48 protein-coding genes and 2 riboswitches (2 of these 50 running past the window's edge) are annotated in these 57671 nt (G+C 71.7%); of the genes, 22 read left to right on the forward strand and 26 right to left on the reverse strand.

Translation table 11 applies throughout. The annotated features are described in order from the left end of the window. A protein-coding gene (locus tag ABD691_RS12905) for an MFS transporter (RefSeq protein ID WP_344679859.1) crosses the window boundary here: on the reverse strand, window positions 1–263 show its start. It extends 859 nt beyond the left edge of the window; 263 of the gene's 1122 nt are visible here — the first part of the coding sequence; the start codon lies at window positions 261–263; the stop codon falls past the left edge of the window. Between the two features lie 118 nt (window positions 264–381). Between ABD691_RS12905 and ABD691_RS12910 the strand changes: the two genes are divergently transcribed. Then, window positions 382–1608 (forward strand): M14 family zinc carboxypeptidase, encoded by a 1227-nt coding sequence (locus tag ABD691_RS12910; protein WP_344679860.1) that lies wholly within the window; start codon window positions 382–384, stop codon window positions 1606–1608. Between the two features lie 240 nt (window positions 1609–1848). On the opposite strand, the gene ABD691_RS12915 is transcribed toward ABD691_RS12910, so the two are convergent. Continuing rightward, window positions 1849–2802: a DUF6319 family protein gene (locus ABD691_RS12915; RefSeq protein ID WP_344679861.1), complete on the reverse strand. Its 954-nt coding sequence runs from the start codon at window positions 2800–2802 to the stop codon at window positions 1849–1851. A gap of 164 nt (window positions 2803–2966) precedes the next feature. Next, a complete protein-coding gene (locus tag ABD691_RS12920) occupies window positions 2967–4475 on the reverse strand; it encodes a flavin-containing monooxygenase (protein ID WP_344679862.1) in 1509 nt (502 codons plus the stop codon). An 82-nt stretch (window positions 4476–4557) separates the two neighbouring features. Between ABD691_RS12920 and ABD691_RS12925 the strand changes: the two genes are divergently transcribed. Both ABD691_RS12925 and ABD691_RS12930 read left to right on the forward strand, forming a co-directional pair. Next, complete coding sequence (locus tag ABD691_RS12925; RefSeq protein WP_344679863.1) at window positions 4558–5178, forward strand: TetR/AcrR family transcriptional regulator; 621 nt, start codon at window positions 4558–4560, stop codon at window positions 5176–5178. Between the two features lie 152 nt (window positions 5179–5330). After that, on the forward strand, window positions 5331–6107 hold the full coding sequence (locus ABD691_RS12930; protein ID WP_344679864.1) for a hypothetical protein: 777 nt from the start codon (window positions 5331–5333) through the stop codon (window positions 6105–6107). Window positions 6108–6158: 51 nt separating this feature from the next. Here the strand turns inward: ABD691_RS12930 and ABD691_RS12935 are convergent, their stop codons facing one another. From ABD691_RS12935 to ABD691_RS12970, 8 genes are all read right to left on the reverse strand, one after another. Further along, complete coding sequence (locus ABD691_RS12935; RefSeq protein WP_344679865.1) at window positions 6159–8360, reverse strand: 3-hydroxyacyl-CoA dehydrogenase NAD-binding domain-containing protein; 2202 nt, start codon at window positions 8358–8360, stop codon at window positions 6159–6161. 250 nt (window positions 8361–8610) lie between these two features. After that, window positions 8611–9822 (reverse strand): acetyl-CoA C-acetyltransferase, encoded by a 1212-nt coding sequence (locus tag ABD691_RS12940; RefSeq protein ID WP_344679866.1) that lies wholly within the window; start codon window positions 9820–9822, stop codon window positions 8611–8613. A gap of 159 nt (window positions 9823–9981) precedes the next feature. After that, on the reverse strand, window positions 9982–11286 hold the full coding sequence (locus ABD691_RS12945) for a (Fe-S)-binding protein (RefSeq protein WP_344679949.1): 1305 nt from the start codon (window positions 11284–11286) through the stop codon (window positions 9982–9984). Between the two features lie 71 nt (window positions 11287–11357). Further along, the gene (locus ABD691_RS12950) at window positions 11358–12551 is read right to left on the reverse strand and encodes an FAD-binding oxidoreductase (RefSeq protein WP_344679867.1); all 1194 of its coding nucleotides are present in this window, start codon (window positions 12549–12551) and stop codon (window positions 11358–11360) included. Then, window positions 12551–14017, reverse strand: coding sequence for an FAD-linked oxidase C-terminal domain-containing protein (locus tag ABD691_RS12955; RefSeq protein WP_344679868.1), 1467 nt, complete (start codon window positions 14015–14017; stop codon window positions 12551–12553). The genes ABD691_RS12950 and ABD691_RS12955 overlap by 1 nt, the downstream gene beginning before the upstream one ends. 236 nt (window positions 14018–14253) lie before the next feature. Further along, window positions 14254–15411 carry an alkaline phosphatase family protein gene (locus ABD691_RS12960; RefSeq protein WP_344679869.1) on the reverse strand — a complete coding sequence of 386 codons (1158 nt, stop codon included), beginning with the start codon at window positions 15409–15411 and terminating at the stop codon, window positions 14254–14256. Window positions 15412–15603: 192 nt separating this feature from the next. Further along, window positions 15604–16746, reverse strand: a complete 1143-nt coding sequence (locus ABD691_RS12965; protein WP_344679870.1) for an acyl-CoA dehydrogenase family protein — start codon at window positions 16744–16746, stop codon at window positions 15604–15606. A 3-nt stretch (window positions 16747–16749) separates the two neighbouring features. Continuing rightward, window positions 16750–17886 (reverse strand): CaiB/BaiF CoA transferase family protein, encoded by a 1137-nt coding sequence (locus ABD691_RS12970; RefSeq protein ID WP_344679871.1) that lies wholly within the window; start codon window positions 17884–17886, stop codon window positions 16750–16752. Window positions 17887–17981: 95 nt separating this feature from the next. Here ABD691_RS12970 and ABD691_RS12975 point away from each other — a divergent pair, with 95 nt between their 5' ends. Both ABD691_RS12975 and ABD691_RS12980 read left to right on the forward strand, forming a co-directional pair. After that, window positions 17982–18698, forward strand: coding sequence for a MerR family transcriptional regulator (locus ABD691_RS12975; protein ID WP_344679872.1), 717 nt, complete (start codon window positions 17982–17984; stop codon window positions 18696–18698). Window positions 18699–18777: 79 nt separating this feature from the next. After that, the gene (locus ABD691_RS12980) at window positions 18778–20040 is read left to right on the forward strand and encodes an AMP-binding protein (RefSeq protein ID WP_344679873.1); all 1263 of its coding nucleotides are present in this window, start codon (window positions 18778–18780) and stop codon (window positions 20038–20040) included. 271 nt (window positions 20041–20311) lie between these two features. On the opposite strand, the gene ABD691_RS12985 is transcribed toward ABD691_RS12980, so the two are convergent. Beyond that, window positions 20312–21640 (reverse strand): MFS transporter, encoded by a 1329-nt coding sequence (locus ABD691_RS12985; protein WP_344679874.1) that lies wholly within the window; start codon window positions 21638–21640, stop codon window positions 20312–20314. 285 nt (window positions 21641–21925) lie between these two features. On the opposite strand from ABD691_RS12985, the gene ABD691_RS12990 reads away from it, so the two are divergent. The 3 genes from ABD691_RS12990 to ABD691_RS13000 all read left to right on the forward strand — a co-directional run bounded on the left by ABD691_RS12990 (window position 21926) and on the right by ABD691_RS13000 (window position 23126). Further along, window positions 21926–22333, forward strand: a complete 408-nt coding sequence (locus ABD691_RS12990) for an SSI family serine proteinase inhibitor (RefSeq protein ID WP_344679875.1) — start codon at window positions 21926–21928, stop codon at window positions 22331–22333. Window positions 22334–22404: 71 nt separating this feature from the next. Beyond that, window positions 22405–22803: a YidH family protein gene (locus ABD691_RS12995; RefSeq protein ID WP_344679876.1), complete on the forward strand. Its 399-nt coding sequence runs from the start codon at window positions 22405–22407 to the stop codon at window positions 22801–22803. 2 nt (window positions 22804–22805) lie between these two features. Then, window positions 22806–23126, forward strand: coding sequence for a DUF202 domain-containing protein (locus ABD691_RS13000; protein WP_344679877.1), 321 nt, complete (start codon window positions 22806–22808; stop codon window positions 23124–23126). Between the two features lie 4 nt (window positions 23127–23130). On the opposite strand, the gene ABD691_RS13005 is transcribed toward ABD691_RS13000, so the two are convergent. The 3 genes from ABD691_RS13005 to gcvH form a co-directional block, all read right to left on the reverse strand. Further along, window positions 23131–23553 carry an organic hydroperoxide resistance protein gene (locus ABD691_RS13005; RefSeq protein ID WP_344679950.1) on the reverse strand — a complete coding sequence of 141 codons (423 nt, stop codon included), beginning with the start codon at window positions 23551–23553 and terminating at the stop codon, window positions 23131–23133. Window positions 23554–23695: 142 nt separating this feature from the next. After that, entirely contained in the window at window positions 23696–25051 is a 1356-nt protein-coding gene (locus ABD691_RS13010) for an L-serine ammonia-lyase (RefSeq protein WP_344679878.1), read from the reverse strand. 25 nt (window positions 25052–25076) lie between these two features. Then, a complete protein-coding gene (gene gcvH, locus ABD691_RS13015; protein ID WP_344679879.1) occupies window positions 25077–25448 on the reverse strand; it encodes a glycine cleavage system protein GcvH in 372 nt (123 codons plus the stop codon). Between the two features lie 48 nt (window positions 25449–25496). Then, a riboswitch (glycine riboswitch) is annotated at window positions 25497–25590 on the reverse strand. After that, a riboswitch (glycine riboswitch) is annotated at window positions 25591–25692 on the reverse strand. Window positions 25693–25845: 153 nt separating this feature from the next. Here gcvH and ABD691_RS13020 point away from each other — a divergent pair. Then, complete coding sequence (locus tag ABD691_RS13020) at window positions 25846–27402, forward strand: PucR family transcriptional regulator (protein WP_344679880.1); 1557 nt, start codon at window positions 25846–25848, stop codon at window positions 27400–27402. A 348-nt stretch (window positions 27403–27750) separates the two neighbouring features. On the opposite strand, the gene ABD691_RS13025 is transcribed toward ABD691_RS13020, so the two are convergent. Both ABD691_RS13025 and ABD691_RS13030 read right to left on the reverse strand, forming a co-directional pair. Continuing rightward, a complete protein-coding gene (locus tag ABD691_RS13025) occupies window positions 27751–28563 on the reverse strand; it encodes a hypothetical protein (RefSeq protein ID WP_344679881.1) in 813 nt (270 codons plus the stop codon). Next, window positions 28560–29426, reverse strand: a complete 867-nt coding sequence (locus ABD691_RS13030) for an RICIN domain-containing protein (RefSeq protein WP_344679882.1) — start codon at window positions 29424–29426, stop codon at window positions 28560–28562. The genes ABD691_RS13025 and ABD691_RS13030 overlap by 4 nt, the downstream gene beginning before the upstream one ends. Window positions 29427–29687: 261 nt before the next feature. On the opposite strand from ABD691_RS13030, the gene ald reads away from it, so the two are divergent. From ald to ABD691_RS13085, 11 genes are all read left to right on the forward strand, one after another. Next, entirely contained in the window at window positions 29688–30803 is a 1116-nt protein-coding gene (gene ald, locus ABD691_RS13035; protein ID WP_344679883.1) for an alanine dehydrogenase, read from the forward strand. Window positions 30804–31184: 381 nt separating this feature from the next. Then, the gene (locus ABD691_RS13040) at window positions 31185–31721 is read left to right on the forward strand and encodes a hypothetical protein (RefSeq protein WP_344679884.1); all 537 of its coding nucleotides are present in this window, start codon (window positions 31185–31187) and stop codon (window positions 31719–31721) included. 110 nt (window positions 31722–31831) lie between these two features. Further along, window positions 31832–32818 carry an ABC transporter ATP-binding protein gene (locus ABD691_RS13045; protein WP_344679885.1) on the forward strand — a complete coding sequence of 329 codons (987 nt, stop codon included), beginning with the start codon at window positions 31832–31834 and terminating at the stop codon, window positions 32816–32818. Beyond that, entirely contained in the window at window positions 32818–33666 is an 849-nt protein-coding gene (locus tag ABD691_RS13050; protein ID WP_344679886.1) for an ABC transporter permease, read from the forward strand. The genes ABD691_RS13045 and ABD691_RS13050 overlap by 1 nt, the downstream gene beginning before the upstream one ends. Before the next feature lie 392 nt (window positions 33667–34058). After that, window positions 34059–37757: an ABC transporter ATP-binding protein gene (locus ABD691_RS13055; protein ID WP_344679887.1), complete on the forward strand. Its 3699-nt coding sequence runs from the start codon at window positions 34059–34061 to the stop codon at window positions 37755–37757. 318 nt (window positions 37758–38075) lie between these two features. Beyond that, a complete protein-coding gene (locus ABD691_RS13060; protein ID WP_344679888.1) occupies window positions 38076–41741 on the forward strand; it encodes a multifunctional oxoglutarate decarboxylase/oxoglutarate dehydrogenase thiamine pyrophosphate-binding subunit/dihydrolipoyllysine-residue succinyltransferase subunit in 3666 nt (1221 codons plus the stop codon). A gap of 168 nt (window positions 41742–41909) precedes the next feature. After that, window positions 41910–42329, forward strand: coding sequence for a hypothetical protein (locus ABD691_RS13065; protein ID WP_344679889.1), 420 nt, complete (start codon window positions 41910–41912; stop codon window positions 42327–42329). Between the two features lie 91 nt (window positions 42330–42420). Further along, entirely contained in the window at window positions 42421–42597 is a 177-nt protein-coding gene (locus tag ABD691_RS13070) for a DUF6104 family protein (RefSeq protein ID WP_344679890.1), read from the forward strand. Between the two features lie 253 nt (window positions 42598–42850). Further along, a complete protein-coding gene (gene tdh, locus ABD691_RS13075) occupies window positions 42851–43882 on the forward strand; it encodes an L-threonine 3-dehydrogenase (protein WP_344679891.1) in 1032 nt (343 codons plus the stop codon). Further along, window positions 43883–45070, forward strand: coding sequence for a glycine C-acetyltransferase (locus ABD691_RS13080; RefSeq protein WP_344679892.1), 1188 nt, complete (start codon window positions 43883–43885; stop codon window positions 45068–45070). Beyond that, complete coding sequence (locus ABD691_RS13085; protein WP_344679893.1) at window positions 45067–45960, forward strand: LysR family transcriptional regulator; 894 nt, start codon at window positions 45067–45069, stop codon at window positions 45958–45960. Before ABD691_RS13080 ends, ABD691_RS13085 begins: the two co-directional genes overlap by 4 nt. A gap of 3 nt (window positions 45961–45963) precedes the next feature. On the opposite strand, the gene ABD691_RS13090 is transcribed toward ABD691_RS13085, so the two are convergent. Genes ABD691_RS13090 through ABD691_RS13105 form a run of 4 tightly spaced genes read right to left on the reverse strand, consistent with a single transcriptional unit; the run spans window position 45964 to window position 49540 of the window. Further along, window positions 45964–46764, reverse strand: coding sequence for an IclR family transcriptional regulator (locus tag ABD691_RS13090; RefSeq protein WP_344679894.1), 801 nt, complete (start codon window positions 46762–46764; stop codon window positions 45964–45966). Between the two features lie 5 nt (window positions 46765–46769). Then, window positions 46770–47429 carry an iron-sulfur cluster assembly protein gene (locus tag ABD691_RS13095; RefSeq protein WP_344679951.1) on the reverse strand — a complete coding sequence of 220 codons (660 nt, stop codon included), beginning with the start codon at window positions 47427–47429 and terminating at the stop codon, window positions 46770–46772. Window positions 47430–47431: 2 nt separating this feature from the next. Then, complete coding sequence (locus ABD691_RS13100; protein ID WP_344679895.1) at window positions 47432–48484, reverse strand: amidohydrolase family protein; 1053 nt, start codon at window positions 48482–48484, stop codon at window positions 47432–47434. 27 nt (window positions 48485–48511) lie between these two features. Further along, complete coding sequence (locus ABD691_RS13105) at window positions 48512–49540, reverse strand: NAD(P)-dependent alcohol dehydrogenase (protein WP_344679896.1); 1029 nt, start codon at window positions 49538–49540, stop codon at window positions 48512–48514. Between the two features lie 379 nt (window positions 49541–49919). On the opposite strand from ABD691_RS13105, the gene ABD691_RS13110 reads away from it, so the two are divergent. Then, on the forward strand, window positions 49920–50123 hold the full coding sequence (locus ABD691_RS13110) for a cold-shock protein (protein ID WP_344679897.1): 204 nt from the start codon (window positions 49920–49922) through the stop codon (window positions 50121–50123). A gap of 74 nt (window positions 50124–50197) precedes the next feature. Here the strand turns inward: ABD691_RS13110 and hutI are convergent, their stop codons facing one another. The 5 genes from hutI to hutH all read right to left on the reverse strand — a co-directional run bounded on the left by hutI (window position 50198) and on the right by hutH (window position 57471). Next, on the reverse strand, window positions 50198–51367 hold the full coding sequence (gene hutI / locus ABD691_RS13115; RefSeq protein WP_344679898.1) for an imidazolonepropionase: 1170 nt from the start codon (window positions 51365–51367) through the stop codon (window positions 50198–50200). 52 nt (window positions 51368–51419) lie between these two features. Continuing rightward, complete coding sequence (locus ABD691_RS13120) at window positions 51420–52748, reverse strand: formimidoylglutamate deiminase (RefSeq protein ID WP_344679899.1); 1329 nt, start codon at window positions 52746–52748, stop codon at window positions 51420–51422. 236 nt (window positions 52749–52984) lie between these two features. Continuing rightward, complete coding sequence (locus ABD691_RS13125) at window positions 52985–54187, reverse strand: allantoate amidohydrolase (protein WP_344679952.1); 1203 nt, start codon at window positions 54185–54187, stop codon at window positions 52985–52987. 105 nt (window positions 54188–54292) lie between these two features. After that, window positions 54293–55945, reverse strand: coding sequence for a urocanate hydratase (gene hutU, locus ABD691_RS13130; RefSeq protein WP_344679900.1), 1653 nt, complete (start codon window positions 55943–55945; stop codon window positions 54293–54295). Continuing rightward, window positions 55942–57471: a histidine ammonia-lyase gene (hutH, locus tag ABD691_RS13135; protein ID WP_344679901.1), complete on the reverse strand. Its 1530-nt coding sequence runs from the start codon at window positions 57469–57471 to the stop codon at window positions 55942–55944. The genes hutU and hutH overlap by 4 nt, the downstream gene beginning before the upstream one ends. Before the next feature lie 83 nt (window positions 57472–57554). Here hutH and ABD691_RS13140 point away from each other — a divergent pair, with 83 nt between their 5' ends. Next, window positions 57555–57671: the start of an IclR family transcriptional regulator gene (locus ABD691_RS13140; protein WP_344679902.1), read on the forward strand. It continues 666 nt past the right edge of the window; 117 of the gene's 783 nt are visible here — the first part of the coding sequence; its start codon is at window positions 57555–57557; its stop codon lies beyond the right edge, outside the window.

The following is a 57671-nucleotide window of genomic DNA, read 5'->3' on the forward strand; positions in this document are numbered from 1 at the left end:
CCGATCACCAGCGTGCCCAGGCCCAGCGCGGCCCGGTGCTCCACCCGGCGCAACAGCCACGGCATCGCGACCTGCGTGAGCACCGTGACCAGCATGAACACGGCGTTGGTCGCCCCGGCGGCGATCTCCCCGGCGCCACCGACCACCGCCCACAACGGCACCACCGGCAGCAGCAGGACGTACCCGGCGAACCCACCGAGGACGGCGGAGAGCATCAGGCGGAACGAACGCCGGTGCAGGGGACTGCGGGATTCTGCTCGCATGGGTCCTTCTTAGGCGCACGGATGAGCAAAGGTCCAACCCTTCCCAGCGGTTGGCCGATTGTCCGGTGGCGCACGGTCGGTTTGGCTGTGATCACCAACCGATGTCGAGGAGTGCGTCATGCGACGTTTTCGAGCACTGGCGTTGGCCGCCGTCGTGACCGGGACCGCGTTCACCGCGCCGGCCGCCGCCACCGCCCCGCCGCCCGCGCCGTGCAGCGAGGAACCGCGGGAGAACCCGATCACCGAGTTCACCAGCTACGACGAGCTGCAGGTCGAGCTGGCCAGGATCGAGCGGGTGAGCCGGAACCGGGTCGCCGTGGAGCAGGCGGGCGAGTCCAACCGGGGGCGCGGGATGCTGACCGCGCGGGTCGGCACCGGTCCGAAGGTCGTGCTGATCACCGCGGAGATCCACGGCAACGAGAAGACCGGCCCGGACGCGGTCCTGGACCTGCTGGACTTCCTCGGCACCTCGGACTCGCCGCGGGCGGAGCAGATCCGCTCCGAGCTGACCGTGGTCGCCATGCCGAAGATCAACCCGGACGCGGGCGCGCTCGACCGCCGAGGCAACGACATGACCTGGGAGGAGGTCCAGGCCCGGCACCCGCAGCTGGCCACCGCTGCACCGCCGTGGAACTACTACACCGGCTCGATGCAGGGTGACGACTACTCGCAGCAGCCCGGCTTCGACGTCAACCGCGACTACAACCCCGACCTCGGCTACCAGCCGCAGCCCGCGGACTTCCCCGGCGCCAGCGACCGGCCGGGCTGGTTCATCAGCCCCGAGACGAGCACCGTCCGCGACGTGTACCGCTCGCTCCAGCGCGAGTTCGGCGGGGTGGACAGCTACATCGACCTGCACCACCAGGGCGCCTGCTACAAGGTCCCGGGGACCGACCGGTTCGTGACGATGTCGTTGTCCGGCAAGTTCGTCGACGACCCGAACGCACCCGGATCGCCCTACGCCCGGTTCGCGGAGGGTTTCCGGCCGGAGTACTCGAAGCAGCTGAACGTGGCCGCCTACAACGCGTTGCAGGCCGCGGCCGGCCAGAACCCGGACTTCGGCAACATCACGCTCTACCCGCAGGACATCAACCTGCCGGGCACCGGGCTCGGCTCCTTCCAGCTCAACGGCAGCGGCGCGGTGCTGTTCGAGGTGCGCGGCCAGACCCAGACCCTCGGCGAGCAGCACCGCGAGATGCTGACCCGCGCGGTGGGGATCGGGCTCGACGGGATCCTGACGTCGGTCGCGAGCGGCCAGGTCCACGACCTCGACCCCGCCGCCTACGACCGCATCCCGCCCACCGACCGCGGCACGGTCAGGACCCTGGAGGACGTCGAGTTGTAGGGCGCTGGGGCGTCGGGCGTCGGGTCGCGGGTAGGCGTCGAGTTGTAGGGCGCCGGGCGCCGGGCGCCGGGCGTCGGGTCGCGGGTAGGCGTCGAGTCGCGGGAGCCGGGCGCCTTCGCGGGCGTCGCAGGAGCCGCACATCGTCGCCGGGCGCCCCAGGAACCGGACACCGTCACGGAGCGCCGCAGAAGCCGCACGTCTTCGCGGGGCGCCGCGCGGGAGCCGGGCGTCGGCGCGGTGCTACTCGGTCAGCTCGTCCAGCATGCGCTGGGCGTCGGCGAGTTCCTGCTGGAGCTGCTCGACGCGGACCCGCTGCTGTTCGCGGGCCGCTTCGAGCAGCGGCTCGACGGCGTCGGCGACGTCGGCGTGCAGGGACTTCGCCGCCTGGGCGACGGCCGAGGCGGGCACCGGGGTCGGCCGCAGCACCCGCTTCTTGCCGGTGCTGACCTCGACGCTCCACTGGCCTGCCTGGTCCGCGGTCAGCGTGACCGTCGCGCCCGCGGGCTGCTTCGGCTTGCGGCGCGCCGCCGCGGGCTTGGCCGCCGAGTCCTGGGACGTCGTCACCGCGGGTGCGGATTTCGCCTGCGCCGGAACGGATTTCCGCTCCGATGGGGCGGACTTCGACGCCGATGGGCCGGACTTCGGCCCCGATGGGCTGGAACTCTGCCCCGATGGGCTGGAACTCTGCCCCGCTGGGCCGGACTTCGACGCCGCAGAGCTGGACTTCTGCCCCGCCGGGCCTGAGCTCTGCCCCGCCGGGCCTGAGCTCTGCGCCGCCGGGCCGGACTTCGGCGCCGGAGACGCGGAGCTCTCGGCCGCAGAGCCGGAATTCCGCTCCGCAAGGCCGGATTTCGACCCCGCCGAGCCAGACCCCGCCGCCGACGCGGACCCCGCCGACGCGCCGGAACCAGCGGGCTTCGCCCGCTGCCCCTCGGACCGGTCCGACCGCTTGCGCGGCGGCTTCACCAGCGTCACCTCTCCAGCGGAGAAGGACAGCACGTCCTTCGACCCCGTCGGGCGGACCTGGATGAAGTCGCCCTCGGCGGGCTCGTCGAGGGCGACGACCCGGCCGGACCGCCCCTCCGTGACGCCGACGGCCGCGGCGGTGAACCACACCATCGGCGCGCTGCCCGCCGCGAGCTCTTCCCGGAGGCCGCGGATCTCGTCGGACGACAGCGGACGGGCCTGAGACATCGGCGCCCCTCGCTCAAGGGATGCCCGGCGCTGCCCGGGTTCTCCGATGCACACCGGAGATGTCCAGCGCACGCCGGAGAGGTTCGGCGCACGCCAGAGAGGTTGGCAAGCCGGGTCGGGTTCGACAGTGACGACCGCACTATATCGAACGCCCGTGCGAAGGCTCAACGGCGCCCCGCCGCCTGGATCTCGTAGTCCGCCGGATTCACCTTCCTGGTGCGCGCCCAGTACTTCCACGTGAGCCCGGGCCAGATGGTGCGGTTCACGCCGTTGGCGTCGAGGTACCAGCTCCGGCACCCGCCTGCGTTCCACACCGCGTCGGTCAGCTTGGACTGGATCTCGGCGTTGAACTCGTCCTGCACGGACTTGCGGACGTCGAGCTGCCTGATCTCGCCGCGGCAGATCTGCTTCAGCGCGCTGAGCGCGTAGTTGAGCTGGGACTCGATCATGAAGACCACGGAGTTGTGGCCGAGCCCGGTGTTGGGCCCCAGCAGGAAGAACAGGTTCGGGAAGCCGGAGACCGTGATGCCCAGGTGCGCCTCCATCCCGTCCTTCCAGGCGTCCTGCAGCTTGCGCCCCTCGCGGCCGACGACGTCGAGGTGGTCGAAGGCGTCGGTGACGTGGAACCCGGTGCCGTAGATGATGGCGTCGACCTCGTGCTCCTCGCCGTCCCCGGTGACCACGGAGTTCTTCCGGACCTCCTTGATCCCGCTGGTCCGCAGGTCCACGTTGGACCGGTTGAGCGCCGGGTAGTAGTCGCTGGAGAGCAGGATCCGCTTGCAGCCCATCGAGTAGTCCGGCGTGACGGCCTCGCGCACCGCCGGGTCCTTGACCACCCTTCGGATGTAGCGGCGGGACAGCCGCTCGGCGATCCAGCCGAACCGGGGGCTGAGCACCACCAGCGACCGCAACTCCAGCACCCAGTACAGGGTGTTGCGCGCGAACCGCTGGACCAGCGGCACCCGGCGGAACAGCTTGCGCACGCCCTCCGGGATCGGCCGGTCCGGCTTGGGCTGGATCCACGGCGGGGTGCGCTGGAACAGGTGCAGCCGGGAGACCTTCTTGGCGATCCGCGGCACGAACTGGATGGCGCTGGCGCCGGTGCCGACCACGGCGACCCGCTTGCCCTCCAGGTCGAAGTCGTGGTTCCACTGCGCGGAGTGGAAGACCTCGCCCTCGAAGCCCTCGATCCCGTCGAGCTCGGGGTAGCTGGGGATGTGCAGGGCGCCGACGCCGGAGACCAGCGCCCGGCCGACGTAGTCGGTCCCGCCCGCGGTGGAGACGCGCCAGGTCTGGGTGGCGTCGTCGTACTCCGCGCCGGTGAACTCGACGCCGTAGTGGATGTGCTCGCGGACGCCGTACTTGTCGGCGCAGCGCTGGAGGTAGTCGGAGATCTCCTGCTGCCGGGCGAACATCCGGGACCAGTCCGGGTTCTGCTCGAAGGAGAAGGAGTACATCAGGGACGGCACGTCGCACGCGCAGCCCGGATAGGTGTTGTCCCGCCAGGTCCCGCCGAGGTCCTCGGCCTTCTCCAGGACGATGAAGTCGTGGATCCCGGCTTCCTTGAGCTTGATCGCCATGCCGAGCCCGGAGAATCCGGTGCCGACGATGACGACGGACGTGGTGTGCGTCTGCTTCTTCGAAGTGCGCCGGGACCGCGGCTGCTTCGCCATTCGGGCCTCCTCGGATCGTGCCACCCACTGCCTACCGGCCAGTAGGCTACTACGAGTAGGTTACTTCCGGTAGGGTGTGTTCGTGGAGATCCAGCAGGCACCCGCCCAACCGTCCGGACGCAAGCGCCTCCCCCGCGCCGAACGCGAACGGCAGATCCTGGAGGTGGCCGAGCAGGTCTTCGCCGCCGGCGGTTACCAGGACACGTCGATGGACGAGATCGCACAGCGCGTCGGCCTGTCCAAACCGATGCTCTACGAGTACTTCGGCTCCAAGGAGGGGCTGCTGCTGGCCTGCCTGGAACGGGCCAAGCGCGAACTGCTGGACGCCACCACCCGCGCGGCGGCCAGGGCCGAGGGCCCCGAGCAGCTGCTGCACGACTGCCTCCAGGCGTTCTTCCGGTTCGGCGAGGAGCACGCGCAGGCGTGGGCGCTGCTGCGCAACGAGGCCGCGATCCCGAACTCGTCGGTGCACACCGAGCTCGAGTCGATCCGCGCGCAGCAGACCGAGGTGACCATGGGGCTGCTCCAGGTCAGCAGGCCCGACCTCGATCCGGTGCAGCTGGAGGCGTTCGCCGAGTCGATCATCGGCGCCGCCGAGCGGCTCGCGCTGTGGCGGGAGGGCCGTCCCGACATCACCGCCGAGGACGCGACCCGGCACCTGTTCGCCCTGCTGCTGCCCAGCTTGCAGCCGCCGGCCGGTTAGTCCCGGAACCGCAAGCCGAGATTGCCACCCGTTCGGGGGTTGTTCTCCGGTTCGCGATCAAGCGGGTTCCCGGGGTGTCCGATGGCGGACGTGTCGGCGGCCGGCATTCCGGACGCCGACGGCCGCCCACCGAACCCGGAGGAGAAACCACCTTGTCCCAATGGACCGCTCGCACCTTGCAGGCAGCCGTCGTGGCCGCGGGGGTGACCGCGGTCGGCGGCGGGTTCGTCCCCTCCGCCGAGGCTGCCCCCGCCGGTCCCGAGCGCGCAGGCATTCCGGACAACGTCGAGGTGAACCTGCCGGTCGACGGCTGTTCCAAGCACCGCGCCCCGGAACCGTGCCTCGACGGCGGTGCGCACGTGGCCGTCCCGACCCTGGTCAAGGAGGTCGGCGGGCACGTCGTGCGCACGAAGGACGGGCTGGCCCGATCAGCGCGCCACGGGCTGTCGCCGCAGACCGCCGTCGAGACGCTGGGCGTCGTCTACGGCGAGAGCATGCTGGTGCAGGAGACCGCCAAGGCCCGGCCCACCGTGGGCGTCGGGGTCCGGCCGGACAACGTCGCCGGGTTCAACAGGCTGCCCGGTCCCGGCGGGGTGCTCAACGCCGAGGTCGGCCCGCGCGGACCGAACCACGAGGGCGTCTCGGCGGTCGACACGGCCTTCACGCTCGACTTCGTCCGCGGTTACGCGCAGGATCGCCCGGTCAACCCGGCCCGCATGGTCGGCAAGGTCGTCCCGGTCGTGCGCGAGGCGCCGGTGGTCGACCGGCTGCTGCCGCAGCCGCGCACGTCCGGTCCCGTCCGCCGGACCCCGGCGCTGCCGTCGCTGGACAGCGCCGTGCACGACACCGTCGGCGGTGCCACGCACAACGTCGCGACCGGCGTGCCGCAGGCACCGGTCGACGTCGTGGGCATGGTCAGCGGAAGCTGATCGCAGGCAGGGAAAAGGGCGCCGGGGTCCCGGCGCCCTTTTTCGCGCGCCTCACGCCGAGGCCGCGGCGACCACCTGCGCGTCCGGCTCACCCAGGTCGAACGGCTCGCCCTTGTCCGCCCGCTCGACCAGCGACGCCGGCGGCTCGAAGCGCTCGCCGTAGCGGGCCGCGAGCTCCTTGGCCCGCTTGACGAATCCGGCCAGCCCGCCCGCGTAGCCGTTCATGTACTGCACGACCCCGCCGGTCCAGGCCGGGAACCCGATGCCGAAGATGGAGCCGATGTTGGCGTCCGGCACCGAGGTCAGGACGCCCTCGTCCAGGCACCGCACGGTTTCCAGCGCCTCGATGAACAGCATCCGCTCCCGCAGGTCGACCAGGTCCACAGCGGACGGATCCGCGCCGGTGCCGAAGTGCTCCAGCAGCCCGGGCCACAGGCCGGCGCGCTTGCCGTCGACGTAGTCGTAGAACCCGGCGCCGCTGGAGCGGCCCTTGCGGTCGAACTCCTCGACCATCCGGTCCAGCACGCCGTCTGCCGGATGCGACGGGTAGGTCCCGCCCTGGGCCTCGATCGCGCGCCTGGTCTCGTCCCGGATCTTGCGCGGCAGCGTCAGGGTCAGCTCGTCGAACAGCTGGAGCACCGGGGCCGGGAACCCGGCCTGCGACGACGCCTGCTCGATCGACGCCGGGTGCACGCCCTCGGCGAGCATGGCCACCCCCTCGTTGAGGAAGGTGCCGATGACCCGGCTGGTGAAGAAGCCGCGGCTGTCGTTGACCACGATCGGGGTCTTGTTGATCTGCCGCACCACGTCGAAGGCCCTGGCCAGCGCGCGGTCGCTGGTCCGCTCGCCGCGGATGATCTCCACCAGCGGCATCTTGTCCACCGGGGAGAAGAAGTGCAGGCCGATGAAGTCCTCCTGCCGCTTGACCCCCTCGGCCAGCGAGGTGATCGGAAGCGTCGAGGTGTTGGAGCAGAACAGGGCGTCCGGGTCGATGACGTCCTCGATCTCGGCGTAGACCTGGTGCTTGAGCTTGGTGTCCTCGAACACCGCCTCGATCACCAGGTCCGCGCCCGCGAGGTCGGCGGCCTGGTCGGTCGGGGTGATCCGGGCCAGCAGCTCGTCCCGCTCCGCCTCGGTCGAGCGGCCCTTGGCGATGGCCTTGTCCTGCACGGTCGCCGAGTACGCCTTGCCCTTCTCGGCCGCGGCCGGCGAGACGTCCTTGATCACGACCTGCATCCCGGCCTTGGCGCAGACGTAGGCGATGCCCGCGCCCATCATGCCGCCGCCGAGCACCGCGACCTTGGTCGCCTTCCACGGCTCGAAGCCGTCCGGGCGGGAGCCGCCGGAGTTGACGTGCTGGAGGTCGAAGAAGAAGGCCTTGCTCATGTTCTTGGAGGTCTGGCCGCAGACCAGCTCCAGGAAGTAGCGGCCCTCGATCTCGAAGGCGGTGTCGACGTCGACCTGCGAGCCCTCGACGGCCGCGCTGAGGATGTTGCGCGGTGCCGGGTACGGCGCGCCCTTGAGCTGCTTGCGCAGGTTGGCCGGGAAGGCGGGCAGGTTCGCCGCGAACTTCGGGTTCGACGGAGTGCCGCCGGGGATCTTGTGGCCCTTGGTGTCCCAGGGCTGGACGGCCTCCGGGTTGGCCCGGATCCACTCCTTGGCCGCGGCCAGCAGCTGGTCGGGCGAGTCGACGAGCTCGTCGATCAGGCCGAGCTCCTTGGCGCGGCCGGGGCGCAGCCGCTGCCCCTGGGTGAGCACGTGGACCAGGGCGTCGGCGATGCCGAGCAGCCGCACGGTGCGCACGACACCGCCGGCGCCGGGCAGCAGGCCGAGGGTGACCTCGGGGAAGCCGAACCGGGAACCGTCGTCGTCCACCGCGATCCGGTGGTGGCAGGCCAGCGCGATCTCCAGGCCGCCGCCGAGGGCGGTGCCGTTGAGCGCGGCGACGACCGGCACGCCCAGCGTCTCCAGCCTGCGCAGCTGGCGCTTGACGGTGGTGCTGGTCTCGGAGACCCGCTCGATGTCGCCCGGGCGGGCGCGGATCAGGTCGCGCAGGTCGCCGCCTGCGAAGAAGGTGCTCTTGGCGGAGGTGATGACGACGCCGGTGATGCTCTCCCGCTCGGCTTCCAGCCGGTCCACGGTCTCGGCCATCGAGCGGATGTAGCGCTCGTTCATGGTGTTGGCCTGCTGCTCGGGGTCGTCCAGGGTCAGCACGACGATGCCGTCGTCGTCGCTCCAGCGGATGCTGCTCATCAAGGGTGTCTCCGTACTCGTCTTGGGTAGCGGTGGTCGGCGGAACCTCAGTGCCTGTCGCGGATCTTCGAAGCGGCGCAGCCGCTTGGCCCACCCGAGCAACCGGCACCGCCGCGGGTTCTCAGGCGTTCGCCGGCGAGGACAGCTTTTTCCGTCGTATTGGCATACGTCGGAAAAAGATCCCGCAGCCGGCGGACGTCTGAGGTTCCGCCACCGGCACCGCAAAGCAGGGCGAGCCGAATCACAAACCTCAGAGCCGTTCCACGATGGTTGCGATTCCCATGCCTCCGCCGATGCAGAGCGTGGCGAGCCCGTAGCGTTCGCCGCGGCGTTCCAGTTCGTCGATGAGGGTGCCGAGGATCATCGCCCCGGTGGCGCCCAGCGGGTGGCCCATGGCGATCGCGCCGCCGTTGACGTTGACCTTGTCGTGCGGCACGCCGAAGTCCTTCATGAACTTCAGCGGGACGGCGGCGAACGCCTCGTTGATCTCGACCAGGTCGATCTGGTCGATGGTCAGCTCCGCCTTGGCCAGCGCCTTGCGGACGGCCGGGCCGGGGCCGGTGAGCATGATCGTCGGGTCCGCGCCGCTGAGCGCGGCGGAGACGATCCGCGCGCGGGGCCGCAGGCCGGTGCGCTCGCCGAGGGCGGCGCTGCCGATCAGCGCGAGCGCGGCGCCGTCGACGATCCCGGAGGAGTTGCCCGCGTGGTGGACGTGGTCGATCTTCTCGACCCAGTGGTACTTCTGCTGCGCGACGGCGTCGAACCCGCCGTGCTCGCCCATCAGCGCGAACGACGGCTGGAGGCCGGACAGCGACTCGACGGTGGTGCCCGCGCGGATGTGCTCGTCGCGGTCCAGGATCGTCTGCCCGTTGCGGTCGGTCACCGGCACGATCGAGCGGTTGAACCGGCCGTCGGCCCACGCCTTGGAGGCGCGGTCCTGGGACTCCGCCGCGAACGCGTCGACGGTGGTGCGGTCGAATCCTTCCAGGGTCGCGATCAGGTCGGCGCCGATGCCCTGCGGCACGAACGAGGTGTCGAGGTTGGTCTCCGGGTCCATCGCCCAGGCCCCGCCGTCAGAACCGATCGGCACCCGGGACATCGACTCCACGCCACCGGCGAGGACGGCGTCCTCCCAGCCGGAGCGGACCTTCTGGGCCGCGATGTTGACGGCCTCCAGCCCGGAGGCGCAGAACCGGTTGAGCTGCACGCCGCTGACGGTCTCGGGGAGCCCGGCGGCCAGCGCGGCGGTCTTGGCGATGTCACCGCCCTGGTCCCCGATCGGCGAGACGACGCCGAGCACGACGTCGTCGATCAGCGCGGGGTCGAGATCGGGATGCCGCTTCCGCAACTCGTCGATCAGCCCTACGACCAGGCTGATCGGTTTGGTTCCGTGCAGCGACCCGGTTTTCTTGCCGCGACCGCGCGGGGTGCGGATCGCGTCGTAGACGAACGCCTCGGACATGGGGGCGTGCCTCCTCGTTGCGGCAGGTACTCCACCCAGAGTGTGACACCACTACTGTCACAGTCAATGGGCAGTGCCCCGGTCGTGCGTCGCGGCAGGTCAGGGGTTGCCCCACCGCCGAGCGGAGCGCACCGCGACGGCGCCACCGGCGAGCGCGGCTCACCGCGCGGTCAGCCGCTCCACCCCGAGGCCGCGGATCGAGGCGTCGAGCACCTCGACGGTGTGGGCCATCGCCAGCTTCTCGCCCCGGCGCTCCAGCGCGGTCCGGATCTGCATGGCGCAGCCCGGGTTCGCGCTGACCAGCAGGTCCGCCCCGGTGTCGAGCACGTTGTCGGCCTTGCGGTCGCCGAGCTCCCTGGCCGCCTCCGGTTGCAGCAGGTTGTAGACGCCCGCCGAACCGCAGCACAGCTCGCCGCGGTTGATCTCGCGCAGCTCCACCCCGGGGATGCCGAGCAGCAGTTCCCTCGGCTGCGACCGGATTCCCTGCCCGTGGGCCAGGTGGCAGGCGTCGTGGTAGGCCGCGCGCACCGGCAGCGGGTGCCGCCGCGCGACCGGGCCGAGCTCGGCGAGCAGTTCGCTGATGTCGCGCACCCGCGCGGAAAACCGCTCCGCGCGCTCGGCCTGGACCGGGTCGTCCCGGAGCAGCCGGGGGTATTCCTTCAACGTGGAACCGCAACCCGCCGAGTTGACGACGACGTAGTCCACATCGGACTTCTCGAAGACATCGAGCAGTTCGCGGGCGAACCGCACCGCCTCCTCCTCCCGCCCGGAGTGCTCGCTGAGCGCACCGCAGCAGCCCTGCGCGGGCGGGATGACCACGTCGCAGCCCTCGGCCGCGAGCACCCGCGCGGTCGCGGCGTTGACCTCGGGGAAGAACGCGCCCTGCACGCAGCCGGTGACCATCCCGACGGTCGCGCGGCGCTTACCGCGCGCGGGGACGCGGTGCCCGAGCCGGGGAGCACGCCGGATCGGTGGCGCGAGGGATTCCATGGCCTGCAACGACTCCGGCAGCTTCGCCAGCAGCCCGCTGCGCCGGGCGAGCGCGCCCAGCCTCAGCCGCTGGTAGAGCGCGAGCGGCCCGCGCATCGCGCGGAGCCTGCGCGGGTACGGGAACAGCGCGAAGATCGCGGCGCGCAGCGCCTTCTCCCACCTGCTGCGCTCATGCCTGCGCTCCACCTGGGCGCGGGTCTCGGTGATCAGCGTGCCGTACTGGACGCCGGACGGGCAGGCGGTCACGCACGCCATGCAACCGAGGCAGGCGTCGAAGTGCCCGACCATGCTGTCGGACATCGGCTCGCCCTCGAGACCTTCCTTCATCAGGTAGATCCGGCCTCGCGGCGAGTCCATCTCCTCGCCCCACAGGTCGTAGGTGGGGCACGACGGAAGGCAGAACCCGCAGTGGACGCAGTCGTCGATCAGCTCGCGCTGCGGCGGGTGCAGGGCGTCGAAGGCTTTGTCGGCCATCATTCACCGTCCTCGTTCCTCGAAGCTGCCGGGATCCTCGAAGCTGCCGGGATCCTCGGAGCCGCCGGCATTCAGATCCCGCCCGCGAACCGGCCGGGCGAGAGCCGGTGACCGGGGTCGAACTGGTCCTTGGTGCGGCGCATCAGGGTCAGGACCCCCGGGTCTATCGGCCCCCACGGGTCGACCACCTCCCGCACCGCCCGCGGCGCGCCCAGCAGCACCGCGTAGTCGCAGCGCGCCCGCAGGTCGCCGACCACCTCGGCGACAGCCGCGGGGTCGGTGCCGTCGGGCACTTCCGCGTGGAACACGCCGATTCCCGCCGCGCCGCGAAGCGGGACGCTCGTGTTGCGCAGCAGCGCGGCCAGCGCGGCGGGCTCGATCCCGATGCGCAGGCCGGTGCCGCCGGCCGGGTACCGGCCCCACCAGTCCGGGGCCTGCTCCGCGACGGTTCCGCCGACCTTCGCGGCCAGCTCCAGCGCCCGCTCGTGGGTAGCGGCCGGACGGCCCTCGATCTGCGCGACGACCGCGATCGGGGAGTCCGGCCCCGGCCGGTCCAGCTCGATCGCGGTCGGCATCGCCTGGGAGTGCCTGATCTCGTCGGCGGCCTGGGCAGCGGCGTCGGGATCGTGCGTGGTGACCGCGATCCAGCGGTGCTCGGCGGCCCGCGGGTGCAGCCGGAACACCGCCTCGGTGATCACGCCGAGGGTGCCGAAGGAACCGGTGTAGAGCTTGCCGAGGTCGTAGCCCGCGACGTTCTTGACCACCTTGCCGCCGGAGATCGCCACCGCGCCGTCCGGCCGGACCACGGTGATGCCGATCAGCAGGTCGCGCACCCCGCCGAACAGGTGGCGGCAGGGCCCGGACGTGCCGGTCGCGATCACGCCGCCGACGGTCGCCGTCGGCAGCGGCTGGTCGATCGCGAGCTGCTGGCCCGCCTCGCCGACGACCCGCCGCACCTCCGCCAGCGGCGTGCCCGCCCTGGCGTGCACGACCAGGTCACCCGCCGCGTGCTCGACCACCCCGGTGGCCGCCGAGACGTCCAGCAGCAGGTCGACCTCGCGGGGCGGTGCGCCCCAGTCGAGCTTGCTGCCCGATCCCTTCGGCACCACGGAAAGCCCGTGCTCGGCGGCGATCTTCAGCACCGCCGCAGCCGTCTCCGTTCCATCCACAGTGGCCACCCACTGTGGACGGACACCGGCGACGGCGTCCTGCTCCCCCGCCTCGCGGAACTCGACCGCGACGGCCTCAAGCGCTCGCTCGACCATCAGAACTGATCCGCCAATCCCGCCTCCGCCAGCGGATGCACGCCGCGGCGACGTCCGGGCACCTCGCCGCAGAGCCTCGGGGTCGGGAAGACCTTGCCCGGATTGCAGATCCCGACCGGGTCGAACGCGCAGCGCAGCCGCTGCATCGTGTCCAGGTCGTCGGCGTTGAACATCCGCCCCATGTACTTGACCTTGTCCGCGCCGACGCCGTGTTCGCCGGTGATCGAGCCGCCGTGCTCGATGCACAGGTCGAGGATCGCGCCGGAAACGGCTTCCGCGCGCTCGGCGGCACCGGGCTCGGCGTCGTCGAACAGCACCAGCGGGTGCAGGTTGCCGTCGCCCGCGTGGAAGACGTTGGCCACCCGGACCCCGGACTCCGCCGACAGCCGGGAGATCCGGCCCAGCACCTCCGGCAGCGCGGTCCGCGGGATGACGCCGTCCTGCACGATGTAGTCGGGGCTGATCCGCCCGACCGCGGCGAACGCGGACTTGCGGCCCTTCCAGATCATCGCCCGCTCGTGGTCGTCGGCGGCGACCCGGATCTCGAAGGCGCCGTGCTCGCCGCAGTGCCGCTCGACCTCGGCGAAGGTGTGCTCCACCTCCGCCGTGGGACCGTCGAGCTCGACCACCAGGACCGCGCCCGCGCCCTCCGGGTAACCGCACTGGACGGCCTGCTCGGCGGCCTCGATCGCCAGCGCGTCCATCATCTCGATGGCCGCGGGCGTCACCCCGGCGGCGATGATCGCCGAGACCGCGGCCCCGGCCTCGTCGGTGGACGGGAACCCGGCCAGCAGCGTCTGCACGGCCTCCGGTTTCCGCAGCAGCCGCACGGTGATGCTGGTGACCACGCCGAGCGTGCCCTCGCTGCCGACGAACGCGCCGAGCAGGTCGTAGCCGGGGGCCTCGCGCGCCCCGCCGAGGTGGACGACCTCGCCGTCCGGGGTCACGACCTCCAGCCCGAGGATGTGGTGGGTGGTGAAGCCGTACTTCAGGCAGTGCGCGCCGCCGGAGTTCTCCGCGACGTTGCCGCCGACCGAGCACACCTGCTGGCTGGACGGGTCGGGGGCGAAGTAGTAGCCGCGCGGCGCGACCGCCTTGCTGACGTCGAGGTTGATCACGCCGGGTTCCACCACGGCCCGTTCGTTGTCGATGTCGATCTCCAGGATGCGGCGCATCTTGGAGGTCACGATCAACACGCCGTCCGAGTGCGGCAGCGCGCCGCCGGAGAGCCCGGTGCCCGAACCCCGGGCGACGAACGGCAGCTCGTGCTCGGCGCAGATCCGCACGACCTCCCGGACCTGCGCGGCGTTCTCGGGCAGGACGACCACGGCGGGCACGACCCGGTAGCTCGCGAGGCCGTCGCACTCGTAGGTCCGCAACCGCTGCGGGTCGGTGATCACCGACTGCGGCGGCAGCACGGCGCGGAACCGGCCCAGCGCCGACTCCGGGACTGCGGTCGACTGCATTTCCGGCCTCCTCGCCGAAAGATTCCGCTTCGCGAAAGCACCGTTCCGCTACGAGCGACCCTAGGACGGCGGGAACATGGATACAAGGGGTCGACAAGGGGTGGTCGCAGCGGAACGACCGCCACCAGCAGGATCCCACGACAAGTGGCCCCGGTCACAGTTCTCCGGGGCACTCCGGCCGCAATTGCCGGGACCGCTCCGGCCCGAGCCGCTCCGGCCACAAAGGACTGACGCGCTCAGCCCCTGGCGACCAGCAGCGGGACGTACTGCTCGTCGGCGGTCAGGGAGCCGTGCTGGCCGCGCAGCGCCGACTCCCCCGGCTCCGCCGCGGAGCGGATGATCGCCGAGGTGCGCATCACGGCGATGACGTCGCCGATGCGCGGGCGGACGGCCGGGCTGACGACCGGGCCGAACCAGCCCGCGGCGATCGCCTGCTCGGCGGTGACGACCGCTCCGCGGTCGCCGACGGCCTCCCGCCACGCCGCCAGCACCGCTGCCTCGGCGCCGGGTTCGGCGTAGACGTGCCGGGCGCGGGCTTCGCCGCCGATCAGGCGGACTCCGTCCTGGAGCGCGGGTTCGGCGTCGATGTCGAGCGCGGTGGCGGGATCCACCCCGACCATCCCGTGGTCCGCGACCACCGCCAGCACGGACGACTTCGGCAACTGCTGCGCCAGGTTCTCCACCAGGGCGTTGATCTGGCGTAGCTGCATGCGCCACGGCAGCGAACCGGGGCCGTGGACGTGGCCGAGCAGGTCCAGGTGGCCGTGGTAGCCGTAGCACAGCCCCGGGCCGGGGCCGGCGAGCGCGGACAGCAGTTCCGCCGCCAGGTCGCCGAGCGCGCGCACGCCGCGGAAGTCGGCGCCGCGCAGGGCGGCGCGGGTCAGGCCGGTACCTCGGAACTCGGCGGGCACCGCGATGCGGACGTCCACGCCCGCCTCCGCCGCGCGCTCCAGCACGGTCGGCCGCGGCTGCGCCTGCTCCGGCGGCCAGGCTTCGAGCAGGCTGCGCCGGTCCGTCTCGCCGCGGGTGCCCCAGGACAGCGGGTGCAGCAGGGCGCCGGACGGCTCGGCGAAGGTGTAGCCGACGACGCCGTGCTCACCTGAGCAGCGGCCGGTGCCCAGGGAGGTGATGCTGGTGGCCGTCGTGGTCGGGAAGCCGACCGGCACCGGACCGGCCGCCAGCGACACCAGGAACGGGGCGTCGTCGGCGTGCTCGTGCAGGAGGTTCCAGCCCAGGCCGTCGACCAGCAGGACCGCCGCGTTGCGGCACGCCGGGAAGCCGGCGGTGCCGGCGAACCCCGGCACGCCCATCGCGGCGAGCAGGGACGGCAGGACGTCGGGCAGCGCCCGGCCGTCGTGATCCGGAGCGACGATCCAGTCCACAGAGCTTGTCATTTAACTCGCTTTGCGTGCCGGTGCCGGTGGCGGAACCTCAGGCGCCCGCTGGCTGCGGTTACTTTTTCCGACGTATGTCCAATACGACGGAAAAAGCTGTCCTCGCCAGCGAACGCCTGAGAACCCGCGGGTGGTCGATCTGCGTGCATGGGCCAAGCGGCTGGCGCCGCTTCAAAGCCCAAAGACAGTCTCTCAGAAGCCCATGGAGCGGCCCACGATCTCCTTCATAATCTCCGTCGTCCCGCCGTAGATCGTCTGGACGCGGGTGTCCAGGAACGCCTTGGCGACCGGGTACTCCACCATGTACCCGTAACCGCCGTGGAGCTGGAGGCAGCGGTCCACGACGCGCTTGCTCATCTCGCTCAGCCACCACTTGGCCATCGCGGCGTGCTGCACGCTCAGCTCACCGCGGACGTGCTCGGTGATGCAGCGGTCGGTGAACACCCGGCCGATCTGGACCTCGGTGGCCATCTCCGCGAGCTCGAAGCGGGTGTTCTGGAACTTGCCGATCGGGCGCCCGAACGCGGTCCGGCTGTGGCAGTACTCCTTGGTGATGTCGAGGATCTTCTCCGCCGTCGCCGCCGAGGCCACCGCGATGGACAGCCGCTCCTGCGGCAGGTTCTGCATCAGGTAGACGAAGCCCTTGCCCTCCTCGCCGAGGAGGTTGTCGGCGGGCACCCGCACGTCGTTGAAGAACAGCTCCGCCGTGTCCTGGGCCTTCTGGCCGATCTTGTCCAGGTTCCGGCCGCGTTCGAAGCCCTCCGCCCCGCGCTCGACGACCAGCAGGCTGATGCCCTCGTGCCCGGCGTCCGGGTCGGTGCGGCAGACCACGATGACCAGATCGGCCAGGATCCCGTTGGAGATGAACGTCTTCTGCCCGTTGATGACCCACTCGTCGCCGTCCCGCACCGCGGTGGTGCGGATGCCCTGCAGGTCGCTGCCCGCGCCGGGCTCGGTCATCGCGATCGCGGTGATCAGCTCTCCGGTGCAGAAGCCCGGCAGCCAGCGCTTCTTCTGCTCCGCGGTGGCCAGCTTGGTCAGGTACGGCGCGATGATGTCGACGTGCAGCGGGGAGCCGAAGCCGGAGATGCCCGCCCGGACCAGCTCCTCGTCGAACACCGCGTTGAAGCGGAAGTCGTCGGTCCCGCCGCCGCCGTACTCCTCCTCGATCGGGAAGCCCAGCAGCCCCTGCGCACCGGCGGCCAGCCAGGCGTCGCGGCTGACGACCCCGGCTTCCTCCCACTCGGCCACGTGCGGGGTCAGCTCCTTGGCGACGAACGCCCGCGCGGTCTCGCGGAACGCCTCGTGGTCGTCGTTGAACAGCTCCCTGCGCATTCCTCACGCTTCCTTTCGGGCGATCGCACCTGATTCGAGGAGTTCGGCTGCCTGCGCCACCCGCCAGTCGGCCAGCACCGCCGCGGCGTCGCCGCCCGGCTCGGCCACTGGCCCCGGCGGCGGGTTCGGGGTCCGGGAGAACCGCGGCGCGGGCGCGGGCTGCAGCACGCCGTCGCGATCGACCAGCGTCCCGCGCGCGGCGACGTGCGGGTGCTCGGCGGCCTCGCCCATCGACAGCACCGGCGCGACGCAGGCGTCCGAACCGGCGAACCGCTCCGTCCACTCCGCCCGCGTGCCCCGGGCGAAGACCTCGGCGAAGCGCTTGCGCAGCTCCGGCCAGTTCGCCGGGTCGTTGCGGTCCGGCAGGCCCTCCAGGCCGAGCCGCTCGACGAGTTCGGCGTAGAACTGCGGTTCCAGCGCGCCGACGGCCACGTGCTCGCCGTCGGAGGTCTCGTAGACGTCGTAGAACGGGGCGCCGGTGTCGAGCAGGTTCGTGCCGCGCCGCTCGCTCCACCCGCCCGCGGCGCGCATGCCGAACAGCATCGCCCCGAGGTGCGCCGCGCCGTCCACGATCGCGGCGTCGACTACCTGCCCCCGGCCGCTGGTGCGGGCCTCCAGCACCGCGGCCAGGATCCCGACCGCCATGTAGAGCGCGCCGCCGCCGAAGTCGCCGAGCAGGTTCGCCGGGACCTGCGGCGGGCCGCCCTCGCGGCCGATGGCGTGCAGCATCCCGCTGAGCGCGATGTAGCCGATGTCGTGCCCCGCGGTCGGCGCCAGCGGACCGTCCTGGCCCCAGCCGGTCATCCGGCCGTAGACCAGCTTCGGGTTGACCTCCCAGCACTGCTCCGGGCCGACGCCGAGGCGTTCGGTCACCCCCGGCCGCAGCCCTTCCAGCAGCACGTCGGCCTGCGCGGCCAGCGCGAGCACCGCGTCGGCTCCGCGCTCGTGCTTGAGGTTCACCGAGACCGAGCGCTTGCCGCGGTTGAGCACGTCATCCTTGCCCGAGACGGCGCCGGGCCGGTCGACCCGGACGACGTCGGCGCCCAGATCCGCCAGCAGCATCGCGCAGAACGGGGCAGGCCCGATCCCCGCGAGCTCCACGACCCTGACCCCGGCCAGCGGCCCGTTGGTTGCTGTCACGCTCGCACCTCTCCATGTGTCACCGGCCACAAGCAATGCGACGCTGTTAGTGTTACATCGCTGGTGTTACAGCGGTCAAGGAGTATCGTGCGGTCATGCTCCGAACAGCGGACGAAGAGCTGACCATCGATGAACTGGCCGCACGCGCCGGCGTCACCGTGCGCACTGTTCGGTTCTACTCCTCGCGCGGCCTGCTGCCCCCACCGCGGCTGCGCGGACGGCTCGGCCTCTACGGCGGCGACCACCTGGCCAGGCTGGACCTGATCCGGGAGCTGCAGACGCTGGGCTTCACGCTGTCGGCGATCGAACGCCACCTGGAGCGCGTCCCGGACGACGCCGCGCCGGAGGACCTCGCCCTGCACCGGGCGCTGCTGGCGCCGTGGACCAGCGACCAGAGCGAGGACCTGGACCGCCACGAGCTCAACCAGCGCGCGGGCCGCCACCTCGACGACGACCTGGTCGGCCAGCTGGTCGAGCTCGGCATCCTGGAGCGGATCCCCGACGACGAGCGGCTCCGGCTGCCCAGCACCGCGATGCTCGGCGTCGGGCTGCAGATCCTCGACCTCGGCCTGCCGCTGGAGATGCTGGTGCAGGCCAAGCAGATCGTCGAGCAGCACACCTCCCAGATCGCGGTCGAGCTGCGCGAGCTGTTCGCCGCCAACGTGCTGCGCCCCTACGTGGAACGCGGCCGTCCCGAGGACGAGCGCGAGCGGGTCCGCGCGGCCACCGACCAGCTTCGGCCGCTGACGATCCAGGTCCTGGTCAACGGTTTCCAGCGGGCCGTCAACGACGTGATCCGCGATCACGTCTGACGCTCTGGTCAAAACCGGTCCGGATGGGGTTTCATCCTGGAGTGACGATCGTCACGCGCGTTTGAGGGGAGACGCCCGGATGACCGTTCTGCGGCCCTGGACCGCGACCGACACGACCGCCCCCGAACTGTTCGCGCGCAACGCCCGGGACTGCCCCGACCACCCCGCGCTGACCGATTCCTCCGGTGCCGCAACGAGAACGTGGACGTGGGCGCAGGCGCACGACGAGGTCACCCGGCTCGCCGCCGGGTTCGCCGACCTCGGGTTGCAGCCCGGTCAGACCGCGCTGGTGATGATGTCCAACCGGGCCGAGCACTGGTTGGCCGACGCCGCCGCGACCCGGCTCGGCGCGGTGCCCGGCAGCGTCGGCCTCCGCCACAGCAGCGCCGAAGCGCTGCTGCTGGCCCGGCACAGCAGGGCGCGGGTGGTCGTCGCCGAAGGAGCCGACCAGGTGTGGCGGTGGTCGTCGGCGATGCGGGATCCGACCGCGCCCGCGCACGTCGTGGTCGTCGACCCGGCGGCGGTTCCCGCCGGGGATCCCCGCTTCCTCAGCTGGGAGGAGCTGCGGCGGCGCGGCGAGCGGCGGCTGCTCGCCGAGCCCGACGCCGTCGACCGGCACCGGGGGGCGATCACCCCGGACCGGCCCGCCGCCCTGCTCTACACCGGGACCGAGCACTGCGTGGTGCTCACGCACCGGAACCTCGTCCACGCCGCGTCGGCGTTGCGCCACATCGCCGGAATTCCCCGCCACGCGGCCATGATCTGCGGCCATTCGCCGTCCGACCTGCTGGCGCGCACGACCGGCTTCCACGCCGCCGTCCACAACGCCGACCACGTCCACCTCCACCCCGACGCCCCGCAGGCCGCGTCCGCGCTTCCGCGCGTCCGCCCGCCCGCGTTCCTCGGCGCGCCGGAGGTCTGGGCGGACCTCGCCGCCCGGATCGGGCCTTCGGCCGATCCCCGGCGGCTCCGCGCCCGCCTCGGGCTCGACCGGCTCGCCTGGGCTGCCGCCGGGCCCGCTCCGCTCGCGCCCGCGGTGGTGGACCGCTTCGCGGCCGTGGACATCGCCCTCCGGCAGTGCTGGGGCACGGCCGAGACCACCGGCTTCGCCACCGCGGGCCACGCAGGCGCCGACCGCCCCGGGACCGCGGGCCGGGCCCTGCCCGGAGTGGAGGTACGGATCTCCGGCGACGGCGAGATCCTGGTCCGGGGACCTGTCGTGTGCGCGGGTCACCTGCAACCGGACGGGCTGATCAGGCCGGTCACCGACGCCGAGGGCTGGCTGCGCACCGGCGACGCGGGCGCGCTCGACGCCGACGGGTACCTCGTCGTCCGGCGCTGAGCCGGCCGGCGCTGAGTCGGCCAGCGCTGAGTCAGCCGGCCCGCAGTCATCCGACGCTGAGCCGTTCGGTGCCGAGTCATCCGGTGCTGAGCCGTCCGGCCCGCAGTCATCCAGCGCTGAGCCGTCCAGCGCGGAGTCATCCGGCCCGCAGTCATCCGACCTGCAGTCGTCCAGCGCGGAGTCACCCAGCGCTGAGTCATCCAGCCCGCAGTCACCCGACCCGCAGTCGTCCAGCGCGGAGTCATCCGGCGCGGAGTCATCCAGCCCGCAGTCACCCTGCGCTGGCAGGCTCCGCGTCGCGCACGAACCGGCGCGGATCTCCCGTCACCGCAAGGCATCCGACGGTCACCAGCGCGCCGCCGACGAGGTACAGCGCGATCGGCCATGACCCGCCGCCCACGCCGAGCAGCGCGGTGGCGATGAACGGCGACAGCCCGCCGCCGAGGACCGAACCGCTCTGGTACCCCAGCGACACACCGGTGTAGCGGACCTTCGTGCTGAACAGGTCCGCGCAGAACGCCGCCATGGGGCCGAAAACCGCCGCCGAGCCCGCGTACCCGAGCACCATCGCCAGCACGATCAGCGCGGGCGACCTGGTGTCGAGCAGCCAGAACATCGGGAACGCGTACACCGCGAGGAAGATCGCACCGCCGAGCATCACCCTGGTCCGCCCGAGCCGGTCGGACAGGTGCGCGAACAGCAGGATCCCCGCGATCTGCGCGGCCGATCCGGCGAGGCTGCCCGCCAGCATCAGGTCGCGGGTCATGCCCAGCTGCCGGGTGCCGTAGGTGAGCAGGAACGTGGCGAGCACGAAGATGAACATGTTGAAGCCGAGGTTGACCCCGGCCGAGAGCAGGATCTGCCGCCAGGAGCTGGCGAACGCCTCCGCGACCGGCAGCCTGGAGCGCTCGCCGTGCTCGCGGATCCGGGCGAATTCGGGGGATTCGGCCAGCCGCAGCCGCACGTAGAGCCCGACGCCGACCAGGACGAGGCTCAGCAGGAACGGGATCCGCCAGCCCCAGACCAGGAACTGGTCGCCGGAGACCGCGGTCGCCGCCGCGAACACGCCGGTCGCCAGGAACAGCCCGGTCGGCGAGCCGATGAAGGTCCAGCCGCCGTACCAGCCCTGCCGGTTCGGCGGGGCGTGCTCGACGGCCATCAGCACCGCGCCGCCCTGCTCGCCGCCGAGGAAGAACCCCTGCACCACCCGCAGCAGCACCAGCGCCGCGGGCGCCCACAGGCCGATCTGGTCGTAGGTGGGCAGCAGGCCGATCGCCGCGGTGCAGGCGCCGGTGACGCTGAGCGTGATCACCAGCATCAGCCTGCGGCCCACCCGGTCGCCGAAGTGGCCGATCACCGCCGCGCCGAGCGGGCGGGCGAGGAAACCGGCGCCGAAGGTGGCGAAGGCCAGCAGCGCGCCGACCCACGGGTCGCCCGCCGGGAAGAACAGCCGGTTGAACACCACGGCCGCGGCGGTGCCGTAGATGAGGAAGTCGTAGAGCTCGATCGTGTTGCCGACGGCGCTGGCGAACGCCGCCTTGCGGACGCTTTCGCGCGGGGGCGCCACGCCCGGTTTCGCCGCGCTCGGTTCGGCTGCCATCCCGGTCCTCCTCCGGTGTTTCCCTCTCCTGGGCTTTCCCTCGTCAGGGTTTCGCCGCGCCCGGGGTGCAGGATCCGAGCGCAGGGTTCCGCGTCGAATTTCCCACAGTCATCCCGCGAACGAGGCTCGATGGCGATCTTCGCCGCCGAGATGATCAACACAGAGTGAGAAAACTCGATCGAGGGAAACTCAATCAGGTGGATCAAGGTAGCGGATGCGGTGTGACGGCCGGTTCTGCCGATAAAGAAGGTGAAGTCCTCTCCATAACCGCAGGAGGAAATCGAGATGACCGCACTCCCGCTGATCGGCCGCGCGCTCGTGGCCACCGCGCTGACCGCGGGCGCCGTGCTCACCCCGGCGGCTGCCTCCGCCGTCCCGGTCGCCAGCACGTTGCAGCTCTCGGTCACCGGCCAGCCCGGCACCAGCGGATTCCGCACCGCGCTGCTGACCTGCGAGCCGCACGGCGGCACGCACCCGAACGCCCAGAAGGCGTGCGCGGACCTCATCGAGAACAACGGCGACCTGCACGCGATGGCCAAGCAGGAACCCCGGCCGATGATGTGCACGCTGGACCTCAAGGAAGTCACGGTCCGCGCCACCGGCACCTGGCGCGGCAAGCAGGTCGACTTCGAGCAGAAGTTCCCGAACATCTGCGTCGCCAAGTCGCACACCGGCGAGGTCTTCGCGTTCTGAGCCCGCCCCGCGAGCCCCTGATCACACCGTGACCAGGGGCTTGCGGCATTTGGGCGGGTTACCGTTGGCGCATGGCACCACAGGACACTGGTTCGCCGGATCGGCGCTGGCCACGGCGGTTGTTCGCGGTGGGCAGCGACCCCGATCCGAGGTTCACGCTCGCCAACGAGCGCACGTTCCTCGCCTGGATCCGGACATCGCTGGCGCTGATGGCCGCCGGAGTCGGGGTGGAGGCGCTCAACGCCGTCACCCCCGACCAGTCGAGTCCACTGCGGACGGTGCTGGCGATCCTCCTGCTGCTGGCCGGAGTCCTGTGCAGCGCGACCGCGTTCGGCCGGTGGATGACCACCGAACGCGCGATGCGGACGAACGCCTCGCTGCCCGCACCGCGGCTCGGCCCGCTGCTCGGCTACGGCCTGGCGGCGATCGGCGTGGTCGCCTGCGCCCTGCTGCTGATCACCGGGATCTGACCGTGCCAGGCCCGTGGGACCCCGGACTCCAGGTCGAGCGCACGACGCTCGCGTGGCTGCGCACCACGCTCGCCTTCGTCGTCGGCCTCATCGTGCTCATCAGGCTGATCCTGCACCACAGCGTGCTCGCCGGGATCGCCTGCGCCGTGCTGACGCTGCCGCTGGCGGTCGTGATCGCCTGGTTCACCTGGCGCAGGCACCAGCGGACCGAGCGCTGCCTCCGCGCCGAGCACCCGCTGCCCGCCGCAGTGCTGCCCGCCGCGGTCGCGCTGCTCGCGATCCTCGGCGGCTGCACCGGGATCGTGTACGTGCTTACCGTCTGAGCGGTCAGGCCAGCGACAGCTGGGTCTCCACGTTGCCGCGGATCGCGTTGGAGTACGGGCAGACCTGGTCGGCCTCCTCGGTCAGCTTCCTGGCCTGGGCCTCGTCGAGGCCCGGCAGGCTGACCGAGAGCTCGACCTCCAGGCCGAAGCCGCCCTCGTCGTTGCGGCCGATGCCCACGCGGGCGGTCACCTCGGAGCCGGTGATGTCGGCCTTCGCGCGGCGGGCGACGACCTGGAGCGCGCCGTGGAAGCAGGCGGCGTAGCCGGCGGCGAACAGCTGTTCCGGGTTGGTGGCGTCGCCGCCCGCGCCGCCCATCTCCTTCGGCACGGCGAGATCCAGGTCGAGGATCCCGTCCGAGGAGCGGGCCTTGCCATCCCGGCCCGCTCCGGTCGCGGTGGCTTCCGCGGTGTACAGCGCAGTCATGATCCGTTCCTCTCCTCGGGTCGAACGAGCCCAACAGTAGCGTGCAACTAAATTGCACACAACCAATCTGGCGGAAGTATGCCCGAACGCACAACCGGGCGCCCGGTCCATCCACACTGGACGGATCAGGCGCCCGGAAGCGCGCTCAGCACTCGATGACGTTGACGGCCAGCCCGCCGCGCGCGGTCTCCTTGTACTTGACCTTCATGTCGCGGCCGGTCTCGCGCATCGTCTTGATCACCTTGTCCAGCGACACGAAGTGCGATCCGTTGCCGCGCAACGCCATCCGCGCCGCCGTGATCGCCTTGACCGACGCCACCGCGTTGCGTTCGATGCACGGGATCTGCACCAGCCCGCCGATCGGGTCGCAGGTCAGGCCCAGGTTGTGCTCCATCGCGATCTCCGCGGCGTTCTCCACCTGCGCCGGGGTCCCGCCCAGCACCTCGGCCAGCCCCGCAGCCGCCATCGAGCACGCCGACCCGACCTCGCCCTGGCAGCCGACCTCGGCGCCCGAGATCGACGCGTTCTCCTTGAACAGCACCCCGATCGCCGCCGCGGCGAGCAGGAACCGCACCACGCCGTCCTGGTCGGCGCCCGGCACGAACCGCGTGTAGTAGTGCAGCACCGCGGGCACGATCCCGGCCGCGCCGTTGGTCGGGGCCGTCACCACCCGGCCGCCCGCCGCGTTCTCCTCGTTGACCGCCAGCGCGAACAGCGTGACCCACTCCATCGGGTCGTCCTGCTCGGTCAGCGACTCCGCCAACGCCGCCGCGCGCCGCCGCACCTTCAGGCCACCGGGCAGCTCACCGGTGTTGGCGCACCCGTTCGCCACGCACTCGGCCATGACGTGCCAGATGTGCAGCAGCTCCTTGCGCACCGCGTCCTCGGTGCGCCACGACAGCTCGTTCGCCAGCATCACCCCGGAGATCGGCAGCCCCGACTCCGCCGTGTGCGCCAGCAGCTGCTCACCCGTGCGGAACGGCCACGCCACCTCGGTGGTGTCCGGTTTGATCCGGTCGGTCCCGGTCGCTTCCTCGTCGACCACGAATCCGCCGCCGACGGAGTAGAACACCGCCGACTCCACCTCGTCGCCCGCCGCGTCCCACGCGGTGAACCGCATCCCGTTGGGGTGCAGCGGAAGCGACTTGCGCCGGTGCATCACCAGGTCGCGATCGAGCGAGAACGCGATCTCGCTGACGCCGTCCAGCCGCAACCGGCCGGTCTCCCGGATCTCGGTCACCCGCGGCTCCACCGCCGCCGGGTCCACCGACTCCGGCGCGTGCCCTTCCAGCCCCAGCAGCACCGCTTTCGGACTGCCGTGACCGTGCCCGGTCGCTCCCAGCGACCCGAACAGCTCAGCTTTGACCCGCGACACCCGGGGCAGCAGCCCCGCCCCGCGCAGCCGGGCGACGAAGGTCGCCGCCGCGCGCATGGGGCCGACGGTGTGCGAACTCGAGGGGCCGATGCCCACCGAGAAGAGGTCGAAGACGCTGATCGCCATTGATCCGCCCTCCGCTTGTGCCCGGCTACGCCCCGGTCAGTTCGGCGTACTGCTCGGCGCTGAGCACCTCGCCGGTCTCGGTCGCCCTGACCTCGATCAGCCAGCCGTCGCCGAACGGATCGGCGTTGACCTGAGCGGGATCGCTCACCACGGACTCGTTGATCGCCACGACCTCGCCGGTGACCGGCGCGTAGAGGTCGCTGACCGACTTCGTCGACTCCAGCTCACCGCAGGCGCCGCCCGCCTCGATCCGCGCGCCGACCTCGGGCAGCTCCACGAAGACGATGTCGCCGAGCGACTCGGCCGCGTACGGGGTGATGCCGATGCGGACCACGCCGTCGCGGTCCTCGATCCACTCGTGCTCTTCGGTGTAGCGCAGGTTGGTGGGCAGGGACATGGGAGGCTCCGTCGCTTTCGGGGGCATGGGAATGCCCGGGATGGTTGGGCCTCCCCCTCTGTTGCGGAACCTGAGAGCTTCACCGCTTCGTCGCGGTTTGCACCGTGGGTGCGGCGCCGTGGCGCGCGCTTTCCAGAGTTGCCTCGCCCGAGCGGTCATGGGTGCCTGAGAGTTTGCGGGGAGTCTTGCTCCTTCGGCGCCCTGGTGCACCTGCGGTGCTCAGGGTCTCTCCCGCCCGGGTTCTGCGGCCGGTATGCGGTTGTCATGCTCCGCGCCAAACGATAAACGGGCCGGCCGAGGTGTCAATGGCCCGCCCCTGGTCCGCCACCGGATGTTCGCCCGGCGATTTCCCGGGCGCCCGGTCCCATACGCTGGGAACCGCGGGGAGGAGGCGACGATGCTGGACATCCGGGCGCTGATCGAGCGGGTCGGGCCGACGCTGCTGCGCACCGTGATCCTCCCGGAGTCCACCGACTGCGTCGGCGACGTCGTCATCGCCGAGCCGGAGCAGCCGCCGCGGGCCGCCCAGGGCGACCTGGTGCTGGGCGTCGCGGTCCGCGGGTCCGGGCAGGCAGCCGCGCTCGCCAGGGACTGCGGGGCGGAAGGCGCGGCGGCCCTGCTGCTCAAGCCGCCGCTGTCCGGCGACCCGGCGGTGGTGGCCGCGGCCCAGGAGGCCGGGATCGCGCTGGTCGAGGTGCGGGCGGGCACGGCGTGGGCGCAGCTGGTGTGGCTGATCCGGGCGGCGCTGGCCGGGACGGCGACGCAGGAGACCGACACCCGCGGCCCACCGCTGGGCGACCTGTTCCGGCTGGCCGACGCGGTCGCCGACGTCGTGGACGCGCCGGTCACCATCGAGGACGCGCACTCCCAGGTGCTGGCCTACTCCGCCCGGCAGGACCTGACCGACCCCGCCCGGATCTCCACGATCATGGGCCGCAAGCAGCCGGACGACGTGCTGGCCAAGTTCCGCGCCCGGGGCACGTTCCGGCAGCTCAGCAAGGGCCGGTCGGCGATCTTCGTGCCCGCCCAGGGCGACGGCACGCTGCCCAGGCTGGTGGTCCCGATCCGGATGGGCGGCGAGCTGCTGGGGTCGATGTGGGCGGTGGTGCCTGGCGAGGTGTCCGAGGAGCGGTCGACGGCCTTCGCCGACACCGCGCCGCTGGTCGCGCTGCAACTGCTGCGCTGGCGCGCGGTCGCCGACGCCGAGCGGCAGCGGTCGGCCGAGCAGGTGCGGCAGCTGCTGGAAGGCGGCGAGCGGTGGCGGACCGCGGCGACCGAGCTGGCGGTCTCGCAGGACCCGCACCGGGTGGTCGCGCTCGGCGTGAGCGCCTCTGCCGAGCAGGCGGAAGGGCACCGGCTGGCGATCTGGGAGTGGATCACGCGCGGGGTCGGGCGGCGCCCGCTGGTGACCGAGATCGGCAACGTGCTCTACGCGCTGGTGCCGGACCGGCCCGGCCAGGGCGGCTGGCCGGTGCTGCGCGCGGCGCTGACCGCGAGCGAGGACGAGCCGAAACCGCTGGTCGCCGTGGGCACGGCAGTCGGCGTCGCCGATCTCGCGCGCTCGCGCGCGGAGGCCGACGAACTGCTTGCGCTACTGCGCGCCGGGCAGGTGCGCAAGCGGGTCGCGGTGTACGAGGACCTGTGGCACCTGCTGGTGCTGAGCCGGATGGCGGGGGCGTCGACCGACGCCGGGGTCGCCTCGCTCGGACCGCTGCCGCTGTTGCGCGAGCACGACCGCGATCAGGGCACCGAGTACCTCAGCACGCTGCACGCGTGGCTGCGCCACCCCGGCGATCCGCGGACCGCCAGCCGCGACCTGCGGGTGCATCCGAACACTTTCCGGTACCGGATGAAGCGGATCACGCAGCTGGTCGATGTCGATCTCGACGATGCCGACGTGCGGGCCGCGCTGCTCGTGCAGTTGCTCGCCGAGCGGTGGGCTCAGCACGGGTGAGGGGGGGTTGGGGTTGTGGCGGTTTGGGTTCTGTTGCGTGGGTGGTTTCCGGGGCTCTCGCCGACCCCGGACCCCCGGCAGACCCCCGGCAGACCTCCGGGATGAGTGGGGGTTGTGCGCTGCGGTTCGGTTGGGGTGGTTCTCATCCCGTCGGCCTCCACAAGGGCTATCAGACCGCGTCAAGGGGGCGGTTTGTGTTGGCCCGCTGCGGTTTCCGGGCTTGTGCCCCCTTGACACGGTCTGATCGGGCTGGCGCCAGGCCGACGGGATGAGAACCAAACCCCGCCCTTGTGGGTGGGGACTTCGTTGTTGCTGGGCACGGTTGGCTCAGTGGCGGCGATGCGTTCCTCAGGCCCCGAGCGCCTGCTTCGCCCGGTCGGTCGCGAGTTCTGGGCGGGACGCGGGGTTGTCCTGGTAGTGGCGCAGCAGGGCCAGCAGCACCGCCGGGTCGCCCGCGAGGTCGCGGCCGGGGATGCGCAGGGCCGGGACTTCGGGCAGCTTGTCCTCGTGCCAGATCCGGGCGATCTGGCGCCTGCGCCAGGACGCTCCCGGTCGGCCCGAGATCCAGATCTCCGGGCCGTCGCGGTGCAGCGGGCGGATCTCGGCGACGTCGCCCCACGGCAGGAACGACTCGTGGGTCCAGCCGCGGTGGTGGATCCCCGCCGGGGAGAGCCGGACCTTCCCCGGCGCGAACGAGCCCTTGAGCATCACCACCGGCAGGGACAGCGGGACCAGCGCCGCGATCCCGAGGAGCACCGCCCTGCCGACCTGGGGGTGGCCGATCTCCAGCGCTCCAACGACGCCCAGCACGAACGGTGCCGCGGTGGTCAGGCTCAGCAGGACGAACAGGGTGAACTGCACCCTGGAGTACGGCATCTCCAACGCCATCGTCGCGTCGTCGGCCGCCTTCGTCCGCAGCGGACGGGCTCCGGCCTTGCGCGGCCGGAGTTTGGCGTCGAAGACCAGCACCGCCAGCTCCGCGAAGATCAGGGCGAAGACCAGCATGTAGCGGAAGCCGGACGACCAGTTGGTCAGCTGGTTGCGGATCGCGATCGCCAGTGCCGCCGCGCACAGGACCAGGAACGCCGCCGTGACCAGCCGCGCCGCGCGCGGAGGCCGGGCGCTCCACTGCTCCGGCCAGGGTGCTCTGGTGCTGTTCACGCTGGCTCCATCGTGAAGACTTGGTCAGGTGAAGCGGTGCACTCCTGCCGCCGGACCTCGCGCGGCTGCTGCGGCGGGCCCGCGGCCAGCCCGAAGCACTCGCGCTCGACCAGCGGCAGGATCCGCCAGTGGCCGTCGGCGGGCTCCAGCCGGAACCGCTGGGTCTGGCTGGTCTCCAGGCACCCCTGGAGCCGCAGGTGGTCGCGGTTGCCGACGTCGAGGCACCAGGTGCTGCCGCCGGTCTCCGGGTTGTAGACCTTGATCCGGTAGACGTCGTCGGTCTTCTCCCAGGCGAACCGCTGGGCAGGCTTGGGATCGTCGCGGCACGGCGCCTCGACGACCATCGGGTTCCCGTCGCCGTCCTTGCCCGTGATGTCGAGGCAGTTGCCCGCCTGCGTCCGCAGCACGTACCAGTGCACGTTCGGCGGGCGGACCATGTCCGGGCCGAACAGCAGGAACACCACGAAACCCGCGCACGCCACGAACCCCGAGACCGCCGTGACCGGGCGCGGCCCGCGCCTGCGGCCGGGCTCGGGGAACGGCGCTTCGGGCTCCCGGCTCGGGACCGGGGCACCGGCACCGGCCGACAGCCGGTCGTGGCACGCGAGCCAGCGGGCGGTCTCCTCCGGATTCGCACCGCACGCGCGCACGAAGGCGCTGGTCAGCTCCCGCCGCGGCAGCGAGTCGCGGCGCAGCGCGGTGGCCAGGGTGCTGTAGGGCAGCACGTCGCCGTTCGCCGTCGCGCGGGCCTCCACCTGGCGGTAGGTCAACCCGGACCACGACCGCAACCGGCGCATCGACTCCACGAACTCCGCGGCGTTGCCGGCGTCGTCGGGGGCCGGGAACTCGCGATTCTCGGTCACCTGCTGCCTTCCTGGCCGCTCGGACTTGCCCGTCGGCGCACCACGTTCTGCCTGGTCATACCGCCTTCGGGAGGTGTCCGGCACAGATTCGAACAGATCTTGAGTCTACGAAGGCCCTTCACCTCCGGTGTGATCACCCCGGGCCGGCTCCGTTTGTGCTGGGAGCACAAACGGGCACCGGCAATCTCAGTGCGTGGAATGATGCGGCGCGGACGCGGGCAGCGGATCGTAAGGCGCAACCACCGAGAAAGGATTTGCGCCGTGAAGATCGCAGTTCCGCGCGAGATCAAGAACAACGAGTACCGGGTCGCCATCACTCCCGCGGGCGTGCACGAGCTGACCAGCCGCGGCCACGAGGTCTTCGTCGAGGCGCAGGCAGGCGCCGGTTCGTCCATCCCGGACGAGGACTACCTGGCCGCGGGCGCCAAGGTGCTGCGCACCGCCGACGAGGTCTGGGGCGAGGGCCAGCTGGTGCTCAAGGTCAAGGAACCGATCGCCGAGGAGTACCCGCGGCTGCGGCGCGACCAGGTGCTGTTCACCTACCTGCACCTCGCGGCCTCGGCGGAGCTGACCGACGCGATGGTCGACTCGGGCGTCACCGGCATCGCCTACGAGACGGTGCAGACCGGCAACGGGAGCCTGCCGCTGCTGGCCCCGATGAGCGAGGTCGCGGGCCGGCTCGCCCCGCAGGTGGGCGCGTACTCGCTGATGCGGCCCAGCGGTGGCCGCGGCGTGCTGCCGGGTGGCGTTCCCGGCGTGCACCCGGCGCGGGTCGTGGTGATCGGCGGCGGTGTCGCCGGCCTGAACGCCGCCCGCGTCGCGCTGGGCATGGGCGCCGACGTCGAGCTGCTCGACACCAACGTCGACAAGCTGCGCGAGATCGACCGCGACTTCCACGGCCGGATCCGGACCGTGGCCTCCAACCGCTACTCGGTCGAGCAGGCCGTCCGGGCCGCCGACCTGGTGATCGGCGCGGTGCTGATCCCGGGCGCGAAGGCCCCGAAGCTGGTGTCCAACCACCTCGTGTCGGAGATGAAGCCGGGCAGCGTGCTGGTCGACATCGCCATCGACCAGGGCGGCTGCTTCGCCGACTCCCGCCCGACCACGCACGACGACCCGACCTACAAGGTCCACGACTCGGTCTTCTACTGCGTGGCCAACATGCCGGGCGCGGTGCCCAACACCTCGACGCACGCGCTGACCAACGTCACGCTGCCCTACGCGGTGCGCATCGCCGACAACGGCTGGCAGCAGGCGTGCCGGGCGGACGAGGCGCTGGCGCTGGGCGTCAACACCCACGACGGCAAGCTGGTCAACCAGCCGGTCGCCGAGGCCCACGGCCGCACCGCGACCCCGCTGGCCGACGTCCTGTCCTGACGCCACGACCCGAAGGGCCCGAAGAGCGCACCCGGCTCTTCGGGCCCTTCGGGTTCGAATCCTCAACCGGCGCAGCCAGGCGAAGCCGCGGGAAACGAGATCATTAAGGGGCGGCCCGCTCAACCAGCCTGGGGGTCACCGGGAGCAGGCCGCCGACTTCAGTGTAAGACACGATCGGCTGTTTGCCGACGAGAGAAGCAACGTCATCACGTCGATTTCATGCGAAATCGATAACCACTCGATCGCGTGAACCGAGCACTTCACCCGTGCAGGCGGCATTTCCGCCTGCCGATGTCCCCCATCGGAGTAGTTGTGGCGCGCCAGTCCCAAAACCGTGGGTGCGCCGTTCCAGTGACAGCGTCACCGAGGAGGACTACGACGATGGCGAACGACGCTTCCCCGACCGACGGTACGGCGATCCGGCACGCGGTCCTGGACCACCTCGACCTGCTCGACCGGACCGCCGCCGAGGGCTGCCCGGAGGAGCTGCTGCCGGTGGCCCGGACCGGGCTGCACCTGCTGGCCGAGGGCCTGCGAGCGCTGCTCGACGCGCACCGCCCGGACCAGAACGGCCGCTGCCCCACCTGCCCCGGCCTGCTGCGCGGCAGGCAGTGGCCCTGCGCCGCGTGGCTCGCCGCCCACCGGCGCCTGCTCGGCGACCGCCCGCGGGCGCTGCTGCGCGCCCCGCACCCCGAGCCGCCCGCCGAGTCCGCGATCGAGGTGCGGCCCCCGGTCGTCGCGACGACCGGCGACAACGGCCCCGGTGACTGGAACACCGACGAGTTCCCGGTCACCGATCCGGATCCGGCCCCGCCACCGATCGGCGGCCACCTGGAGACCGACCACACCAAGATCTACCGCGCCGCCGTCTCGGATCGGCCGATCCGGTGGCCGCGGCTGCGGCTCCCGCTGCGCTGATTCCACAGCGCCGATTCCCGGGCACCGATTCCACGACTCCCCCCGGATCACCGGACCGCGTGCGGCAGGATGGGTGACGGCCAATCGCGAACCGTGACGATGGAGGGTGTGTGCACGACGGCAGCGGCCGGATCACCGTGCAGGGTCTCGGCAAGAGCTTCGGGCCGGTCCACGCGGTCCGGGACCTCAGCTTCACCGTGCAGCCCGGCACGGTGACCGGCTTCCTCGGCCCCAACGGGTCCGGCAAGACGACCACCCTGCGGATGATCCTCGGGCTGATCGAGCCCAGCACCGGCTCGGCGACGGTCAACGGGGTGCCGTTCCGCGGGCTGCCCAACCCCGGCACCGTGGTCGGTGCGGTGCTGGAGGCGCAGAGCTTCCACCCCGGGCGCACCGCCAGGGACCACCTGCGCTGCTACGCGGCGGCGATGCGGCTGCCCGACCGGCAGGCCGACCAGGTCCTCGAACTCGTCGGGCTGGGCACCGCGGCCAAGCGCCGGGCAGGCGGGTTCTCGCTGGGCATGCGCCAGCGGCTGGCGCTGGCGACCGCGCTGCTGGGCGATCCGCAGATCCTGGTCCTCGACGAACCGTCCAACGGGCTCGACCCGGAGGGCATCGCCTGGCTGCGCAGCTTCCTGAAGTCCTTCGCCGCCACCGGGCGGACCGTGCTGGTCTCCAGCCACCTGCTCCGCGAGATGGAGCACACCGTCGACCACGTGGTGATCGTCAGCCGCGGCGAGTGCGTCTACAACGGACACCTCGACGAGCTGCGGGCCGCGCAGCGCTCGCGGGTGCTGGTGCAGGCCGCCGATCCCGCCGCGCTGGTCGCGGCCCTGGAGCGGGAGGGCCTGGCGGCCGAGGCGACCCCGGACGGCAGGCTGGCGATCCCCGGCGCCGACTCCCGGGTGGTCGCAGACCTCGCGCTGGAGGCGGGCGTCGCGCTGTACGGGATGCAGGACGAGCGCGTCGACCTGGAGCAGCTGTTCTTCCAGCTCACCAACGGCCAGTTCGCGGGGGCCCAGAACGCGCCGTCCCGGTGGGGCCCGCCGCCCGCGCCCGGGTACGGCCCGCACGGCGGTTTCGGAGGTAACGCCTGATGGGCGCGCTGATCAAGGCGGAGTTCCGCAAGATCTTCACCGTCAACCTGTGGTGGGCGCTGCTCGTCCCGGTCGCCGTGATGAGCTTCGGCGCGGGCTGGCTGGGCAGCGGGTTCGGCACGATCAGCCAGCTGGAGAAGGAGCTCGGCCAGCCGCTGCCGCTCGGGCTGCTGACGGTGTCGCTGTCGACGAACTACAGCACCGCGTTCGCGGCGGTGTTCGGCGGCCTGGCCGTCGCGGGCGAGCACCGCACCCGGAGCATCACCACGACCTACCTGACCGCGAACCCCCGCGGCTCGGTGCTGGCGGCGAAGTTCGTGGCCTACACCGGCATGGGCGTGCTCTACGGGCTGGTGAACCTGCTGTTCTCCAGCCTCGGCGGACTCGTCGGAGCGGGCTTCGACGGCTTCGGCGACCCGGGCGACTGGTTCGCGGTAGGCGCGGCCGGACTGCTGGCGATGGTGCTGTGGACGCTGCTGGGCGTCGGGTTCGGCGCGCTGGTGTCGAGCCCGATCGCGGTGATCGTCTCGCTGCTGGTCTACAAGTTCGTGTTCGAGTTCATCGTCACGACGTTCATGACCGGCTCGGACGCGCCCTGGATCACCGCCTACCTGCCCGGCTCGGCGGGCAACGGGATCGTCGGCAACCTGGCGGTCCCGGTGTTCATCAGCGCCGTCGCGGGCACGAACGAGCCGGACATCCCGCGCGAGGCGTTCGAGGTGCTGCACTACGTCTTCGGCGGCACCTATGCGCACCCGTGGTGGGCGAGCGCGCTCACGTTCCTCGGCTACGCCGCCGTCTTCTGCGCGGCGGGCTGGTACGTCAGCGGCAAGCGCGACATCACCTGAGGACCTGACCCGACACACCCCGCAGCCGAGGAAGTCTCCACGTACAAGGGCGGGGTTTGGTTCTCATCCCGTCGGCCTGGCGCCAGCCCGATCAGACCGTGTCAAGGGGGCACAAGCCCGGAAACCGCAGCGGGCCAACACAAACCGCCCCCTTGACGCGGTCTGATAGCCCTTGTGGAGGCCGACGGGATGAGAACCACCCCAACCGAACCGCAGCGGACAACGGAGACTCATCCCGGAGGTCTGCCAGGGGTCTGGGGCCGGCGAGGACCCCAGAACCACGAGCCCTACCGGACTCCGAACCGGCAAAGCCCCTTCGGCCCCTGTGCGAGGGCTCACAGCGACCGGTTGAGCGGTCCTGCAACGTCGGTGTCGCGACCTAGTCTGGCAACGTGCGCGACTCCGGCAGCAAACGTCCTGCAACCGTCGGCTGGATCCGTCGTCTCTCCGCCGCCTGCTGGCGGCACCCAGCGTCGGTGCTGCTGGCGATCGGGGCCTCGGTGACCGCGGTCGGGCTGGAGGCGGCGGTCCCGCTGCTGACCAAGGTCGCGGTGGACGACGCCGTCGGCGGCAGCACGGCGCAGCTGGGGTGGATCGTCGCCGCGCTGCTCGGCCTCGGCCTGTTCCGGTTCGCCGCCGCGTTCGTGCGCCGCTACAGCGCGGGCCGCCTCGCGCTCGACGTGCAGCACGACCTGCGGCGCGCGGTGTTCGGGTCGGTGCAGCGCCTCGACGGCGGCAAGCAGGACGCGCTGCGCACCGGCCAGGTCGTCTCGCGGTCGATCAGCGACCTGCAGATGGTCCACGCGCTGCTGTCGATGCTGCCGCTGGCCGCGGGCACCGTGGTGCTCGCGCTGTTCGCGATCCTGGCGATGCTGTGGCTCTCCCCGCTGCTCACCGTGGTCGCGCTGGTCGTCGCGCCGCTGATCGCCGTGGTGTCGGCGCACAGCAAGAAGACGCTCTACCCCGCGACCTGGTCGGCCCAGCAGCGCGCCGCCGACATCGCCCAGCACGTCGAGGAGACCGTCACCGGCGTGCGGGTGGTCAAGGGCTTCGGCCAGGAGCGGCGCGAGGTCGCCCGGCTGGAGTCCGGGGCGCGCAGGCTGTTCGCCGAGCGGCTGCGGGCGGCGCGGATGACCTCGTTCCCGCAGGCCACGCTCACCGCGCTACCGGTCGCGGGCCAGGTCGGCGTGCTCGGCCTCGGCGGCTGGATGGCGTTGCAGGGCCAGGTGAGCCTGGGCACGTTCGTCGCCTTCGCCGGTTACGTGACGATGCTGGCCGGCCCCGCCCGGATGATCGCGGGCACGGTCATCCAGGCGCAGCTGGCGCGCGCGGGCGTGGAGCGGATCAACGACCTGATCGACTCCCAGCCGGAGGTCCAGGACCGGCCGGACGCGGTCGTGCTGCCGGACGGGCCGCTGGAGGTGGAGCTCGACGAGGTCGGGTTCGGCTACACCCGGGACCAGCCGGTGCTTCGGTCGGCATCGCTGCGGGTGCGGCCCGGCGAGACAGTCGCGCTGGTCGGCCCGGCCGGGTCGGGCAAGTCGACGGTGTCGATGCTGCTCCCCCGCTTCTACGACGTGCACCGCGGCGCGGTCCGGGTCGGCCCGGTCGGCGGCACCCCGCAGGACGTCCGCGACCTGCGGCTGGACTCGCTGCGATCGGCGATCGGGGTGGTGTTCGAGGAGGCTTTCCTGTTCTCCGACACCATCCGGGGCAACATCGCCTACGGCGTGCCGGACGCCTCCGAGGAGGCCGTGATCGCCGCCGCGAAGGCCGCCGAGGCGCACGAGTTCATCAGCGCGCTCCCCGACGGCTACGACACGCTGGTCGGCGAGCGCGGCCTGACGCTGTCCGGCGGTCAGCGCCAGCGCGTCGCCCTGGCCCGCGCCCTGCTGTCGGATCCGCGGATCCTGGTGCTCGACGACGCGACCTCCGCGGTCGACCCGACAACCGAGGCCGCCATCCACGAGACCCTGCGGTCGGTGACCGCGCAGCGCACGACGCTGCTGGTCGCGCACCGGCGCTCGACGCTTTCGCTGGCCGACCGGGTCGCCGTGCTCGACGAGGGCCGGGTCGTCGACGTCGGAACCCAGGAGGAGCTCCAGGAGCGCTGCGAGCTGTTCCGGTCGCTGCTGGCCGGGCCGGGCGAGTCGATCGACGCCTGCCGGGAGGAGCTGGCCTGCCGGGAAGAGCTAACAGAGTCCGAGGGCGTCACGCCGGAGCTGTGGCCGCAGCCGCAGGAAGAGCCCGGCGCCACCCGGCCCGCGCCCGAGCTGGCCGCCGGGATCGAGCGGCTGCCCGCGGCCACCGCCGAGCCGCGGCTGCCGGGCGTCGACGCGACCGCGCCGGACCCGGAGTTCCGGCTGGCCCGGCTGTTCCGCCCGATCCGCTGGGGACTGCTGCTCACGGTGCTGCTGGTCGCCGCCGACGCGCTGGCGCTGATCTCGCTGCCGAGCCTGATCCGGTTCGGCGTCGACGCCGGCGTGGGCACCGGCAGCCTGCCGACGCTGTGGACCGCGACCGCGCTGGCCGCCTGCGTCGTCTTGCTCGGCTGGGGCGTGGTCCGGCTGCAGACCGTGGTGACCGCCCGAACCGGCGAGACCCTGCTCTACCTGCTGCGCCTGCGCAGCTTCGCGCACCTGCAACGCCTCGGGCTGGACTTCTACGAGCGCGAGCTCGGCGGCCGGATCATGACCCGGATGACCACCGACGTCGACGCGCTGTCGTCGTTCCTGCAGACCGGACTGGCGACCGCGGTGGTCAGCGTGCTGGTCCTCACCGGCATCTCCGGCACCCTGATCGCCACCGATCCGTCGCTGGCGCTGGTCGCGCTGTCGGTGCTGCCGGTCCTGGTGGTGGCGACGATGATCTTCCGCAAGCTCTCGTCCACCGCGTACGCCGAGGCGCGCGAACGGGTCAGCACGGTCAACGCCGACATGCAGGAGAACGTCTCCGGCCTGCGGGTGGCGCAGGCGCACCGCCGCGAGCGGCACTCGGCGAAGGTGTTCGCCCAGCGCAGCGACGCCTACCGGCGCTCGCGCCTGCGCGCGCAGCGCTACATCGCCACGTACTTCCCGTTCGTGGCGCTGCTGTCGGAGATCGCCCAGGCGCTGGTGCTCGGCGTCGGGGCCGCGCGGGTCGCCGAAGGCGGTCTGACCGCGGGCGTGCTGGTCGCGTTCCTGCTGTACCTGGGCCTGTTCTTCGCGCCGGTGCAGCAGCTGTCCAGCGTCTTCGACGGCTACCAGCAGGCGAAGGTCGGCCTGCGGCGCATCGGCGACCTGCTGCGCACGCCGACCTCGGTGCCCGCGGCGGCCGAGCCCGCGCCGGTGCCGGAGCGGCTGACCGGCGAGGTGGAGCTGCGGTCGGTGAGCTTCCGGTACCCGGGCACCGAGCGGCCCGCGCTGCGCGACGTGTCGCTGCGGGTGGCGCCGGGCGACACGGTCGCGCTGGTCGGGGCGACCGGGGCCGGGAAGTCGACGCTGGTCAAGCTGCTGGCCCGGTTCTACGACGCCACCGAGGGCGAGGTCCTGGTCGACGGGGTCGACGTCCGCCGCTACGACCTGGCGGCCTTCCACCACCGGCTGGCGGTGGTGCCGCAGGAGGGGCACCTGTTCGCCGGGGACGTCGCGGCCAACATCGCCTACGGCAGGCCGGACGCCACGCCGGAGGAGATCGAGCTGGCCGCGCGCTCGGTCGGCGCGCTCGCGGGCATCGCGATGCTGCCCGGCGGCTTCCGCCAGCACGTCGGCGAGCGGGGCCGCGGGCTGTCGGCCGGGCAGCGGCAGCTGGTCGCGCTGGCCCGCGCCGAGCTGGTCGACCCGGACCTGCTGCTGCTCGACGAGGCGACCGCCGCGCTGGACCCGGCGACCGAGTCGATGGTGGTGGCCGCCAGCGACCAGCTCGCCGCCAAGCGCACCACGTTCGTCGTCGCCCACCGGCTGGCCACCGCCGCCCGCGCGGACCGGATCGTGGTGGTCGACGACGGGCGGATCGTCGAGCAGGGCACGCACGCCGAGCTCATCGCGCTCGACGGGCACTACGCGCGGCTGTGGGCCGACACGGACACGGAGCGCGCCGCGGCAGCTTCGTAGCGTGACGAAACGCGGGTGGATTTGTCCGCTTTTTGGGAACACCAGCCGAACGCGAAACGTCATACTTAGTACGGACGACAACCCGTATGGAGTAGCACCAGGCGACGGCAGCGCCGTCGGCGGCGACGGAACGTTGACGAGGGCAGTGATCGTGCACAGGAATCGCCCGGGACGTGTCCAGGGGTTTCCTTATCGATTCTGTGACCATGTTCGCCAGACGAACAAACGTCCTGTTTACCAACCGCCCGAAACGGACCGCTAGCCTGGTACCCGAGTGTGTGTACATCACGAGCAGATGGATCGAGGCGAACGCCAGCCGTGTCCAGCAGCAGCCCTGCGTCACAGTTCGGCCCCAACGAGTGGTTGATCGAGGAAATGTACGAGCAGTTCCTCAGCGATCCCACCTCCGTAGACTCGGCGTGGCACGAATTCTTCGCCGACTACAAGCCGGGCCAGGCAGCCAGTGAAACCTCCGCAGCCGCGGCCGGTGCGGCAGCGGCTCCGACCACGGCCACCGCGACCCGAGCGGCCGAGACCAACGGACAGGGCCCGATCACCCCGGCGCGGCCCAAGCCGGCAGAGCCCAAGCCCTCCCCGCAGGAGGCCGCCAAGGCTGCTCCGGTCAAGGAGGCCCCCGCGGGCGAGCAGAGCAAGCCGCTGCGCGGCGCGGCCGCGGCGATCGCGAAGAACATGGAGCAGTCGCTGACCGTGCCGACCGCGACCAGCGTGCGCGCGGTGCCGGCCAAGCTGCTGTTCGACAACCGGATCGTCATCAACAACCACCTCAAGCGGAACAAGGGCGGGAAGGTCTCCTTCACGCACCTCATCGGCTACGCGCTGATCCGGGCGCTCAAGAGCCACCCGGACATGAACCGGCACTACGGCGAGGACGCCAAGGGCAAGCCCGCCGTCGTCACCCCCGAGCACGTCAACCTCGGCCTGGCCATCGACATGCCGGCCAAGGACGGCTCGCGCAGCCTCGTCGTCGCCTCCATCAAGGGCTGCGAGGAGATGACCTTCCAGCAGTTCTGGCAGGCCTACGAGGACATCATCCGCAAGGCCCGCAACAGCGCGCTGACCGCGGACGACTTCTCCGGCACCACGATCTCGCTGACCAACCCGGGCCCGTCGGGCACCAACCACTCGGTGCCGCGGCTGACCAAGGGCCAGAGCGCGATCATCGGCGTCGGCGCGATGGACTACCCCGCCGAGTTCCAGGGCGCCAGCGAGAAGACGCTGGTCGACATGGGGATCAGCAAGATCGTCACGCTGACCTCCACCTACGACCACCGGGTCATCCAGGGCGCGGAGTCCGGCGACTTCCTGCGCACCGTGCACAAGCTGCTGCTGGGCGAGGACCGCTTCTACGACGACATCTTCACGTCGCTGCGGATCCCCTACGAGCCGGTGCGCTGGACGCAGGACATCCCCGAGGGCGCGGTCGACAAGACCGCCCGGGTGCTTGAGCTGATCGACGCCTACCGCACCCGCGGCCACCTGATGGCCGACATCGACCCGCTGAACTACCGCCAGCGGCGGCACGAGGACCTCGACGTCCTCTCGCACAGCCTGACCCTGTGGGACCTGGACCGGGAGTTCGCCGTCGGCGGCTTCGCCGGCCAGGAGCACATGCGGCTGCGCGACGTGCTGGGCGTGCTGCGCGACTCGTACTGCCGGACCGTCGGCGTCGAGTACATGCACATCCTCGAACCCGACGAGCGGGAGTGGCTGCAGAACCGGGTCGAGAAGCCGCACACCAAGCCGGACCCGACCGAGCAGAAGTACATCCTGTCCAAGCTCAACGCGGCCGAGGCGTTCGAGACCTTCCTGCAGACCAAGTACGTCGGCCAGAAGCGCTTCTCGCTGGAGGGCGCCGAGACCGTGGTGCCGCTGCTGGACGCGGTGCTCGACACCGCCGCCGCCTCCGAGCTGGACGAGGTCGTCATCGGCATGCCGCACCGCGGCAGGCTCAACGTGCTGGCCAACATCGTCGGCAAGCCGATCTCGCAGATCTTCCGCGAGTTCGAGGGCAACCTGGATCCGGGCCAGGCGCACGGTTCCGGTGACGTGAAGTACCACCTCGGCGCCGAGGGCAAGTACTTCCGGATGTTCGGCGACGGCGAGACCAAGGTGTCGCTGACCTCGAACCCCTCGCACCTGGAGGCCGTGGACCCGGTGCTGGAGGGCATCGTCCGCGCCAAGCAGGACATCCTGGACAAGGGCCAGGAGGGCTTCACGGTGCTGCCGGTGCTGCTGCACGGCGACGCCGCGTTCGCCGGTCAGGGCGTGGTCGCCGAGACGCTGAACCTGTCGCTGCTGCGCGGTTACCGCACCGGCGGCACGGTGCACGTGATCGTCAACAACCAGGTCGGCTACACCACCGCCCCGGAGCACTCCCGGTCGAGCAAGTACTCCACCGACGTGGCGAAGATGATCGGCGCGCCGGTCTTCCACGTCAACGGCGACGACCCCGAGGCCTGCGTCTGGGTCGCCCGGCTGGCCGTGGAGTACCGCCAGGCGTTCGGCAAGGACGTCGTGATCGACATGATCTGCTACCGCCGCCGCGGTCACAACGAGGGCGACGACCCGTCGATGACGCAGCCTGCGATGTACGACGCGATCGACAAGATGCGCAGCGTCCGCAAGACCTACACCGAGGCCCTGATCGGCCGCGGTGACATCACGGTCGAGGAAGCGGAGAAGGCGCTCAAGGACTACGCCAGCCAGCTGGAGCACGTGTTCAACGAGGTCCGCGAGCTGGAGAAGCACCCGCCGGAGCCGAGCCCGTCGGTGGAGTCCGAGCAGACGGTCCCGCAGGGTCTCAACACCGCGATCTCCGACGAGCTGCTGCTGCGGATCGCCGACTCGCACGTCAACCTGCCGGAGGGCTTCAGCCCGCACTCGCGGGTCAAGCCGGTGCTGGAGCGGCGCGCGAAGATGGCCCGCGAGGGCGGCATCGACTGGGCGTTCGGCGAGCTGCTGGCGTTCGGCTCGCTGGCCGCCGACGGCCGCATGGTGCGGCTGACCGGTCAGGACAGCCGTCGCGGCACGTTCACCCAGCGGCACTCGGTGCTCATCGACCGCAAGACCGGCGCCGAGTACACCCCGCTGCAGAACCTGAGCGACGACCAGGCGAAGTTCCTGGTCTACGACTCGGCGCTGTCGGAGTTCGCGGCGATGGGCTTCGAGTACGGCTACTCGGTGGCCAACCCCGACGCCCTGGTGCTGTGGGAGGCGCAGTTCGGCGACTTCTTCAACGGCGCGCAGTCGATCATCGACGAGTTCATCTCCTCCGGTGAGGCCAAGTGGGGCCAGCGCTCCGACGTGGTCCTGCTGCTGCCGCACGGCCACGAGGGCCAGGGGCCGGACCACACCTCCGGCCGCATCGAGCGCTGGTTGCAGCTGTGCGCCGAGGGCTCGATGACGGTGTCGATGCCGTCGACCCCGGCGAACTACTTCCACCTGCTGCGGCGGCACGCGCTGGACGGCATCCACCGCCCCCTGGTGGTGTTCACGCCGAAGTCGATGCTGCGCCTGAAGGCCGCGAGCAGCCCGGTCGAGGACTTCACCCAGGGCAAGTTCACCTCGGTGATCGACGACCCGGCCCAGCCGGACCCGGCGTCGGTGCGCCGCCTGGTGCTGTGCACCGGCAAGCTCTACTACGAGCTGGCGGCGGAGAAGGCCAAGCAGGGCCACGACGACACCGCCATCGCCCGACTGGAGCAGCTGTACCCGCTGCCGCACCGCAAGCTGGGCAGGCTGCTGGAGCGCTACCCGAACGCCACCGACATCCGCTGGGTCCAGGAGGAACCGGCGAACCAGGGTGCGTGGCCGTTCCTGGGCCTGGCGCTGCCGGAGCTGTTCCCGGAGCGGATGACCGGGCTCAAGCGGGTGTCGCGGCGCGCGATGGCCGCCCCGGCGACCGGTCTGGCCAAGGTGCACGAGGTCGAGCAGGCCGAGGTCGTGGCGGGCGCCTTCGCCTGATCCACGCGCGGCTCGGGGCCGCCGGTTCCTCCGGGGACCGGCGGCCCCTTCGCGTCCGGATCCGGACGACAACCTGTCCGTTATCGGATGGGGCCTGTCGTCGTGATCAGGAACCGGCACGGTGGTTCCCGGAACGGCCCTCCCGCGGCGGACCATGGAGGAGGGGGCGTGCAGGACCCCGACGAGTGGCAGGCGAAGGGCGTGCACTGGCACGTCTTCGCCGAGCCGCGCGACGGCTGCGCGGGCCCCGGCAGCAGGCGGCGGGACCGGCTGCGCCAGACCCCGCTCGCGGTGCTGCGCACGCCGGAGGAGGTCACCGACTGGATCGCCGGGATGGTGCGCGAGCACGCCGACCGCCGCCACGTGCGGCTGATCGGCCCGCGCGGCGGCGTCGGCCAGGTCGGCGACGACGGCCACATCGAGCACGACGTGCACCAGAACCTCGACGTCGTCTGCCGCGGCGACTCGCTCTACGTCGACATCGCGCGGGAGAACGACCGGTTGCAGCTGTGGGCCGAGGCGGTCACCGCCGACGAGTGCCCCGACGGCACGCACGACCAGGACGCGGCGTCGGCCCAGCTCGGCTGACCGGCGCCACCCCTGCCTGATCGCGTTCGGAAACGGGTCTTACTCTGCTGGTCTGCCGCTGAGAGCAGGCCTGGAGAACAGAGGAGGACCGGTGTACTTCACCGACCGTGGCATCGAAGAGCTCGAAGAGCGTCGCGGTGATGATGAGGTGACCCTGGCTTGGGTCGCCGACCGGATGCGCGCCTTCGTCGACCTCAACCCGGACTTCGAGGACGCCACCGAACGGCTGGCGACGTTCCTCGCCCGTGACGACTCCGACGAGGACTGATTCACCGCCGGAACCCGCCCCGGCTGCGGGGCGTGGTCGATTTCGACGCGAATTGACGCCTGTCGATTTGCGTCGAAACTCGACGGTCACCTGATCCCGGGAAGCCCGTTCAGGTGGACTCCCGTCACCAGCTGTTCCTGTGCAGCTGCGCTAACCAGCCAGTGCAGAAAGTCGCGATGGACCTGCCGGTCCCGACCCGCGAGACTCCCATTCGGCCGCCGGAGCCGTCGGCCTGCTTGAACTGGGAGGCACCTTGCGCGCACTGGTGAAGACCTCGCCCGCGCCCGGCCTGGAACTGACCGAGCTGCCCGACCCCGCGCCCGGTCCGAACGACGTCGTGGTCCGGGTGCTGCGGACCGGGATCTGCGGAACCGACCTGCACATCGCGTCCTGGGACGAGTGGGCGGCCCGGACGGTGCCGACGCCGCTGGTCGTCGGCCACGAGTTCGCGGGCGAGGTGGTCGCCGTCGGCTCCGCCGTGACCCAGGCCGAGGTCGGCGACTTCGTCAGCGGCGAGGGCCACCTGGTCTGCGGCCAGTGCCGGAACTGCCGCGCGGGCAGGCGGCACCTGTGCGCACACACCAGGGGTCTCGGCGTGCACCACAACGGCGCGTTCGCCGAGTACGCGGTGCTGCCGGAGCAGAACGTGTGGGTGCACCGCGATCCGGTCGACCCGGACGTCGCGGCGATCTTCGACCCGTTCGGCAACGCCGTGCACACCGCGCTGAGCTTCCCGGTCGTCGGCGAGGACGTGCTGATCACCGGTGCGGGCCCGATCGGGCTGATGGCCGCGGCGGTCGCCAAGCACGCCGGGGCCCGCAACGTGGTGATCACCGACATCAGCGAGCACCGGCTGGAGCTGGCCCGCCGGGTCGGCGTGGACCTCGCGGTCAACGTCGCCGAGACCGGGATCGCCGACGCGCAGCGCGAACTCGGCATGACCGAGGGCTTCGACGTCGCGATGGAGGTCTCCGGTCAGCCGTCGGCCATGCGGGAGACGATCGAGAACATGGCGCACGGCGGCCGGATCGCCCTGCTCGGGCTGCCCGCCGAGGACTTCGGCGTGGACTGGGGCTCGGTGGTGCTCAAGATGATCACGGTCAAGGGCATCTACGGCAGGGAGATGTTCGAGACCTGGTACTCGATGTCGGTGCTGCTGCAGGCCGGGCTCGACCTCTCGCCGGTGATCACCCACCGGTTCCCCTACACCCGCCACGAAGAGGCGTTCGAGACCGCGCGTGCCGGGCGCTGCGGCAAGGTCATTCTGGATTGGACGGTGCGCTAGATGTACACCATTGGCCAGGACGTGCGGGCCGAGCTGGACGAGATCCGCTCCGCCGGGCTGTACAAGCACGAGCGGGTGCTGGACTCGGCGCAGCGCGCGCGGGTCGGGGTCGGCGACGCCGAGGTGCTGAACTTCTGCGCCAACAACTACCTGGGGCTGGCCGACCACCCGGCGCTGGTCGAGGCCGCGTCGAAGGCGCTGGAGCGCTGGGGGTTCGGGATGGCTTCGGTGCGGTTCATCTGCGGCACGCAGGCCCCGCACAAGGAGCTGGAGCAGCGGCTGTCGGAGTTCCTGGGCACCGACGACACGATCCTGTACAGCTCGTGCTTCGACGCCAACGGCGGGCTGTTCGAGACCCTGCTCGGCCCGGAGGACGCGGTCATCTCCGACGAGCTGAACCACGCGAGCATCATCGACGGCGTCCGGCTGTGCAAGGCGCGCCGCGCCCGCTACCGCAACCGCGACCTGGCCGACCTGGACAAGCAGCTGCGGGAGACCGCGGACGCGCGGCACCGGCTGATCGTCACCGACGGCGTGTTCTCGATGGACGGCTACCTCGCCCCGCTGGACGAGATCTGCGACCTGGCCGACCGCCACCGCGCGATGGTGATGGTCGACGACTCGCACGCGGTCGGTTTCACCGGTCCGACCGGTGCCGGGACGCCGGAGGCGTTCGGCGTGACCGACCGGGTGGACGTGGTCACCGGCACGCTCGGCAAGGCGCTCGGCGGAGCCAGCGGCGGGTACGTCTCGGCGCGCGCGGAGATCGTCGAGCTGCTGCGCCAGCGGTCCCGGCCGTACCTGTTCTCGAACTCGCTGGCCCCGTCGATCGTGGCGGCGTCGCTGGCGGCGCTGGACCTGGTCGGGTCGCAGCCGGAGCTGCGGCAGCGGCTGCGGGACAACAGCGCGCTGTTCCGGTCGCGGATGGCCGCGGAGGGCTTCGACCTGCTGCCCGGCGAGCACCCGATCATCCCGGTGATGATCGGTGACGCGGCGGAGGCGGCCCGGATGGCCGACCTGCTGCTGGAGGACGGCATCTACGTGATCGGGTTCTCCTACCCGGTGGTGCCCAAGGGCAGGGCCCGCATCCGCACCCAGATGTCGGCCGCGCACAGCGCCGAGGACGTGGAGCGGGCCGTCTCGGCGTTCGTCCGCGCACGTCAGCGCATGGGTACCATCGCCGGGTGATTGACCCCCGGCGGCTCCAGGTGCTGCGCGCGCTGGCCGACCACGGCACGGTGCGGGCCGCCGCCGAGGCCATGTACCTGACGCCGTCCGCGGTGTCCCAGCAGCTGACCGCGCTGGAGAACGAGGTCGGCCAGCCCCTGCTGAGCAGGCAGGGGCGCCGGGTGCGGCTGACCGCGTCCGGCGAGCTGCTCGTCGAGCACGCCAAGGCGGTGCTGGCCGAGCTGGAGCGGGCGGAGGCGAGCCTGGCGGCCTGCGCGTCCGGCGCGGTCGGCAAGGTCGAGGTCGCCTCGTTCGCCTCGGCCATCACGCAGGTGGTGGCCCCGTCGATCGTGGCGCTGCGGGACCGGGCGCCGGGCGTGACGGTGCTGGTGCGCGACGCCGAGGCGCACAACAGCCTGATGATGCTGCTGGCCGGGGAGATCGACGTGGCGATCTCCATGGAGTACAGCTCGACGCTGTCGGCCGACAGCCGCAGGCTGACCCGCTATCCGCTCTACGCCGAGCCGTTCGACGTCGTGCTGCCGCCCCGGCATCCGCTGAGCGGGAGGGCGGAGATCGCGATCGAGGACCTGCGCGACGAGGAGTGGATCTCCCCGCTGCCCGGCAACCCGTGCCGCGCGGTGGTGCAGGTGTGCTGCGAGAACGCGGGTTTCATCCCGCGCATCACGCACACCTCCGACGACTTCCACGCCGTCGTCGCGCTGGTCTCGGCGGGCACCGGCGTCGCCCTGGTGCCCCGGACCGCGATCGGCCACCACGCCGGGGTGGTGCGCCCGCTGGCGGGCAGGCCACCGACCCGGCGGGTGTTCGCCGCCGTCCAGTGCGGACGCGAGGAGCACCCGCTGGTGCGCACCGTGCTCGACGCCTTGCTGGAGCAGGCCGTCTCGTGATCGTCAGCGGCGCTGGAACACGGCCAGGGCACGGGTGACGCGGGTGGCGCCCTGGCGGACGGCGTGCTCGACCTCCCACCTGCGGGTGAGGAATTCGTTGGTGGGCAACGAGATCGCGACCGACGCGACGATGCTGCCCGCCGGGTCGTGCACCGGGACGGCCATGCAGGACATGCCCGGCTGGAACTCGCCGATCTCCAGGGCGAGGTTCGACTGGCGGACGTGGGCGAGCTGGTCGTCGAGCGCGCCGCGGTCGCGGATGGTGGCCGGGGTCAGCGCGTCGAGGCCCGCCGTGTCGAGGTAGCGGGCCAGCCGGTCCGGGTCCATCGCCGAGAGCATGATCTTGCCGAAGGCCGTTGCGTGCGCGGCCTGGTGGAAGCCGACGTCGAGCGGCTGGGCGCGCGGGCGGCGCTCGGAGTCCTCGACGTGGGCGATCACCACCTCGGTGTCGCGGTAGACCGCGTAGTACGCGGCTGCGTCGGCGAGCTGGTGGACCGCGCGGATCGCGGTGGCGACTCCGGGCGGGACGGCGAGCTGCTTGGTCAGCGCCTGGCCGAGGTAGCGGGCCATGTACCCGAGGCCGTAGACGTGCTGGTCGCTGAGGTGCACGACGTGGCCGGCGTCGATCAGCGCGTGCAGCAGGTGGTACGTGGTGGGCAGCGCGAGGTCCAGCTCGGCCGCGATCTGCTTGGCGGTCAGCCCGCCCGGCGAGTTCGCGATCGCCTCCAGCACCCGCAGCGCCCGTCCCACCGACTGCAACGGGCCTGCGCCGTTGCGGCGGACGCCGTCCGGCGGGGCTTGCACGCCTGTCAATGTAGGCCCCCGTAGCGGGTTTCGAGCAGTCCGCGGCACCAGCCCGCGTTGCCCTCGATGCTGACCTGCGTCGTCCGCGCGAGGCGCAGGCGCAGCGGCAGCGACTCGGCGTCCACGGGCAGGCCGTGGTCGTCGACCAGCAGCGGCGCGCCGTCGTCCGACGGCAGTCCCAGCTGCTCGCGGCGGCGGCGCAGCCGCGAGGTGTCCTCGGCTACGTCGCCGAGCCGCATGCGGACCAGGTCGACGTGAGTCCGCCCGGCCCTGAGCAGCCGGGCGGCGATCTGCTGCTGGTAAGCGGCGTGCGCCTTGCGCAGGAACGTCCGCCGCAGCTCGTCGAGCTCACCGGCGGCCATCCCCGGGAACGCCGCGTCGAAGCCCTCGCCCGCGGCCACGCCCGCGTTGATCTCCTCGGCGGCGAAGTGGTCCAGCAGCCGCACGCGCACCCGGCCCGGAGCCACCGCGGCCAGCGCGTCGCGGGCGTCGGCGACCATGAGGTAGGCGAAGTTGGGCGCGCAGAAGTAGGTCGGCAACCGCAGGTCCACGCGCACCTCGTCACCGACGACCTCGCACGCCGCGACGAACCCGAGGTCGGTGATCGGCTCGTCCAGCTCCGGGTCGACGACCGAGTCCAGGGCACGCCGCAGAGCGGACTCCAGGCTCACGACGTCATCGCCTCCCGGTTCGTCTCCGACGCGACCGGCGTCCGCGACGCCGGGACGTCCGGGCCGGGCAGGCCCATGCCCGCGGGCACCTCGATGTCGTAGAGCCGGGCGGCGTTGAGGCCGAGGATCCTGCGCTTGATGTCCGGGGTCAGCTGCCCGAGCTCGTCCTGCATGTCCTCCGGGATCTGGAAGTCGACGAACTTCTCGACCAGCCACCTGGGAGTCCAGATCGCGTAGTCGCTGGCGAAGGTGATGCGGGTGTCGTCCAGCCAGTACAGGAGTTCCCCGATGATCCGGGCGAAGTAGCGCGGCCGGGAGTGGATGAACGGCATCGCCACCGCGAGCCCGCCGTAGACGTTGGGCTCCTGGGTGGCGATCCAGCAGAAGTCCTCCAGCCGGGGCAGCCCGACGTGCTCGACGATGAAGCGCAGGTCCGGGAACGCGGTGGCGACGTCATCGACGTCGGCGACGTCGAAGGCGTCCCGGTTCAGCGGGTAGATCGTCGGTCCCTTGTGGACGTGGATGTTGCGGATGCCGAGTTCCTGGCACTTCTCCAGGTACCGGTAGGACCACGGGTCGGTGAGCTTCCAGCCCTTCGACTGGCCCTTCCACTCGGCGGTGTAGAGCTTGACCCCCCTGAGCTGCCAGCGTTCGGCCAGCCGCTCCAGCGCGACCAGCCCGGCCTCGCCGTCGCGCGGGTCCCAGCTGCCGTTGACGATGAACCGGTCCGGGTACCGCTCGGCGATCGCCCCGTCCTGCTCGGTGGTGTTGAAGCCGTTGACGAAGAAGTCGGTGAGGTAGGTCGGCTGGAAGATGGCCTTGTCGACGTAGCCGACCTCGAACAGGTCGTGCAGCAGGTCCTGCTCGCTCTGCTTCTGGAAGTGCTCCAGCGACCACACCTCGGACTCGGGGCTGAGGTTGCGGTGGTAGTCGTAGAAGCAGTTGAGGAACCCCTCGCCGTAGCGGTTGGCCTGGTTCGCCGGGGTGCCGTCCCAGAAGTGAATGTGCCCGTCGACGATGAAGTAGTTCTCGCCGTCCTTGCTGTACATGGGAGTTCCGCCTTCCTTGCTGGACGGTCAGGGCACGAGGATGGCCCGGCCACCGGGGATGCGACCGGCGTCGAGGTCGTCCAGTGCGATCAGCGCCTCGTCGAGCGCGTAGGTGCGGGTGCGCAGCGCGACCTTGCCCTGCGCGGTGAGCGTCATCAGCTCGTCGAGGTCGTTGTAGGAGCCGACGAGGTTGCCGATCACGTTGATCTCGCGGGAGATGATGTCGATCGTCGGCACGTCAACCCGGCCGCCGTAGCCGATCACGAAGTAGGAACCCGCGTCCCTGGTCATGGCGACGCCTTCGGCCTCGGTGCCGCCCTCGCCGACGAAGTCGAGCACCACGTGCGCGCCCCTGCCGCCGGTCAGGTCGCGCACCGCCTCGACCTGCTCGCCGGACGCCTCCGCGGTGTGGTGCGCGCCGAGCTCTGAAGCCAGGTCCAGCGCCTGCGCCGAGCGGTCCACGACGGTGATCTCGGCAGGCGTGAGCGCGAGCAGCGCCTGCAACCCGATGTGCCCGAGCCCGCCCGCACCGATCAGCACGACGTGCGTGCCCGGGTACAGCAGCGGGACGGCCTTGCGGACGGCGTGGTAGGCCGTCAGCCCGGCATCGGCCAGGGCGGCGACGTCGGCGGGCTGCAACCCGGCTTCCAGCCGCACCACCGACCGGGCGTTGGTCAGCAGCAGCTCCGCCATCCCGCCGTCGGTGTTGATCCCAGGGAACCGCGAGTTCTCGCAGTGCACGTCATCACCGGACCGGCACGCGCGGCACAGCCCGCAGGTCACCAGCGGGTGCAGGATGACCTTGTCGCCGGGCCGCACGTTGCTCACCGCCGGACCGACCTCGCGCACCGTGCCCGCGTTCTCGTGCCCGATGACGTAGGGCAGCACTACGCCGCTCTTGTCCGCCCACTGGCCTTCGATGATGTGCAGGTCGGTCCGGCACACCCCGGCCGCGCCGACTTCGACCAGGACGTCCAGCGGACCTTTCAGGACCGGATCCGGCACTGACTCGATCTCGGGCTGCTCTCCGTACGCGTGCACTCGTACTGCCTTCACCTCGGGCTCCTTCGTCCGAGCGGCTGGGCCTGCCCACAGGCTGCCCAGCCGGGACGCCGAGCTGAAGACGCGTTGTCAGATGCTGATAAGCGCCCGCGTGAAACCTCGGTTTCTCACCCGATGGGGTGATGACGGATGGCTGCACGCCCAGGGACGACCTCGCGTGACGTATTCGACAGCCGCTGACCTCCGGAGGTGTGTAGTGTTCGTGGTGGTCGTTGTATTTCTGGGTTCGTGTTTCGCGCACGCTCGCAGATGTTGATGCGGGCGAGCTGCTGTCTTTGGTGTAGCTGGAGTTGGCCGCCGTCTGAGATCCCCGGCCCGGACGTCCACGCGGTGTGGGCGCCCGTCATTCCCCAGCTCCCAGAAGGAGACAGTGATGGCACAGGGAACCGTGAAGTGGTTCAACTCGGAGAAGGGCTTCGGCTTCATCGCCCCGGACGAGGGCGGCCCCGACGTGTTCGTGCACTACTCGGCGATCGACGGCGCGGGCTTCCGCAGCCTCGAGGAGAACCAGCGGGTGACCTTCGAGGTCTCCCAGGGCCCCAAGGGCCCGCAGGCCGAGGTCGTGCGCGCGGTCTGAGACCCGCACAGCTCAGTTCTCAGGTGGCTCCTCGCCCTCTTCGGGCGGGGAGCCACCCGTGTTTTGAGCACTGATCACGCCGAACCCGCGATGCGCACCCCCTTCCGCCAGACGGTGTGGGTCAGCGGGACGCCCGGGCGGTAGGCGAGCCACGCGGTGCTCGGCGCGTCGAGGACGTGGATGTCGGCCCGAGCGCCCACCCGGAGCACGCCGACCGCGCCGTCGCCCGCCTCGCGCCGCAGCGCCCGGGCACCGCCCCAGGTCGCCGCGCGGATCGCTTCGTCCACGGTCATCCGCATCTGGAGCACCGCAGTGGTCACGCAGTACGCCATCGACGAGGTGTACGACGACCCCGGGTTGCAGTTCGATGCGAGCGCGACCGTCGCACCGGCGTCGAGCAGTGCCCGTGCGTCCGGAAGTGGTTGCCGGGTGGACAGATCGCACGCGGGAAGCAGGGTCGCGACCGTGTCCGATCCGGCCAGCGCGTCCACATCGGACTGATCGAGGTAGGTGCAGTGGTCGACGCTGGCGGCGCCGAGTTCGACTGCCAGGCCCACACCCGGCCCGGTGCCGAGCTGATTCCCGTGCACCCGCAGTCCGAGGCCGCGTTCGGCGGCGGCTTTCAGGACGCGGCGGGACTGCTCGGTGTCGAACGCACCCCGCTCGCAGAAGACGTCGCACCACCCGACGTGCGGCACGACCGCATCGAGCATCTCGCCGCAGACGAGATCCACGTAGCTGTCGGCGTCCGCGCCCGGTGAGACGAGGTGGGCGCCGAGGAACGTGACCTCGTCGGCCTCGGCGGCGGCGATCCGCGCGGAGCGGAGTTCGTCGGCGACCGTGAGCCCGTAGCCGGTCTTGGTCTCCACGCACGTCGTCCCCTGCGCGGCGGCCTCGGCGACGTGCCGCCGCAGGTTGGCCGCGAGCTCGGCGTCGGTGGCCGCCCGGGTGGCTTCCACCGTCACGGCGATGCCGCCCGCCTCGTAGGGCTTGCCGTCCATCCGGGCGGCGAACTCGGCCGTCCGGTCGCCTGCGAAGACCAGGTGGGTGTGGCTGTCCACCCAGCCGGGCAGGACCGCGCGGCCCTCGACGTCGACGCGCTCGTCCGCCGCGGGTGCTTCCGCCGCCGGTCCGGCCCAGGCGATGCGCTCGTCCTCGACGACCAGCGCGGCGCCGGCGAGTTTGCCCAGCTCGTCGTCGTTGGTGGTGAGCTCGCCGATTCCGGTAATAACAGTGCTTGTCATCGTTGCCTCGTCCCCATCGGTCGTTGCAGCTGCCGCCTTCAGCCGGCGGCGATCACGGCTCGTCCCGGAACAGCGCGGTGATCTCCTCGCCCAGTCGCCCGGCGACGTCCGGAACCGCCTGGTGGACGCCGTCCCGGACCACGCGGCGACCGTCGACGATCACCTCCCGGACGTCGTCGGCCCGGGCCGACGCCACCGCCGCCTCCGGTGGGAGCCCGGCCAGCCGCACGCCGTCCAGGCCGAGCGTGACCAGATCCGCCCGGGCCCCGGCGCCGATCCAGCCCGCATCCGGCCAACCCAGCGACCGGTGCCCGGCTTCGGTCGCCATCGCCACCAGGCTCGCCGGTGCGAAGTTGCCGCGGGTCTCCTGGCTCAGCCGCGCGTAGGACTCGACCGCCTGCACCTCGGCGAACGGGTCGATCACCGAATGTCCGTCGCTGCCGACCGAGATCGGGCTCCCGGCCACCGAGAGCTCCGGCGCGGGACCGATGCCGTCGGCGAGGTCCGCCTCCGTCGTCGGGCAGAGGCACACGCCCGTCCGGCTGCCGCCGAGCAGCGCGACATCACCTGCCGCGAGGTGGGTCGCGTGCACCGCGGTCGTCGACTCGCCCAGCGCCCCGTGCAGGTCGAGCAACTGGGTCGGGGTGCAGCCGTGCGCGGCCAGGCACGCCTCGTTCTCGGCGCGCTGTTCCGACAGGTGCACGTGCAGCGGCGCCGAGGATTCCCGCGTCCAGCCAACGACTTCCGAGATCGCCTCGGCGGGAACCGCGCGGACCGAATGCACCGCCGCACCGATCCGCGCCCGGTGCGGATCGACGGTGAAATCGGCGACCCGCTTCGACCACGCCTGCGGCTCGCCGTCGCTGAAGCGCAGCTGCACTCCCTCCACGGCCTTGCCGAACCCGCCCGCGAGGTAGCAGGTGTCGAGCAGGGTCAGCCGGATCCCCGCGTCCGCGGCGGCCTGCACCAGCGCAGCGCTCATCGCGTTCGGGTCGCCGTACCGGGCTCCGCCGGGTGCGTGGTGCAGGTAGTGGAACTCGCCGACGCAGGTGATGCCGGCGAGCGCCATCTCGGCGTAGACCGCGGTCGCCAGCCGGTGGTAGCTGTCCGGGTCGAGCCGGGCCGCGACCCGGTACATCTGGTCGCGCCAGGTCCAGAACGTGCCCTTGCCGCCGCTGGTGCGCCCGCGCAGCGCCCGGTGGAAGGCGTGCGAGTGCGCGTTGGCGATGCCCGGCAGCGTCAGCCCCGGCAGCCGTTCGGCCGTTCCCGGATCGTCCGCTGCGGAGGTCGACGTGATGGTTCCGCCGTCGACCTCGACCAGGACCCCGGGGACCGGGCCGCTCGGGAGCCAGGCCCACTCGCACCAGTACGCCGTTGCCATCCCTGTCACCTCAGCTCGTCAGAACCTGTCTTCGGTCTTGAAGCGGCGCAGCCGCTTGGCCCACCTACGCAAAACGACCACCCGCGGGTTCTCAGGCGTTCTCTGGCGAGGACAGCTTTTTCGCTCGTATTGGACATACGCAGAATCCTTCCGAAGCGGCAGGACCGCTTCGGTCCCGGAGTCAGAGGGCGCCTGAGGTTCCGCCAAGCGACCCAGTGCGCAAGGTGAGTTCAACATCAGGCACTCAGATGTTCGAGGACGCGGGCCAGGGCCTGCGCGCCCGACGTGCAGTCGTCGGCCTCGGCGAACTCCTCCGGCGCGTGGCTCACGCCGGTGGGGTTGCGCACGAACAGCATCGCGGTGGGCACCTCCGCGGCCAGGATTCCCGCGTCGTGCCCCGCGCCGGTCGGCAGAGCGGGCGCGTGGTCCAGCAGCTCGCTCAGCTCGTCCCGCAACCGCGGCTGGAAGTGCACTGTGTCGCCGTAGGACTCCTCGGTCACCTCGACCGCGCAGCCCTCTTCTCCGGCGAACCGCTCCGCCAGCCCGGACAGTTCCTCGACCACCGACCGCGTCACGGCGTCGGTGGGCGAACGGGCGTCCAGCCATAAGTCCACTGTGGACGCGATGACGTTGGTGCCGCCTGGGTTCGGCACCAGTCTGCCGACGGTGGCGCGGGCGTCCTCGGCCGCTGCCGCCGCGCGGCGCGCCGCGAGCACGAACTGCGCGGCGGGCAGCATCGGATCGCGCCGGTCGGAGATCAGCGTCGCCCCGGCGTGGTTTCCCTGGCCGGAGAAGCGGAACCGCCAGCGGCCGTGCGCGAGGATCGACGACGCCACCGCCACCGGCCGGTCCAGGTCGACCAGCCCGCGGCCCTGCTCGACGTGCAGTTCGACGAACTTCCCGATGCGGCGCAACGCTTCCTCGTCGCGGCCGACGTGCTCCGGGCGCATCCCGGCGGCGGCCATCGCCTCGGCGAAGCTGACGCCGCCGGGGTCGCGCAGGGAGCGCGCCCGGTCCGGGTCGATCGTGCCCGCGAGCAGCCGGGAACCCAGGCATGGCACCCCGAACCGGCCGCCTTCCTCCTCGGCGAACACGACGACCGCCAGTGGCCGCCGAGGAACGAAACCCTTGGCGCGTAACAGATCCACCGCCGTCAAGGCGCTGACCACGCCCAACGGCCCGTCGAAGGCACCGCCGCCCGGAACCGAGTCCAGGTGGCTGCCGGTGACGATCGCGTCGTCACCGGGTTCGCCCCACCACGCCCACAGGTTCGCGTTGCGGTCCGCGGTGACCCGCAGCCCGCGCGACTCGGCCTGCTCCACGAACCACTCGCGCAGCTCCAGCTCGGCCGGATCGAAGGCGTGGCGGGAGAACCCGCCGCGCCTGCGGTCGGCGCCGACGTCCTCGATCGCCGCCAGCAGTCCGCTCGGTGTCACCATCCCGGTCATGGCCCGCTCCTCTCGCTCGAAAAACCCTCGAATAAAAGAGGAGCGAACCCCCGGTTCTGATTCACCCCGTTCGAGTGATCCTGGATCCGCACGCGGTCAGCCCAGGCCCGGAACCCGCACTCCGCGCTCCACCGCGACCTCGCGGGCCCGGTCGTAACCGGCGTCGACGTGGCGGATCACGCCCATGCCCGGGTCGTTGGTGAGCACCCGCTCCAGCTTCTGCGCCGCGAGCGCGGTGCCGTCGGCGACGGTGACCTGACCGGCGTGCAGCGACCGGCCCATGCCGACCCCGCCGCCGTGGTGCAGCGACACCCACGTCGCACCGGAAGCCGTGTTGACCAGGGCGTTCAGCAGCGGCCAGTCCGCGATGGCGTCCGAGCCGTCGGCCATCCCCTCGGTCTCCCGGTACGGCGAGGCGACCGAACCGCAGTCCAGGTGGTCGCGGCCCAGCACCAGCGGCGCCTTCAGCTCGCCGGAAGCCACCATCTCGTTGAACCGCAGGCCCGCCTGGTGCCGTTCGCCGTAGCCGAGCCAGCAGATCCGCGCCGGAAGCCCCTGGAACGAGACCTTCTCGCGGGCCATCCGAATCCACCGGGACAGGTGATCGTTGTCGCCGAACAGGTCGAGGATCGCGTCGTCGGTGGCGGCGATGTCGGCCGGGTCGCCGGACAGCGCGGCCCACCGGAACGGTCCCTTGCCCTCGCAGAACAGCGGGCGGATGTAGGCGGGCACGAAGCCCGGGTAGTCGAAGGCGCGGTCGTAGCCCGCGAGCTTCGCCTCGCCGCGCAACGAGTTGCCGTAGTCGAAGACCTCGGCACCGGCGTCGAGGAAACCGACCATCGCCTCCACGTGCTTGGCCATCGAGTCCCGCGCGCGGTCGGTGAACTCGTCGGGCTTCTTGGCCGCGTAGTCGTCCCAGTCCTCCAGGTCGACGCCCAGCGGCAGGTACGACAGCGGGTCGTGCGCGGAGGTCTGGTCGGTGACGATGTCGGCCCGCACGCCGCGGCGCAGCAGCTCCGGCAGCACCTCCGCGGCGTTGCCGATCACGGCGACCGAGTACGCGCGCCGCTCGGCCTTCGCCGCCGTGGCCTTGTCGATCGCCTCGTCCAGGTTCTCGGCGACCTCGTCGAGGTAGCCGTGCCGCACCCGGCGGAGCGCCCGCTCCGGATCGCACTCGACGACCAGCGCGACGCCCTCGTTCATGGTCACCGCCAGCGGCTGGGCACCGCCCATCCCGCCGAGACCGGCGGTGATGGTGAGGGTTCCGGCGAGGCTGCCGCCGAAGCGCTTGGCCGCGACCGCGGCGAAGGTCTCGTAGGTGCCCTGCAGGATGCCCTGGGTGCCGATGTAGATCCAGGAACCGGCGGTCATCTGGCCGTACATCATCAGGCCGAGCGCGTCGAGGCGGCGGAACTCCGGCCAGTTCGCCCAGTCGCCGACCAGGTTGGAGTTCGCGATCAGCACCCGGGGCGCCCATTCGTGGGTGCGCAGCACCCCGACGGGTTTGCCGGACTGCACCAGCAGCGTCTCGTCCTCGCCGAGCGTGGTCAGCTCTCGCACGATGGAGTCGAAGCTGGCCCAGTTCCGCGCGGCCTTCCCGGTCCCGCCGTAGACGACCAGGTCGTCCGGCCGCTCGGCGACCTCGGGATCGAGGTTGTTCTGCAACATCCGCAGCGGAGCTTCGGTGCTCCAGCTGCGCGCGGTGAGCGCGGGCCCGCGCGGGGAACGCACAGGTCGGGCGGAACTCATGACAGCCTCCCGGCAAGTTCGTCGGCGATCTCTCCGGAGCGGATCAGGTCCTCGGCGGCGGCGATCTCGGGTGCGATGTGGCGGTCCGGCCCGGGGCCGGGGACGCGGCGGCGCAGCAGGTCGCGGACCGCGCCGGTGGCCGGGGACGGCGTCAGCGGGGCCCGCAGGTCCAGCGCCCGCGCGGCGGTCAGCAGCTCGACGGCGAGCACCGTGGTCAGACCGTCGATCCCGCGGCGCAGCTTGCGCGCCGCGTGCCAGCCCATGGAGACGTGGTCCTCCTGCATCGCGCTGGTGGGGATGGAGTCCACCGACGCGGGCGCGGCCAGCCGCTTGAGCTCGCTGACCATCCCGGCCTGGGTGTAGTGGGCGATCATGTGCCCGGAGTCGACGCCGGGATCGTCGGCGAGGAACGCGGGCAGCCCGTGCGAGCGGGCCACGTCGAGCATCCGGTCGGTGCGGCGCTCGGCCATGCTGGCGACGTCGGCGAGCGGGATCGCGAGGAAGTCCAGGGCGTAGGCCAGCGGCGCGCCGTGGAAGTTGCCGTTGGACTCGACGCGGCCGTCGTCGAGCACCACCGGGTTGTCGATCGCCGCGGCGAGTTCCCGCTCCGCCACGGCCTCGGTGTGCGCGACGGTGTCGCGGGCGGCGCCGTGCACCTGCGGCGCGCAGCGCAGCGAGTACGCGTCCTGGACGCGGGGGCAGTCCGGACCGCGGTGGCTGGCCACGATCGGCGAGTCCGCCAGCAGCGCGGCGATCCGCGCAGCGGAGACCGCCTGGCCGGGGTGCGGGCGCAGGGCGTGCAGGTCGGCGGCGAACACGCGGTCGGTGCCGAGCAGGGCTTCGATGCTCATCGCGGCGGTGACGTCGGCGATGTCGAGCAGCGCGTTGAGGTCGTGCTGGGCCAGCACGAGCATGCCGAGCATGCCGTCGGTGCCGTTGGTCAGCGCCAGGCCCTCCTTCTCGGCCAGCACGATCGGCTCGATCCCGGCCTCGGCCAGCGCCTCGGCTGCCGGGCGCCGCCTGCCCTCGGCGTCGGTGACCTCGCCCTCGCCGGTCAGCGCGAGCGCGGCCGACGCCAGCGGCGCGAGGTCGCCGGAACAGCCCAGCGAGCCGTACTCGTGCACGATCGGCACGATCCCGGCGTTGAGCATCGCCGCCAGCGACCGCGCGGTCTCCAGCCGCACGCCGGTCCGCCCGGTGGCGACCGTGTGCAGGCGCAGCAGCATCAGCGCCCGCACGACCTCGGGCTCGACCTCCGCTCCCGCGCCCGCCGCGTGCGACCGCACGAACGACTTCTGGAGCGCGGTGCGGCGGTCCTGCGGGATGTGCCGCACGGCGAGCGCGCCGAACCCGGTCGACACGCCGTAGGTGGGGTTCGGGTCGGCGGCGAGCGCCTCGATGTGCTTGCGGGTGGTCGCGATGCCGTGCTCGGCGGCGGCGGTGAGGTGCACCCCGGCGCGCCCCCGCGCGATGTCGACCACCTGGCCGCGGGTCAGTGGCTCCGGGCCGATCGGAATGTGCTGCATGCGTCCATACCAACCTGGCAGACGCCGTGGCAGAAGCCCGGTTAGAGTGACTTCGTCTGGGATTCCAGACCGAGGAGGAGCGAGTGGGCGAGAGCAGCGACGTGCCCGCGCTGCGCCGCGGGCTGGCCATCCTGAGCGTGCTCGCGGGCCGGGCGGGCCCGGTGTCGGCCGGGGTGATCGCCCGCGAGCTGGCGCTGCCC

The sequence above is a fragment of the Saccharopolyspora taberi genome, assembly GCF_039534165.1.
Lineage (GTDB): Bacteria > Actinomycetota > Actinomycetes > Mycobacteriales > Pseudonocardiaceae > Saccharopolyspora_D > Saccharopolyspora_D taberi.

Bases quoted from the DNA above. Each gene is read 5' to 3' on its own strand.
- ABD691_RS12910 (WP_344679860.1), top strand. From the start codon at position 382: ATGCGACGTTTTCGAGCACTGGCGTTGGCCGCCGTCGTGACCGGGACC.
- ABD691_RS12915 (WP_344679861.1), bottom strand. From the start codon at position 2,802: ATGTCTCAGGCCCGTCCGCTGTCGTCCGACGAGATCCGCGGCCTCCGG.
- ABD691_RS12920 (WP_344679862.1), bottom strand. From the start codon at position 4,475: ATGGCGAAGCAGCCGCGGTCCCGGCGCACTTCGAAGAAGCAGACGCAC.
- ABD691_RS12935 (WP_344679865.1), bottom strand. From the start codon at position 8,360: ATGAGCAGCATCCGCTGGAGCGACGACGACGGCATCGTCGTGCTGACC.
- ABD691_RS12940 (WP_344679866.1), bottom strand. From the start codon at position 9,822: ATGTCCGAGGCGTTCGTCTACGACGCGATCCGCACCCCGCGCGGTCGC.
- ABD691_RS12945 (WP_344679949.1), bottom strand. From the start codon at position 11,286: ATGGCCGACAAAGCCTTCGACGCCCTGCACCCGCCGCAGCGCGAGCTG.
- ABD691_RS12950 (WP_344679867.1), bottom strand. From the start codon at position 12,551: ATGGTCGAGCGAGCGCTTGAGGCCGTCGCGGTCGAGTTCCGCGAGGCG.
- ABD691_RS12955 (WP_344679868.1), bottom strand. From the start codon at position 14,017: ATGCAGTCGACCGCAGTCCCGGAGTCGGCGCTGGGCCGGTTCCGCGCC.
- ABD691_RS12960 (WP_344679869.1), bottom strand. From the start codon at position 15,411: ATGACAAGCTCTGTGGACTGGATCGTCGCTCCGGATCACGACGGCCGG.
- ABD691_RS12965 (WP_344679870.1), bottom strand. From the start codon at position 16,746: ATGCGCAGGGAGCTGTTCAACGACGACCACGAGGCGTTCCGCGAGACC.
- ABD691_RS12975 (WP_344679872.1), top strand. From the start codon at position 17,982: ATGCTCCGAACAGCGGACGAAGAGCTGACCATCGATGAACTGGCCGCA.
- ABD691_RS12980 (WP_344679873.1), top strand. From the start codon at position 18,778: ATGACCGTTCTGCGGCCCTGGACCGCGACCGACACGACCGCCCCCGAA.
- ABD691_RS12985 (WP_344679874.1), bottom strand. From the start codon at position 21,640: ATGGCAGCCGAACCGAGCGCGGCGAAACCGGGCGTGGCGCCCCCGCGC.
- ABD691_RS12990 (WP_344679875.1), top strand. From the start codon at position 21,926: ATGACCGCACTCCCGCTGATCGGCCGCGCGCTCGTGGCCACCGCGCTG.
- ABD691_RS12995 (WP_344679876.1), top strand. From the start codon at position 22,405: ATGGCACCACAGGACACTGGTTCGCCGGATCGGCGCTGGCCACGGCGG.
- ABD691_RS13010 (WP_344679878.1), bottom strand. From the start codon at position 25,051: ATGGCGATCAGCGTCTTCGACCTCTTCTCGGTGGGCATCGGCCCCTCG.
- gcvH (WP_344679879.1), bottom strand. From the start codon at position 25,448: ATGTCCCTGCCCACCAACCTGCGCTACACCGAAGAGCACGAGTGGATC.
- ABD691_RS13020 (WP_344679880.1), top strand. From the start codon at position 25,846: ATGCTGGACATCCGGGCGCTGATCGAGCGGGTCGGGCCGACGCTGCTG.
- ABD691_RS13040 (WP_344679884.1), top strand. From the start codon at position 31,185: ATGGCGAACGACGCTTCCCCGACCGACGGTACGGCGATCCGGCACGCG.
- ABD691_RS13050 (WP_344679886.1), top strand. From the start codon at position 32,818: ATGGGCGCGCTGATCAAGGCGGAGTTCCGCAAGATCTTCACCGTCAAC.
- ABD691_RS13080 (WP_344679892.1), top strand. From the start codon at position 43,883: ATGTACACCATTGGCCAGGACGTGCGGGCCGAGCTGGACGAGATCCGC.
- ABD691_RS13100 (WP_344679895.1), bottom strand. From the start codon at position 48,484: ATGTACAGCAAGGACGGCGAGAACTACTTCATCGTCGACGGGCACATT.
- ABD691_RS13110 (WP_344679897.1), top strand. From the start codon at position 49,920: ATGGCACAGGGAACCGTGAAGTGGTTCAACTCGGAGAAGGGCTTCGGC.
- hutI (WP_344679898.1), bottom strand. From the start codon at position 51,367: ATGACAAGCACTGTTATTACCGGAATCGGCGAGCTCACCACCAACGAC.
- ABD691_RS13120 (WP_344679899.1), bottom strand. From the start codon at position 52,748: ATGGCAACGGCGTACTGGTGCGAGTGGGCCTGGCTCCCGAGCGGCCCG.
- ABD691_RS13125 (WP_344679952.1), bottom strand. From the start codon at position 54,187: ATGGTGACACCGAGCGGACTGCTGGCGGCGATCGAGGACGTCGGCGCC.
- hutU (WP_344679900.1), bottom strand. From the start codon at position 55,945: ATGAGTTCCGCCCGACCTGTGCGTTCCCCGCGCGGGCCCGCGCTCACC.
- hutH (WP_344679901.1), bottom strand. From the start codon at position 57,471: ATGCAGCACATTCCGATCGGCCCGGAGCCACTGACCCGCGGCCAGGTG.